Origin of the sequence: Amycolatopsis sp. NPDC102389 (assembly GCF_044765885.1) — a bacterium.
In the GTDB taxonomy this organism is placed as follows: domain Bacteria; phylum Actinomycetota; class Actinomycetes; order Mycobacteriales; family Pseudonocardiaceae; genus Amycolatopsis.
The window spans coordinates 13,717-61,961 of the sequence record NZ_JBIWKX010000046.1; the positions used below are offsets into that span (position 1 = coordinate 13,717).

Consider the following 48,245-nt stretch of genomic DNA (forward strand, 5'->3'; position numbering starts at 1 on the left):
GCGTGGGCTCCCCCTCCGCTGTGGGGCTACCACCGTGGGCCTTCGCGCCCCCCCCCCCCCACGCTCCGGCCACACGACAACTTGCGGAAAGCCGCCATCGAGGGAAGTGCAGACTTACAGGACACCCCCTCAGGAAGCGGGGTACTGCTTCTCTCGCAGCAGGTTCGCCAGGTGGACGGCGTTGCGCGCGAGGGTCGCGTTGGTCGACGCGACGGCTTCCGGCGTTTCGTCGAGGTCGTTGTAGTCCCCGCCCTTCATCGCCTCGCCGTTCCAATAGGTCCCGCCCTGCGCCGGCACGGTGAAGCCGACGTCGTTGAGGGCCTGGAACAGGTCGGCGGTGATCTTGTGCGCGCCGTCCTCGTTGCCGACGACGGCGGTGACGCCGACCTTGCCGAACATCGCGGGCCTGCCGTCGTCGTCCGTTTCGGACAGTTCGGCGTCGAGCCGTTCCAGCACCCGCTGGGCCACACTGGACATGTGGCCGACCCAGGTCGGCGTCGAGATCAGCAGGATGTCGGCCGCGGCGACCTTGCGGCGGATCTCGGGCCAGGCGTCGCCGTCGCCCATGTCGCCTTCCACGCCGGGTTTGACGTCGTGGTCGACCACGCGCACGAGTTCGCCGGTGGCGCCGTGCCCGGCCAGCTCGTCGAGCAGCTGCTGGGCGATCAACGCGCTGCTCGACGGCGCGGGGGACGGTTTGAGCGAGCACACCAGTGCGAGGGCCTTCAACGGCTGGGTCATCCTGTCCTCCTGTTCGGATCGGTGCCGAGTCCCGTGTGGACGAAGCCCGCCTCGCCGACGGTCGCCGGGTCCAGGAGATTCCTGGCGTCGACGACGACGGCGCGTTCGGCGGCGGCGGCGAGCCGGTCCCAGTCGAGCTCGCGGAACTCGGGCCACTCGGTGAGCACGACCAGCGCCGCCGCGTCCTTCGCGACCAGGTACGGGTCGTCGACGACCTGGACGATGTCCGGCTCGACGGCGTCGACGCCGGGGTCGTACGCGGTCAGCACCGCGCCGCTCCTGGCGAGTTCCCGTGCGACGGCCAGTGCGGGCGAATCGCGCAGATCCCCGGTCCCCGCCTTGAACGCGAGCCCGAGCAACCCGATACGGATGCCCGAGAGCGAACCGTCCGAAACACCGGTGATCGCGCGGCGGATCTTCCGCACCACGGCCGCCCGCTGGCGGGCGTTGGCCTTCATGGCGTCACGGAGGATGCCGAAGTCGACCCCCGCGTGTTCGGCGGTCCGCAGCAACGCGGCGGTGTCCTTGGGCAGGCACGAGCCGCCCCAGCCGGGGCCGGGGACGAGGAAGGCGGGGCCGATCCGGGAGTCGAGTCCCATGAGCCGCCCGACGTCGCGGATGTCGGCGCCGTAGTGCTCGCACAGTTCGGCGAGGACGTTCACATAGGACACCTTCAGTGCCAGGAAGGCGTTGCTGGCGTACTTCGCGAGCTCCGCGCTCGCCGGATCGGTGAACCACACCGGCGCGTTCGTCTCGCCGTACAACGCGGCCACCCGCTCGGCCGCCGCCCGGTTCTCCGGCACCGAGCCGAGGACGATCCGGTCGGGATTCAGGAAGTCTTCGACGGCGTGCCCCTCCCGGAGGAACTCGGGATTGCTCACCACGGGCAGATCCGGCCGTCCGAGCAGCTCCGTCAGCCGGGCCCCGGTGCCGACCGGGACGGTCGACTTGGTGACGACGACGCAGCCGGACGCCAGCAGGCCGGGGAGGGTGGCGACGACCTCCTCCAGCACCCGGACGTCGGCGTCGCCGTCCTTCCCTTTCGGGGTGGGCAGGCAGAGGAACACGACGTCCACATCGGACAGAGCGCGCGTGTCGGTGGTGAACCGGAGCCGTCCGCAGCCCAGCCCGTCGCGGACGAGTTCCGTGAGGCCCGGTTCGGCGATGGTGACCTCACCCCGGCTCAGTTCATCCACTTTGGACCGATCGCTGTCGGCGCAGATCACTTGGTGCCCGAGATGGGTGAAGCACGCGGCGCTCGTGAGCCCGACGTAACCGGCACCGATCACCCCCACCCGCTCAGCCACCGGAAACCCCCGTCCGGAGCAGGTCTTCGGCCGCGGTGAGAACGCGTTCCTCGCGCAACAGCAGCAGCCCCGGATCCGGGTCGCCGCCGTGCGGATCGCCGACGTCGCCCACCCAGAGGACCGTGTGCTGCCGGGCCTCGGGCGGTGGTCCCCAGAGCCGCGGCGGGGTCGGCCCGAACAGCAGGACGGACGGCGTGCCGTACGCGGTGGCGAGGTGCCCGACCCCGGTGTCACCACAGATCACCAGCCGCGCCTCCGCCACCGTGGCGGCCAGTTCGGCGAGACCGGCGTCGCCGGCGAGAACCGCATCGCCGGGCAGGTCCGCCGCCTCGGCGATCTCGCGGGCGAGCGGTACCTCCGCCGCGTTTCCGGTGACGACCACCCGATGCCGTTCGGCGAGCGCCCGCGCCACCCGCGCGTACCGGTCCGGCGGCCAGCGGCGGGCGGCGAACGCGGCACCGGGGTGGATCACCACCGCGTCCGCCGCCGGGCTGGGTCCGGGAGGCGGCGGCAGCGCGAGGTCGGTGCGGTCGGCCGGGATGCGGGCGGCCTCGAGCAGACGGCACCAGCGGTCGACCTCATGCGCTTCGGCGGGCCAGTCCGGGCCGTCGACGCCGGGGAAGTCCGGATGCCGGTGCGTGATCAGTTCGAGCGGGTCCTGGGCGAGCAGGTCGTGGATACTCTCCGGTCCCCGGCCGTGCAGGTTCACCGCCAGCCGCGGCGGCTCGCCGGGCCAGGACAGCTCGCCGAGCCCGGCCGTCGGGAGCAACTCGTCCACCGCGTCGATCAGTTCGACGATGTCGCGCAGGTTTTCGGGCGCGGCGAGCACCAGGCGCTCGCCGTCGAAGGCGCGCCGGAGCGCCCGCAGCGCGGGAACCGCGGTGAGCAGATCCCCCAGGCCGAGGGCGCGCAGCACGAGGATGCCACCGGTCACGGCCAGGACCCTTCTTCCGAAGCGCACACCACGAGTTCGCGGACCTCGCAGCCGGGCGGCTGGGAGAGGGCGAACACCACCGAAGCCGCGACATGCTCGGGCTGGTTGAGTTTGGCGTCCGGCGGCGGCTTGTACTGCTCGGCCCGGTCGTCGAAGAACGCCGTGTGCATGCCGCCGGGCACGAGCAGCGTCACCCCGACGCGGCCCGCGAGCTCCATGGCGAGTGCCCTGGTGAAGCCGACGACACCGAATTTCGAGGCACAGTAGGCACTCGCGTCCCCGGCCACCCGCAGCCCGAGGGTCGACGCGCAGGTCACCACCGTGCCGTGGCCGGACCGCAGGTGAGGCAGCGCCGCGCGGACGACCGCGGCCGTGCCGAGCAGGTTGACCCGGACCACGCGTTCCCAGTCCTCTGTGGACACTTCGTCGAGCGCGCCGCACGCGTCGGTCCCCGCCGCGGTGAAGACGCCGTCGATCCCGCCCGCCCGTGCGGCGAGCTCGTTCACGGCGTTCGCGGCCGCGGCGGAATCGGCCAGGTCGGCCTGGACGAAGGCGACGTCGGCCGCCGGTTCGACGCGGTCGATGACCAAAGGGGTGCCGCCCGCGTCACGGACGGCTTCGACGGTCGCGGCACCGAGTCCGGAGGCGCCGCCGGTGATCAGGACGTTGCCGAGAGAGCGCATCATGCTCCTTCCGCCGCGGCCACCAGCCGGGAGGTGGAATAGCCGCGGATGGTCGGGATCAGGACGATCTCGCCGCCGTGCCTGCGCACCACGGCGCTTTCGGGGAGTTCCGTGTCCGCGTAGTCGCCGCCCTTGACCCAGACGTCGGGGCGCAGGCGGTCCAGCACGGCGGCGGGATCGGGTTCGTCGAACACCACGACGGCGTCGACCGAAGAAAGTTCGGTGAGCAGCCTGGCGCGGTCGCGGGCGGTCACGATCGGCCGTCCCGGTCCTTTCAGGCCGCGCACCGAGGAGTCGGAATTGAGACAGACGACGAGCGCGTCACCCAGGGCCCGTGCCTGCCGGAGCAGGCTGGCGTGACCGGGGTGCAGCAGATCGAAACAGCCGCCGGTGGCGACCAGCCTGCCGCCTCGCGCGCGGACCCGTGCCGCCACGTCGAACGCGGAAGCACCGCGGTGGTCGCTCTCCGGCACCGGCGCGTTGTCCACAGTGGACAACGTGGCGGCGCCGCCGGTCGCCACGAACCGGGCCGCCGTCTCGACCCCCGTGGCCACCGCGTCGGCGGTGGACGCGCCGTCGAGCAGCGCGGCGGCGACCGCGGACGCGAAGCGATCACCCGCGCCGCAGGTGTCCTTGGCGACGATGCCCGACGGAGGCCGGAACGTCGTGCACGCCCCGCCCTCGGTCAGGACCGCGCCCCGCGAACCGGTGGTGACGCTGACCGCGTCGGCCTTCCAGAGCGCGTGCACCTGTTTCGCCAGCTCTTCGGCATCGGCGCGGGATTCGGTGAGCTGTTCGGCTTCGGCGAGATTCGGCGTGGCCACCCGGACCCCCGCCACGGGCTCGGTGCCGCGGGGGTGCGGGTCCCAGACGATCGGGACGGTGGGCGCCAGTTCGGCGAGCAGCGCACGGATCTCCGGATGCCCGGTCACCCCGCGGCCGTAGTCGGCGACGAGGATGGCGCCGGCCGAGCACAGCGCTTCCCGGACTTCGGCGGTGAGCGGGGAGAATTCCGCGCGGCCGTCACCGTTGTCGAGCCGGACCAGCGATTGCCCGGCCGCGCGCACCCGCGTTTTGGTGACCGTGGTGCCGCACAAGGGCATCGGCACCACACGGAGCTCGCGTTCCAGCAGCCCGGCCAGCGTCCGGCCCGCCCGATCGCCGCCCAGCGGGGCGACTAGGACGACCTCGGCGGTGGACCGGGCCGCGAGCAACGCGGCCAGCCCGGCGCCGCCCGGCCGCCGCCATTCGCGGGCGAGGTCGACCACGGGCACCGGCGCGTCCGGGCAGAGCCGGTCCGAGGTGCCGTCGACGTCGACGTCCAGCAGGGCGTCGCCCAGGACGACCAGCGGCCTCACGTCGGCACCCCGAGCGCGTCGTCGAACGCGGTGCACAAGGCGTGCACGAGCGCGAGGTGGACCTCCTGCACGGTGGCCATCGACGGCGCCTCCACCGGGATCGCGTCGGCGCACAGCGCGGCGAGCGGATTGGGGGAGGGGCCGGTGATCGCCCAGGTGGTGACGCCGAGTTCGTGGGCGGCCTTCGCGGCCGCGACGACGTTCTGGCTTCCCCCGCTGGTCGAAAGGCAGACCAGGATGTCGCCGGGACGGCCGTGCGCGCGCACCTGCCGGGCGAACACCTCGTGCTCGCCGTAGTCGTTGACGATGGCCGTCACGGCGGAGGTGTCCGCGTGCAGGGCGATCGCCGAGAAGGGCAGCCGGTCGTTGCGGAACCGGCCCACCAGTTCGCCGGTGAGGTGCTGCGCTTCGGCGGCGCTCCCGCCGTTGCCGCAAGCGAGCAGCCGCCCGCCGGACGCCAGCACGGTGGCCAGGTGGTCACCCCACTCACGGACCTTCGGCGCCCAGGAAACGGACTTCCCGGCTGCTTCGCTCAACGCTGCGAAGTGGTCTTCGATCACGGCACTCCTCCAAAGGGTCAAGGGCGGCGGACCACGAAAGGCCCGATGGCGAGCAGGTCGATGGGGGCCGAGCCGAAGCACTCCAGCGCGTCCCTCGGGGAGTCGACCATCGGCCTCCCCGCGGTGTTGAGGCTGGTGTTGACCACGGCGGGCAACCCGGTACGCCGTTCGAACGCGCCGAGCATGCGGGCGACGAGCGGTTCCTCGCCCGCGTCGACGGTCTGCACGCGGGCGGTGCCGTCGACGTGGGTGACCGCCGGAACGCGATCCCGCCATTCCGGCGCGACGTCGTGCACGAAAAGCATGTAGGGACTGGGAAGCGGGCCACGGGAGAAGATCTCGCCCGCGCGTTCGGCGAGCACCATCGGGGCGACCGGGCGGAACTGCTCGCGCCCCTTGACGTCGTTCAGCCGTTCCAGATTGGCCTCGTGCCCGGGATGCGCGAGCAGCGACCGGTGGCCGAGCGCGCGAGGGCCGAACTCGGACCGGCCCTGGAACCAGGCCACGATCCGGTCTTCCGCCAGCGCTTCGGCGACGGCTTCCGCGACGTCGTCCGGCCGCTCGTAACGGATGTTCGCGGTCTGGAGCGCGTTCTCGATCTGCTCGTCGGTCCAGCCGCGGCCGAGGTCGGCGCCGGTCATCGGGCCGCCGCGCTCGCCGAAGTCGGCGGCGAGTTGCAGAGCCGCGCCGAGCGCGGTGCCGGCGTCACCGGCGGCGGGCTGCACCCAGATCCGGTCGAACGGTCCCTCGGCGTGGAGGCGGGTGTTGGCGACGCAGTTGAGCGCGATCCCGCCCGCCATCGCCAGGTCGGCGTGCCCGGTGTGCTCGTGGAGCGCGGCCGCCAGTTCGAGCAGCACGTCCTCCAGGCAACGCTGCACGCTCGCCGTCAGGTCGGCGTGGACCTGCCCCGGTTCCTGCCCGGGCTCGACGGCGGGCGCGAACGACGTCCAGTCGATCTCGTCGGTGCGGAACCCCATTCCGTTGGTGTGCACGCTTTCGGCGATCCGATCGAGGAAGCGGGGCTTCCCGTACGACGCCAGCGCCATGACCTTGTACTCGTCGCTGGACCGGGCGAAACCGAGATGCTCGGTCAGGTCCTCGTACATCAGTCCGAGTGAATGGGGGAGCCGTTGCTCGGCGAGCTCCTCGAACTTCCCGTCGCGGTACTCGCCCGCGAGGTAGGACGTGCTCTCGCCGCGGCCGTCGGCGACCAGGACCGCGCAGTCCCCAAAGGGCGCGGCCAGCGCGGCCGAGGCGGCGTGCGCGACATGGTGCCGGACGAAGCGGACGGTCGCGGGATCGAGCCCCGGCAAGGCCGCCTTGAGGAACGCGGGGGCACGGCGGGCGAAGTCGGTGCGGAGACACTCGTTCTTCCCGTCGTGGCCCGCCAGCCCCGGCTCGACGAGCGCCGGGTCGTACGAATAGCCGACCGCGTCGAGATCCTGAGCGGCGATCCCGGCCTCGGCCAGGCACCACGCGGCGGCCTCGGCCGGTTGCTCCCAAGCGGAGAACGGCACCGGCCGTTTGCCGTGTTTGCGACGGCTGAACCGTTCTTCCTCCGCCGCCGCCACGATTTCGCCGTCGACGACCAGGGCCGCGGCCGGGTCGTGGAAGACGGCGTTGACACCGAGAATGCGCACCGGGCCACCTCTCCGATCGGGGATGCGGGACGTCACCCGCCTTACTCCCGTAGCGCTACCCGGTGCAGTCGTGGATAAACGACGCGGCGCGAAAGCCCAGGACGTCGCTACTCAGCGAAGCGTCTCTCGGGGGATTCGGCGGCATTCGCGTGTTCCGCCTGGAGACACGCGAGTTACGGCTTCAAGCACGCGAGTTACGTCCAGAAGCACGTGAGTGACGGGTTTCAGAAACCGGCGGCGGACTGTTGCCGCGAGAACCAGGCGATCGTGCGCGGAAGTCCTTCCGTCATCGGGACTTCCGGAGCCCAGCCGAGTTCCCGGCGGGCGCGGGAGATGTCCGGGCAGCGGCGGGCCGGGTCGTCGACGGCGGCGTCGACATGCTCGATCCGGGACGAGCTTCCGGTCACGGCCAGGATCTCCTCCGCGATCCGCAGCACGGTGAGTTCGTGAGGGTTGCCGAGGTTCACCGGCCCGGGCACGTCGGAGCGGGCCAGCGCGATCAGGCCGCGGACGGTGTCGTCGACGTAGCAGAGCGAGCGGGTCTGGTCGCCGGTGCCGGTCACGGTGAGCGGTTCGCCCGCCAGCGCCTGGCCGATGAACGTCGGGATCATGCGACCGTCGTCGGGGCGCATGCGCGGACCGTAGGTGTTGAAGATCCGCGCGATACCGGTGTTCACGCCGCGCTCCCGGCGCATCGCGGAAGTGAGCGCCTCGGCGTACCGCTTGGCCTCGTCATAGACGCTGCGCGGGCCGATCGGGTTCACATGCCCCCAGTATTCCTCGCGCTGCGGGTGCTCCTGTGGGTCGCCGTAGACCTCGCTCGTCGATGCGAGGACGAACCGCGCGCCGTCCCGTTCGGCGATGTCCAACGCCCGTTCGGTGCCGTACGAGCCCGCGCGCAGCGTTTCGAGCGGGAGGCGGAGGTAGTCGCGGGGCGAGGCGGCGGACGCCAGGTGGAAGACGACGTCGAACGGGCCCGCCGCGGTCATCGGCAAGGTGACGTCACGGGAAAGGAGCCGGAAGCCCGGCCGGTCGAGGAGATGCGCCACGTTCGCCGTGACAGCGGTGGCGAAGTTGTCCGCCGCGACGACCTCCGTGCCCGCCTCCAGCAGGCGTTCGCACAGATGCGAGCCGACGAAACCCGCACCACCGGTCACCAGCGCCCTGTCCATGGCGACGGGCTACCCGCTGCGAGCGCCGGAAAAACCGTGTGAACCGGGAGATGCCGGGTACGCCTCGGTCATGCGTGCATTGGTGATCGGCTGGGCGAGCTTCCGCCACGGCGAGGCGACCGCGGGGGACGTCCTCAGTATGCGAAGGGTCGACGAGGTGCTGTCCACCATGGGGTTGCCGCATGACCTGGCCTGGAGCCCGGTCTACCGGCCGGACGACTTGAACTACGAAGAGGTGGATCCGGCGCGGTACAGCCACGTGGTGTTCGTCTGCGGACCCGCGCACGGATGGCAGGTGCAGGAGGTGCACCGCAGGTTCGCGCATTGCCACCGGATCGCGGTCGGGGTCTCGGTGATCGATCCGGAGGACGACACGGTCACCGGCTTCGACCAGGTGTTCGCGCGGGATCACGACGGGCTCGGCACGCCGGACCTCTCTCTCGGCGCGCGGACGAGCGAGGTGCTGGTGACCGGAGTGATCCTGGCGCCGCCGCAACCCGAGTACGGCGACTCCGGCCACCACGCGGACGTGCACGCCTCGGTGCGGGAGTGGATCGCCGGGATCGACTGCGCCAGGGTGCCGCTCGACACGCGGCTGGCGTCGTCGGACTGGGAGCGGTGCGAGACGCCGGATCAGTTCATGTCGATCCTGTCGCATCTGGATGTCGTGATCACGACGCGGCTGCACGGGCTGGCGCTGAGCCTGCAGGCGGGGGTGCCCGCGCTGGCGATCGATCCGGTCGCGGGCGGTGGCAAGGTCACCGCCCAGGCCGACGCGCTCGGCTGGCCCGCCCTCGTCCGTGCCGAGGAGGCGGATGATCGGGAGCTGCTCGACTCCTGGTGGCGCTGGTGTTCCTCGGTGCAGGGCCGGGCGGTGGCCGCGCTCCGCTCGCTACCGTCCGACAACGGGCTCCTGCGGGACATGGTGAAGGCGCTCAAATCCCGGCCGGTGCGATGAACGCGGCCAAGACGACGGTGGTGATCGCCACCCGCGATCGGGCGTCGGAGCTGGAACGCACGTTGCGTGAGCTGACGGCGCTGAGGCCGCCTCCTCCGATCGTGGTCGTGGACAACGGCTCTTCCGACGGCACGGCAGGTCGGGCGGCCGCGTTCCCCGGTGTCCACGTGATCCGGTTGCCGCACAACATCGGCGTGACGGCCCGGAATCTCGGCGTCGCGGTGGCCCGGACACCGTACGTCGCCTTCAGTGACGACGATTCGTGGTGGGCCGACGACGCGCTCGCCGAGGCCGAACGCCTCCTCGACACCCACGACGACGTCGGCCTGGTGGCCGCGAAAACCTTGGTGGGCGAGGAAGAACGCGAGGACCCGGTCGTCCCGCTGATGGCCGGCAGCCCGCTCGGCAGGCCCGACGGCCTTCCCGGGCCCGCGGTGCTCGGCTTCCTCGCGTGCTCCGCGATCGTCCGCCGGACCGCTTATCTGCAGGCCGCGGGTTTCCATCCCCTGCTGCGTTTCGGCGCCGAGGAGAAACTGCTGTCCTACGACCTGGCCGCGCGGGGCTGGTGGCTCTGTTACGCGGAGGCGGTGCTGGCGCACCATCACCCTTCGCCGGTGCGGCCGTCGCCGTCCTGGCGTGAGCGCGCCGAACTCCGCAACCGGATGCTGATCACGGTGATGAGGCGGCCGCTGCGACGGTGCCTCGTCGAAGGATTCCGAGCGGTGGCAAGGGTTCCGCGGGAACCGCATGTACTCGGCGCGCTCGCCGGGGTGCTCCGGAGATTGCCGCGGGCGCTCGCCGACAGACAACGGCTGCCCGCCTCGGTGGAGAGCCGGATCCGCGTTCTCGAACACGCACAGGGAGGATGAAGTGGGAGACCGGATCACGGTCGTGGTGATCACGCACAACCGGCGCGCACAGCTGCTGGAGACGCTCGCCTCGATGACGGCGCTGCCCGACGCGGCGCCGATCGTGGTGGTGGACAACGCTTCCACCGACGGCACCGCGGACGCCGTCGAGGAGCGGTTCCCAGCGATCCGGGTGATCCGGTCGCCCCGGAACCTGGGCGCCGTCGCGCGCAATCTCGCCGTCCGGGAGGTGAGTACCCCTTATGTCGCTTTCTGCGACGACGACACCCGATGGCAGCCGGGCTCTCTGCGACGGGCGGCCGATCAGCTCGACGCGTACCCCGGGCTGGGCGTGGTGACCGGACGGTGCCTGGTGGAGCCGGCGCTCACCGAGGACCCGATCACCCCGGAACTGCGGTATTCCCCCGTCCCCGGCCCGGACTGGCTTCCCGGGCCGGCCCTGCTCGGCGTGATGGCCGGCCTGTCGGCCGTCCGGATCCGCGCGTTCCACGACGTCGGCGGCTTCTCCGAGCGGATGTGGCTCGGGGGAGAGGAGGAGCTGTTCGCCCTCGATCTCGCGGCCAAGGGCTGGTGGATGTGCTGGGACGAGGAGATGGTGATCCACCACGCGCCTTCGGCCGTCCGGGATCCGCGGCGGCGCCGTCAGCTCGGCATCCGGAACACCCTGTGGACGTTGTGGCTGCGACGTCCGCTCGGCAGCGTCCTGCGCCGGATGATCGCGGTCCTGCGTTCGGCGCCGTGGGACCGGGCGACGTTCGCGGCGGTGGCCGAAGCGGTGCGGGGGCTCCCGTGGGTGCTGCGGGAACGCGCGGTGGTCCCGGCGGGAGTCGAACGGGGATTGGTGCTGCTGGAGGATTCGCAGCGGAATTCGGTCGCGCGGCGCTACGTCGGGTGACGCCGATGTGGGCGTCATTCGCGTGTCTGAGGCCGTATCTCACGTGATTGGAGGCGTAACTCACGAGTTACGCCTCCAATCACGCGGTCAGGAGGGCCAGGCGGCCGCGGCCTCTTCGGTGTCCCCGACCAGAACGCGGCCGTACGCGCGCAAGGTGTCCGCCGCCACCCGGTCCCACGAGTACCGCGCCCGCACCCTGTCGGCCCCGGCGACCCCGAACGATTCGCACGCCGAAACGTCGCTGAGAAGCCGCCGCAGCGCTCCCGCCAGTTCCTTCGGATTGCGCGGCGGGACGAGCAGTCCCGTGACGCCGTCGACGACGGTGTCGGTCAGCCCGCCGACCGCGGTCGCCACGACCGGGACGCCGCAGGCCATCGCCTCCAGCGGCACGATGCCGAACGGTTCGTACCAAGGCGTGCAGACCACCGCGTCGGCGGAGCGCAGCAGCGCGGGCATCCGTTCGCGCGACACCAGTCCCGGCAGGCGCACGCGGTCGGTGACGCCCAGCCGGTCGGCGATCGCGAGCAGCCGCCGCACCTCCGGTGCCTCGGTGAGCGGACCCGAATCCGGGCCGCCCGCGATGACCAGTTCCGTGTCCGGCAGCGAGGCCAGCGCGGCGATGGCGAGGTCGAAACCCTTACGTGGCACCAGCCTGCCGACGGTCACGATCCGATGCGAGGCCGTGCGGGGAGCACGCTCGCCGTCCGGAGTGAACTTGTCCAGGTCGACTCCACAAGGGACGACGGAGGCGCGTGAACGCGGCAGGCCCATCCGCACGAGTTCGAAGACCTCGTCCGAGCACGTCGCGATCACCCGGTCGGCCTGTTTGGCGATCATCCGTTCGAGCCGGATCCGCTCGGGCGGGCTCGTGTCGTTCTTGCCCTGATAGCGCCGTTTCACCACGCCCAGCGCGTGAAAGGTCTGGGTCACCGGGATGCTGAGATCCTTCGCCGCGAGGACCGAGGCCAGGCCGGACATCCAGAAATGCGCGTGGACGACGTCCGGCCGGTCCTTCGCCCAGCGGGAACGCAGCACGCGGCCGAACTCTCCCATATGCGGCAGCAGTTCGTCCTTCGGCAGCTTCCGCGCCGGCCCCGCCGCGACGTGGACGACGCGGTAGCCGTCGGGTGTCTCGACCGTCGCCGGGGCGCGCCGGTTCTCGCGGCGCGTGTAGACCGTGACGTCGTGTCCCTGCCTGCTCAACGCGGCGGAAAGCTCGGCCACGTGGACGTTCTGTCCGCCGGCGTCGGCTCCGCCGAGGGCGGCGAGCGGGCTGGCGTGCTCGGAAACCATCGCGATCCTCATCGGACTCCTTCCCGCCGCGGTCGGCGAAATCAAGCGATCACCTCTGCCAGCAGGGTGTTCCAGCGCTCGAGGAACGCCTCGAGCCCGTAGTGGCTCAAGGCGAACTCGCGCGCGGTTTTTCCCGCCAGCACGGCGAAATCTGGTTCATGGATCAGCTCGCGGTAGGCCTTCGCGAGCGCACCGGCGTCCGTCGAGACGGCGCCGGCATCGGAGGGGACCGCGAGTACCGCTTCAGTGGTCGCGAGCGCGACGACCGGCATGCCGAGATGCATCGCCTCGAGTAGCGACAGGCCCAACGACGTCCACCGGGCGGTGTGCAGGTAGACGCGCCGCCGGGCGACTTCGGCGTGCAGTTCCCGGCTGCGCAGGTCGCCGCCGGGACGCAGCGCGGGATGACGCCCGTCGAGGTCCTCGCTGCCGATCCCGTACAGATCGACCGGCGCGATGTCCGCGAAGACGGGTAGGAGATCGCTCCCGGTGATCCGCCCCCGCCGCGCCGGTTCGTTGATCAGGGCCACGCCGTGCGGCAGCTCCCCGGTGTAGCGCTCACCCGGATCGGGGATCCCGTGCGGGATGACCACCGTGGGGGCGAGACCGGAGTCCCACATCAGGTCGTTGAAGTGGGTCACGTGCACCAGCCGGATGTCGTCACGGTCGGCCAGCGGATGCCGGGTGGTGGCCGCGTGCTCCCGGGGCGTGTTGTGTTCGACATAGACGGCGGGTATTTCCTTGCCGGGGCGGCGACACAGCCATCGCGCGGCCAGGTGGACCTCTTCCGGCCGCTGGAGGATCACGACGTCGATGTCGAGATCCTTCAGTTCGTCGACCGGGACCTCTTGGGCGGAGGGCCACTCACGGCCGCTGAGCCCCCGTCCCCACGGCCCGCCTTCGGCGAGCAGCGGGAGGTAGCAGCGATGGCCACCGCGCACGAACGATTCGGTCCAGGAACCGTGGACGTGCCACAGCAGGATCCGGAGCGGGGCCACTTTCGTCATACCCGCCAAGTTGCCCGTAGTGGACGGACTAAACGTTTTCCGTGGTCTTACTTTGCCTCCGGGCGGAAACGCGAGTGGTGACGATGCCTACCACGAGCGCCACAAGGGCGGTCAAGCCGTGGAGGACGTTGTCGGCCCAATTGAGGTTGACCGCGTCACCGGCGGAATCGGTACCGGCCGAAAGGACACCGAATGCGGTCAAACCCGTGAATGCCACGAAAATCAGCCAGCTGTACGCCGGTATCGCGGAAGGTTTGACCACCGCGACCAAACCGAGGACACCGATCACGGTGCGGATGACGTCGAGCATTCCGGTCGCGCTGAAGACCCAAAGCGTGTTCTCGCCGACCTGGTTCGCCTCGGGAAGGAAGAAGAAGCCGAGCACACCCAGTACGAGGTGGACCAGTGCGATGACCAGTACCACCGCTCGCAGCAGGGAGCCCGCCGTACGTCGGTTCATCGGGAACGCCTCCGTTTCGCCGCCAAAGCCGTCGGATACCCCCGGAAGACGGCGTGAAACGCCCCCGGCCAATGGGAGCCGGAGGCCGTTCGGCCGCGTGGTCACCCCGATTGCGGGTCGGTGTCGTCGTGGGGATCGCCGGACGACGTGCCCTGTTCCCCTCTGACCTCTTCACGGTCCTTCTCGTCGTGCTTGTCTTCGCTGCCGGACTTGCTCTTGGCGGGACCGGTGTCCATGACTTCTCCTTCGGTCGCTTTCCTTGGGGCTACCCGTTTCGCGCCGGCTTAATCAGGGGCAAGGGTCGTGACTGTCCATAAGGACGACCCGCACCGACCACGCCACGTTTGACTCACCCCTCGCCGGCCCGATAACGACCTCCGGGCTGAAGGCTCCCTTCACCGCATCAGACGCGACGAAAGGAGCTTTCACCACGGCCGTAAAGCCGCAGGCCATTGTGGACGTTTGGCGCCATCCCGCCGGGGTAGACCTGGGCAACGACGGCGAACCGGAGGGGACATGACCGCGATCTCCCAGGCAGCAACGATTCCACTCGCCCCGGCGCGGCCATGGCTGCTGCGACCACCGGGGGTCTACCGCCCGCAACACGACACCTGGTTGCTGGCTAACACGTTGAGCACGTCCGGAATGCCCCGCGGAGCGAGAGTTCTCGACCTCTGCACGGGGACCGGCGCCCTCGCGCTGACGGCCGCGGCGCACGGCGCGGGGTCCGTGACCGCCGTGGACATCTCCCGGCGGGCACTGGCGGCGGTGTGGGTCAACTCGCGGCTGCGTCGTCTCCCGGTCCGGCCGCTTCGTGGCGGCTTGGCCGAAGCGGCGCGCGGTGGCCCGTTCGACGTCGTGCTGGCGAATCCGCCTTACGTTCCTTCCCCGGTGCCCGCCGCCGGGGCCGCGCGGGCGTGGGACGCCGGACCGGACGGCCGGATCGTGCTCGACCGGATCTGCGCCCGGGCGTCGTCCGTGGTGGCGCCCGGCGGGTACCTGATGATGGTCCACTCCGCGGTCGCCGGACCGGACAAGTCGCTGGAACAGTTGCGGGAAGCGGGAATGACGCCGTCGGTGGTCGCCACGCGATCGATCCCGTTCGGACCCGTGATGCGGGCGCGAGCCGCCTTCCTCGAAGCGGCGGGCCTCATCGTGGCCGGCCAGCGGCACGAAGAACTGGTGGTGATCCGTGCCGACCGGCCGTAGGACCGAGGTCCGGATCGAACCCGGCGGCCCCTTCCTGGTGGAGGGGCCGGTCGAGGTCGTCATGGACGACGGCGAGACCGTGACCTCGGACCGTTTCCTGGTCGCTCTCTGCGCCTGCCGCCGCAGCAAGCGCTACCCGTTCTGCGACACCAGCCACCGGCGCCGTTCACGGCAGGGGGTGCAGCGGCCTGAGGAGTGAGCTCTTCCCGGCCGTCCAAGCATCCAGCAGGTGCTCGGTCAGCCGGTTCTCCAGCAGCTCGGTGGCCTGGATGCCGAGCGCGATATCCGCCGCCAGTCCGGGTTCCCGGTCGAGCAGATCGCCGACGACGTCGTGCCGCAGCACCTGTTCGTGCACCGCGTCGGCCTCGATGTGCTCGGTGTAGAAGTAGCGGCATTCCGGCGCCGCGCCGAGCCGTTCCAGCGCCTGGTCCATGCGCCGGGCGGCGGGCGCGGTGGTGATCTCGGCGGCGGCGAAATGCCCGGCGAGCGCGCCACGCAGGCTCCGGTGCAGACCGAACAGCGACATCATGTTCACCGTCGCGAGCATGGGAGCCGGGACGTGGTCGAGGTACGCGAGATAGCCGCCGGACAGGCCCGCCGCGGTCAGCAGATCGGCGAACAGGCGGGAATGCGCCCGATCGGCCCGTCCGCCGCCGAACTCGTCGAATTCCACGGCGACCAGCGCCGCCTTGGCCTTGCCCCGCAGCCGCGGGATCACCCAGGCATGCGGATCGGCCTCTTTGAGGTGGTAGATCGACCGATGCGCGAAGTACTCCTCGACATGCCACCATTCGCCCTGGTCACGCAGGAAGTGCGAAACGCCCGCACCGTCGACCGGCTCGATCAGCAGGTCGTCCAGCAGGCCGTGGACGTCGTCCCCGCCGGGTACGGCGGCGCGGATGCCGTCGAGGAACGCGTGCTCCAGGACGGATCGGAAGCCGAGCAGGCGGGAGTCCCATTCCCATTCGGAGTCCACGCCGTCGAAGCCCTGGTAGTGCAGCTCGTAGCAGACCTGCAGCGCGAGTTGCAGATCTTCGCCGAACGGATCGGCGTCGGTCGCCGCTTCGAGGTCGAAATCGTCACGGCGTCCGCCTGCCAGGGTGTCCACCACGGCGGCCGAGAGCGGGCCGCGGATCTCGGGCAGCCTCGCGGCCACCTCACGGTCGATCGTCGTCATGCTCCGGGAGTACCCGATCTAGCCGTGCGGAACCGTCTCTTCGGTCAGCATCCGCAACACCGCGACCTCCCCGTCGGCGGCGGCCCGGCGCTGCCGTTCGGCGCCGGTGCCTTCCTGTTCGAGGCGGCGGAGGAGGGTGTGTACGAGCCCCAGATCGCCGGTGTCCTCCAGGGCCTGCTCGATACGCGTGAGCAGTGCGGCGACCCGGTCGCCCACCGGGACCGGCTTCCCGGCCACCGGATCGACCGCGGGCCCCGAAAGGCCGTGACGCGCGGCCGACCACACCGCGGCGGCGGCGATCTGCGGATCCAGCGGCACGGCCTCCACCCCGTGGTCCAGCTCGGTGAGGGCGGTGCGCACCAGCGCGCGGGTCAGCAGCCCCTGCAGGACCGCTTCGTCCACAGTGGACGCGGTGTCGGCGGCGCGGACCTCGACCGTCGGCCACCGCGCGGACGGCCTCGCGAGCCAGAAGGTCTGGTTCTCGTCCACCAGGACGCCGCAGTCCACGAGCTTCCCGACCTGCTCCTCGTAAGCGGCGGTGTCGGCGAAATACGGGGCGATGCCGGAGCCGGGGAAACGGCTCTGCTCCACCATCCGCCAGCTTTCGTAGCCGGTGTCGCGGCCGCCCGCGAACGGCGAGTTGCCCGACAACGCCAGCAGGGTGGGCAGCCATTCACCCAGGTGATTCACCACGGCCACCGAGGTCTCCCGGTCGGGCACGCCGATGTGCACATGGCAACCGCAGGCCTCGTACGCCTTGACCACGCCGGCGTACAGCGCGTCGACCTTGCCGAACCGGTCGCCGGCGTCGTGGTCGCGGCTCGGCGAGGGACGCAGGGGAGTGCCGGAGGCGATGATGGCGCAGTCCTCACCCGCCGCCGCTTCGGCGAGTGAGCGGCGCCCCGCGGTCAGGTGTTCGTACAGCTCGTCGGCGGTTTCGCAGACGCCGGTGGCAGCCTCGACCTGCGTCGGCCGCAGCTCCCGGTGGACCGCCGCGCCGTCCGGCAGCGGGCGGCAGACGCGGTGCCGGTCGAGTACCGCGTCGGCCCGGGGACAGCTCACCCCGGTTCTGGGGTCGACCAGCAGGAACTCCTCTTCGACACCGACGCCGGTCATCACCGCTCCCGCTTCTTCGGCAGCGCGCGCACGGCCGGACCCTGGATCACCGACCCGTCCAGGCCGAACCGCGAACCGTGGCACGGGCAGTCCCAGGTCTTCTCCGCGTTGTTGAACGCGACGAGGCAGCCCAGATGGGTGCAGTGGGCGCCGACGGCGTGCAGCTCACCACCGGGGTCGCGGTAGGCGGCGACGAGTTCTCCGCCGTCGCGGGTCACCTTGGCCTCGCCGGGCAGCAGCTCGTCCAGGGAGGCGGGTTTGCGCAACGCGCTGAGGTGGTCGCCCACCAGGAACTTCGCCACGGTGGCGTTGTTCTCCACGGTCGAGATCGCGGACCGGAGGTCGAAGCGGTTGGGGTCGTACAGGCCCGCCGACGGGTTGTCGCGTCCGGTGAGCAGGTCCGCGAGCAGCAGCCCGGCCGCGGTACCGCCGGTCATTCCCCACTGGCCGAAGCCGGTGGCGACCCAGAGGTGACGGCTCGCCGGATGATAGCGCCCGACGTACGGTATCGAGTCCAAAGTGGACAGATCATGTGCGGACCATCGATGGGTGACCCGGTGCACGCCCGCGTGTTCGCTCGCCCAGGTGGCCAGCCGTTCGTACCGGCTCTCGACGTCGACGGAGTCGCCGACCCGGTAGTGCTCGCCGCCCGCGACCGCGTAGGGGACACCGTCGTTGAGGTAGCTCCGCACGGAGTGGTGGGTGTCGGCGTCGAGGTACATCCCCTCGGGCGGGTGATTCCCCGCGACCGGTCCGGCCACCACCAGGTCGCGGACCGGGTCGAGCCGGGCGAAGAACAGGCCGCGGTCGAACACGGGGTAGTGGGTCGCCACCACGACCTCGCCCGCCCGCACCTCGCCGGAGCTGGTGCGCACCTTCACACCACCGAGTTCGTCGACGCCTTCCGCGCGCACGCCTTCGACGATCGTCCCGCCCGCGCGTTCGATCTCGCCTGCCAGTGCGAGCAGCCAGCGGCGCGGGTGGAAATGCGCCTGCGACGCGAATTTCACCGCGCCGAGGGCGGGCACGTCGAGGTCGACGTCGGTGACGTAGGAAGCGGGAAGGCCGGCCTCGGCGGCCGCTTCCGCCTCACGTTCAAGGCTCTCGACGGTTCCCGGATTGGTCGTGTACACGAAACTGTCGGCGCGGGTGAAACCGCAGTCGATGCCGAGTTCGGCCGTGGCCGCCGCGATCCAGTCCAAGGCGGCCGCCTGCGTGTACGCGTACATCGCGGCGGCTTCGGAGCCCTTGGTCTTGGCCAGCGTGGCGTACTTGAGCCCGTGCTGGGTGCTGACCTTCGCCGTGGTGTGGCCGGAAACCCCCGCCGCGAGGCGGCCGGCCTCCAGCACCAGGACCGAGCGCCCGGCCCTCGCCAGCCGGTAGGCCGTGGTGAGCCCGGCGATTCCGCCGCCGAGCACGGCGACGTCGACTTCCGACGGCAGCGGCTTGCCGGTGCGATCGGGAGCGGGAGCGGTGTCGAGCCACAATGAACGCGTTCCGGGCAACTCCGTCATGAGCGCCGGATTCCCAGGCGGCGACGTGGGCAAACCAGGGTTTTCGGGGACTTCGGAGCGGGTAGCACTGCCCTATGACCACATCCTCCAGGCCCCCAGGGGAAACCAGCACAGAGGACAAGAACATCTTCGTCATCGGCCTCGACGACAGCAACGACGAGGTGCTGAGACGAGTACCCGGTGCCGACCGGTATCGCTTCCACGCCTTGCTCTCACCGGAGGAGCTCCAGCACGGCGAGATCCCGATCGTCGAGCTCGTGGAGAAGGCGGTGGCGCAGCTGGACGCCTTCGACGGCTCGATCGACGCGATCGTCAGCTACTGGGACTTCCCGTCTTCGACGATGGTGGCGATGCTGTGCGAAAAGTACGGCCTGCCCGGTGTTTCCCTCGAGGCGGTGCTGAAGTGCGAGCACAAGTACTGGAGCCGCCTCGAACAGTCGAAGGTGATCGACGAGGTGCCGGCGTTCGGCATCGTCGACCTGGACGAGGACGATCCCCGGCCGCCGGAGGGGGTCGGCTACCCCATGTGGCTCAAGCCGGTGAAGTCGTTCTCCTCGGAGCTGGCCTTCCATGTCGCCGACGAGGACGAGTTCGACAAGGCCGTCGCCGAGATCCGGGCCGGTGTCGACCGGGTCGGCAAACCCTTCGAGCGCGTGCTCGCCAAGGTCGACCTCCCCGCCGAGGTGGCGGACGCGGGTGGAGCCGCGTGCCTCGCCGAAGGAGAGCTCAACGGCGTGCAGGCAGCGACCGAAGGCTATGTCTACAAAGGACAGGTCACGGTCTACGGTGTGCTCGATTCGATCAACTATCCCGACACGCCCTCGTTCCTGAGGCATCAGTATCCGTCGCAGCTGCCCGAGGACGCCGTCGAGCGGATGAAGGAGATCTCCGTCCGCGTGATGGAGCAGATCGGCTTCGACAACGCCACGTTCAGCATCGAGTTCTTCTGTCACCCCGAATCCGGGCAGGCCTGCCTGCTGGAGATCAACCCGCGGCATTCGCAGTCCCACGCGGAGCTGTTCGAGTACGTGGACGGGGTGGCGAACCACCAGATCATGGTCCGGCTGGGCCTCGGCCAGGATCCCGCGACGCGACGGAACCGGGGCGACTACCGGATCGCGGGCAAGTGGTACTACCGCCGCTTCCGTGACGCGCTGGTCACCCGGGTGCCCACCCGCGGCGAGATCGCGGACCTGGAGGCCGAGATCCCCGGGGTGAAGATCGAACCGGTGGCGGAGAAGGGAATCCGGCTCTCTGACCTGCCCGAGCAGGACAGCTACAGCTATGAACTCGCACATATCTTCGTCGCGGCGCAGACCGAACGGGAGATGGAGAGCAAGTACCGCCGGTGCGTCGAGGCGCTGCGGTTCGACTTCGAGGAGGGATAGCCCATGCGGACGGTGGCTTCGCTGCCGTACGAGATCACCGAGGAGGACCACGTCTGGATCCCGGTTTCCGACGGCGTGCGGTTGTCGGCCCGGATCTGGCGGCCGGTCGCTTCGGACAGCGAGCCGGTCCCCGCGATCCTCGAGTACATCCCGTACCGGCACCGCGACCTGACGTCGGTGCGGGACTCCGTGCACCACCCGTATCTCGCCGGCCACGGCTACGCCTGTGTCCGCGTCGACATCCGCGGTTCGGGCGAGTCGGAGGGTGTTCTCGCCGACGAATACCTGGAACGGGAGCAACTCGACGCCGAGGACGTCCTGGAGTGGATCGCCGCGCAGCCGTGGTGCTCGGGCCGGACGGGCATGATGGGGATCTCGTGGGGCGGGTTCGCCGCGTTGCAGGTGGCGGCGCGCAAACCGCCGAGCCTGACCGCGATCGCGATCTCGTCTTTCACCGACGACCGCTACTCCGACGACATGCACTACATGGGTGGGTGCCTGCTGTCGGACAACGTCGCCGAAGCCTCCACGATGTTCGCCTACGCCACCCTGCCGCCCGACCCCGCGCTGGCGGGGGACCGGTGGCGCGACCTGTGGCACGAACGGCTGGAGAACTGTGGCCTCTGGGCCGGTGAATGGCTGAGCCACCAGCGCCGGGACGACTACTGGCGGCACGCGTCGGTCTGCGAGAACTACAGCGACGTCCAGGTTCCCGTCCTCGCTTCCAGCGGCTGGGCGGACGGATACTCGAACGCGGTCTCGCGGCTGCTGGCCAATCTCGACGTGCCGCGGCGCGGGCTGATCGGGCCGTGGTCGCACAAGTACCCGCATCTCGGACGGCCCGGACCCGCGATCGGGTATCTGCAGGAACTGGTCCGCTGGTGGGACCACTGGCTGAAGGACGTCGAAAACGGCGTCATGGACGGGCCGATGCTGCAGACCTGGATGCAGGACAGCGTGCCACCGTCGACCTCGTACGAGGACCGCCCCGGCCGCTGGGTGGGGGAGCCGTCCTGGCCTTCGCCGCATGTGCGCCCGTCCGAACACCTGCTCACCCGGCACCGGATCGCCCGTCCGGGCGAGGACGTCCCGGCGGAGAACCTGTCGGTGGAGTCGCCGCTTTCGGTGGGTCAGTTCGCCGGGAAATGGGCCTCCTACAGCGCTCCGCCCGATCTGCCGTACGACCAGCGGGAGGAGGACGGCGGTTCGCTCGTCTTCGAGAGCGACGAGCTTTCCGAACCCTGCGAGATCCTCGGTTCGCCGGTGGTGGACCTGGAGGTTTCGGCGGACAAGCCGGTCGCGCAGGTCGCCGTCCGGCTGTCCGACGTGGCGCCGGACGGCAGGGCGACGCGCGTGACCTACGGATTGCTGAACCTGACCCACCGGGACGGGCACGAAAACCCGGAGGCACTGGAACCGGGCGAGCGGTACCGCGTGCGCGTCGAGCTCAACGCCGTCGCGCAGGCCTTCCCCACGGGACACCGCATCCGGTTGTCGATCTCCTCGTCGTACTGGCCGCTGGCATGGCCGCCGCCGGAACCGGCGCGGGTGACCGTCCACACCGGACAGAGCTCGCTCACGCTGCCGGTGCGGCCGATCGCGGAGGCGGACGAGGTCCCGGCGCGGCCGTTCGGCGAACCCGAAGGGACGGAACCGTTGCCCGCGACCCAGATCGAGCCCGGTGAGCAGCGCTGGACCGTCTCCCGTGACCTGATCGGCTACCGGTCCGCGCTCGACATCGTGAAGAACGAGGGCAAGGTCCGGTTCGAAGACATCGATCTCGACGTCACGAGGAACGTCTTCGAGTGCTACTCGTGGGTGGCCGACGACTTCTGTTCCCCGGTGGCGGAGACGTCCTGGTCGATGACCTTCGCCCGCGGCGACTGGGAAGCCCGCTCGGAGACCCGCACCCGGGTTTCCTGCACTCCCCACGAATTCGTGATCGACGCACGGCTCGACGCATACGAGGGGGAGCGAAGGACGTTCTCCCGCAACTGGCATCGGACGGTTCCCCGTGATCTGGTCTAAGACGAGTCTCGCCGCGAAGTCGCTGCTCGCGTGGCTGCGCCTCACCAACCGGAAGCGCACCTACGCCGAGCTCGACCGCTTTCGCCGGAGCATCGAAAGCAGCCAGGCGAAGGGCGACCGGGGTCCGATCCGAGCGATCAGGCGCCGATTCGACGTTCGAAGGTCCGAAGTGGACGGACGTCCCTGCTATACCATCCGTCCGCCCGGCGGCGGGGACGGCAAGCACGTGCTGTACTTCCACGGCGGTGCGTACGTGCACCAGATCCAGCACGACCACTGGCGCTTCTTCGGGCGGCTGATCGACCGCACCGGCTGCTCGGTCACCGTGCCGATCTACCCGCTGGCCCCGGAGCATCAGTGCCCGGAGACCACGGCGTTCGTCCGCCGCGCCTACGACGAGTTCTCCGCGGGGATCGACCCGGAAGACCAGATCGTGATGGGGGATTCCGCCGGCGCGGGGATCGCGTTGGCGCTCACGAAGGCGCTGCGGGACGAAGGCGGGCCGGTGCCGAAGGAGACCGTCCTGCTGTCGCCGTGGCTGGATCTGACGATGACCCATCCGGCGCAACCGGCGCTCGACGAGCGTGACCCGTACCTCGCGCTCACCGGCCTGAGCGAGGCGGCCAGGCTCTACAGTGGACGGTTAGCGCGCACCGATCCCAGGCTCAGTCCCGTGTTCGGAGATCTGTCGGGGCTCGGGGCGCTGACCGTCTACATCGGAACCAAGGACGTCCTGCTCTCCGACGCCCGGCGCCTGCGTACCTTGTGCATCGAACAAGGGGTGCCGCTGAGCTATCACGAATACGAGGGCATGATCCACGCGTGGATGCTGGCCGCGATCCCGGAAGCGAGGCTGGCGCTGGAGGAGATCGCGCATCTCGTGGATCGATCGCTCGTGAAATCGGTGTAGCCGCGTGGCGAGCGGGTAACCATAAGGCAACGGCCGGCGCAGCGAGGTTGTACGTCCGCCGGCTGTGAGGTGGACCGGCGTGGGCAGCCCCGGCGGAGCAGGGACGCCGGCGCGCCGGTCACCGTGTCCATCCTTCGCCTGGAGTGCTCGATGCAGCAGTTGGAGTCACTGGGAGACCTCGCCGCGCTCGTCCGGCGGCGGGCAGGCCTGTTCGTGCGGTGGGCGCCGACGCCCGAACATCGCCCCGGCACGAGCCGGGACGAACTCACCGGAGCGGAACTGCCGGGCCTGTCGGTGAACCCTCTCGATCCCGAACCCTGGTGGCGGGATCAGCCGCTCGAACTCTGGCTGGCCAGGCGGCTCTACGACTACTGCCACCTCAGCCACGAACGTCGTCGTGAGACCAAACCCTGGGTGCTGGCGGGCCGGATCGTGGGTTCGGGCCCGGACAACGAGCCGCTGCTGACCGATCCCGAACCCGTCGGGAGGATCTCCACCGCGGTCCTCGGCGAGGCTCGCGAGCTGCTGCGCGACCGGGCACGCCACCAGGCGGACTGGGGCCCGTTGCGCCGCCCACCAGAACTCGGCAGAACCTGACGGCCCCCCGAACCCGTAACTCGCGTGCTTGACCCCGTAACTCGCGTGATTGGAGGCGTAACTCGCGCGAGGCCGGTTCCGGACCGTGTTACGGCTCCAATCACGCGAGTTGCGGCTCTAATCACGTGAGTTGCGGGTTCAATCACGCGAGTTCGGGGTTACCGCGAGGAGGTCCACGACGTCTTCCGGGCGTCGCCGCTTCTCGAACCGGGCCCGTTGGCGGTCGGCCCCGCCGCCCTCGGCGGTGAGCCGGGCACAGCCGTCGCGGACGAAATCGAGGTCGCCGGTCTCGGCGAGGGCGCCGGCGGCGAACGCGACGACGTCGCCGAGCACGTCGCTCGCCGGAGCGAGATCGCCGGTCCGGAAATGCGGGCAGCGACCCGAAAGGCCTTCCCGCGACGCGCGCCAGATCTGCGCCCGCAGGACCTCGTTGGACAGCTTCGAGGGGCGTTCCTCCGAGGCGAGGATCGTGCCGACCAGGCCGCGGATCAGTACCCCGAAGAGAACCGCCTCGCCGACGGTGGCCGCGACGTCGCCGAGCCGGAACTCGACCGTCGGCTGCTTCTCGGAAAGCCTTACGTCCCAATAGACCATCGCGCGATCGAGGATGGCGCCCGCGCGGAGCCAGGCATCGACGACGCTTTCGTAGTGGTCCAGCGAACCGAACAGCGGCGGCGAGCCGGCCGAGGGCCAGCGGTTCCACTGCTGGTAACGCCAGCTGGCGTATCCGGTGTCGTATCCGTCGCAGATCGCGGAATTGGCGGTCACGGTCAGCAACACGGGCAGGAAGGGCCGGACGTGGTCGATCACCCGGATCCCGGTCTCCCGGTCGGGGATGGCGATGTGGACGTGACAGCCGCAGGTGTGCGACGTCCGCGCGGTCGCCCCGAAATGTTCGGACATCCGCTCGTAGCGCGGTTTCGGGGTGATGGCGGGCAAAGTCGTTTCCGCGAGCGGCACGCTGCCGCTGGGCAGCAGGCGGCAACCCCGCCGTGCGGCGGCTTCGGCCAGATCCGCCCGCAGGGCCGTCAGCTGCCGCTCGGCTTCGTCGTGGGTCGTGCAGACGCCGGTGGCCGATTCGGCCTGGGAGCGCGTGAGCTCTTGCTGGAGTTCGCCTTGGTCTTCCTCCGCGGCGTCCACGACGGCGTCACCCGACGGGGAAAGGTGGCCGTCCCGGCCCACCACGAAGAACTCTTCCTCGACCCCGAAGGTGAGTACGTTGTCGTTCACAACCGGTGATACCCCCGGCGGTCTCGGGACAAACTTTGGTTTCGCGGGTCGCGGACGGGGTATTTCTCGGCAATGAGGACGAAGTCGGAGGAGCCGCCGTATCTGCTGGCCGCACAGGCCGGCTCAGTCGTGCGCCACCTGTACAGCAGGCTGCGGGCCGGTGAAGCGGCCTCGCCCGCCGACCTCTGCCGGACCATCGGGGCGTTGCAGCAGCTCGCCGACGACCTCACCGAGGTCCTGCCCGGCTTGCAGGCGCAGCTCGAAGAAGACCTGCTGGACGGCAAGGTGAGGGTGAGCGACCCGGTGGGTGGGGTCTGGGACCAGGCGGGTCAGGCCTGGGACAAGGTCGCCGACGTCGGTTACGCGCTTGCCCAGGCCCGCACGGGCGGCCTCCTGCTGGCCGCGGAACTGCGCGTTTCGCTGCGCACGCTCGGAGAACTCACCTCTTCCTGAGACGCCGTGCTCAGCCGACCGGCTGAGCACGGACCACCGCCACCGGGCAATGCGCGTGGTGCAGCGCGTCGTCGCTGACCGAGCCCAGCAGGAGACGCCGGAGATCGCCGTGATCACTCCGGCCCAGCACCAGCAGCGCGGCCTCGCTGGATTGCACGGTCAAGGCCTGCGCGGCGGGCCCCACCCCGTGCACCGTTTCCACGGCGACCTCCGGATAGCGCTCCCGCCACGGCTCGAGCTGCCGGGCGACGAGTTCGTCGGCGACCTCCTGGGGGATGCCGGGTGCCGGGTCCAGCACCGGCCCGCCGAGCAACGGCTCGCTCGCGGGACCCCAGAGCGGCATCCGCGCGACGTGGACCGCGTGCACGGTGAGCCCGTGACGAGCGGCGAAGTCGAACGCGAAGCCCGCCGCCTGAGCGCTCTGTTCCGAGCCGTCGGTACCGAGGATCACCGGCCCGCCCGGGGGCGGCTCCTCCCCGCGCACCACCACGACGGGACGTCCGGCGGTCTTGGTCACGCCCGACTCCGTCGAGCCGAGGATGGTCCTGGTGAACAACCCGGTATGGGATTCGCCCAGCACGATCATCGTCGCGTCCGTCTCGTCGGCGACCGAGGTCAGGACCTGTTCCGGAACGCCGCCGCGGACGACCGTGCGGACGTCGAGGTCCGGGTCGGAGCGTTTCAGCGCTTCGGCCATGGAGGCGAGCTGCCGCCGGGCGGGTTCGACCTCCGCGGCTTCGTCGGCGGCTTGAGGCACCGCTTCGTTCAGCGGTGTCGCGACCGGGTCCGCTCCGGGTGGGGGAAGCCGGTCGCGGGTGCAGTACGCGAGGACCAGGCCGAGGCCGCGGGTCTTCGCCTCGGCGACCGCCCAGCGGACGGCGCGGCGGGCTTCGGGCGACCCGTCGAAACCGGTCACCACCGGCCCGCGGCCGGTCTGTTCAGCGGACATGGGACATCACCTCCGACGCGCTGGTGATACCCGCTTTCCGCGGTCTTCAAGCGGATGGGCGGTTTCGCCCGACCGGATGCCTGGGTACTTCCACATATGACTTCCCTGTCGACGCCCCGCGCGCTTGACGAGAAGCGCGCCTTCTCCGTGTCCTCCGAGAAGCGGGCACTCGGAGAACCACGGGGACGTCTGCGGCTGCACGTGAGCAGGCCGACCAAGGGGACCACCGTCGTCAAGATGAACGGAGAGGTCGACCTCGGGACCGCGCCACGCCTGTGGGAGATGCTCGACCAGCGGCTCCACGGCAGCGGCACCACGGTGATCGTGAACCTGTCCGAGCTCGATTTCTTCGGGGTCACGGGAATCCGGGCCCTCGAACGCGCGCAGCTGCTCGCCGACGAGACGGGAACCGACTTGTTCATCTTCGCGGGGGAGTGCCGGTCCGCCCGCAGGCTGCTCGGCCTCTGCGAAGGCGGATGCCTCAAGGTGCTGTGACGCGTCACAAGGCCTTGGGCCGGGTGGCGGCGCGAGCCGCGAGGGCCGCGCTCAGCAGGGCGATGTGTTCGAGCCGGGTGGGATCCAGGCCGGTGAGATCGGCGATCCGGCGCAGCCGGTAGTCGACCGTGTTGGGGTGGACGTGCAACGCCGCGGCGGTCTGACGGCGTCCTCCGCGGTCGAGGAAGGTCTCCAGCGTCTGCAGGAGTTCCTCGTTGCCGTCCAGCGGTGTCAGCCGGGTGGCCAGCCGGTCGAGTGCCGGGCCCGGGCGCGAAAGCTGGTATTCGAGCAGGACGTCGTCGAGCCGGTACAGCCCGGGCGGCCGCCCGGATCCGGCGGCGACCGCGAGCACGTCCTGCGCGAGCCTCGCCGCGGCGGGCACACCGGACGGCTCGGCCGCGGCGGTCCCGGCGATGACCTCCGCGCCCGCCGTACGGGCCACGTCGGCGAGCACCCGTTCCAGCCGCACCCAGTCGCGTGTGGACAGTTCGCCGGCCGGGGTTTCGTGCGGTAGCAAGGCGAGCCCGCCGTCAGGCGTGAGCGAAGTCAGGACGGTGCCCCGGATCTGGCGTTCCAGCTCGACCCGCAACCGCCGCAGCTTCCGGCGTCCGGCGACCAGCGGGTCGACCCCGTCGACCTCCTCGTCCGGATGGGCCCCGACCGACGCCGCGAGGACGATGTAGCACGGCGGAAGACGCAGGCCCGCCTGTCCCGCCGCGACTTCCGCGGGTTCGCCGTCGAGCAGCGCGGAGAGCACCGTGTGCCGCGCCGAACGCTCGTCGTCGAACATCGTCCGGCGTTCGTCGAGATAGCCGGCGCCGACCGCGGGCGTGACCACCTCCAGGTAACGCAGGGTCAGCGCGTTGACGGCCAGGACGTCGGCGACCTCGTCCGGGCGGGCGTCCGGCGTCAGCGACGCCCAGACCACCTGGACCCCGATGTGGTACGCGGTGAGCACGATGTCGATCGGGATGCCCTCCTCCGCGCGCCGGGCCGCCGATTCGCGGAGGAAGTCGAGCTCCTCCCTCGTCGGCGTGGCCCCGGTGCGCAGAGTGTCGATGAACGACCGCAGATTCTGCTCGATGACGTGCGTGATGTCGCCGCTGAGCTCCTCGGCGGGAAGAAGGCCGTACTCCGGGACCCGGAGGACGATCTCGGCGAGCACCGTCTTCGCGAGCGACGGCAGGACTTCGGTCAGCCGTTCCGCCAGTGGGCGCCCGCCGATACGGAAGCCTGGATCCTTGTCACCCGTCACAACCGCCCATCATGACAGCTGGTCAGCGCGTGAGCACGTCCCGTGCCGAATCGAGGGTCGGGTGCACGTTGAAGACGGCGTCGAGGCCGAGCAGCGACATCGGGCGCAGCAGGGCCCGCTCCTGGGTGACCAGGATGAACGGGACGCCGGCTTCTTCGGCCTTCGCACGGATCTGCACCAAAACGGTGAAGCCGGACGAATCACAGAAGGTGACCGCGGACAGGTCGGCGATCAGCGCGGACGGCTCGAACCGAAGCTCGTCGTCCAGCGCCCGACGCAGGTCGTCGGAGACGCCGAGATCGATTTCGCCGGATACGGTGACCACCGTGTCGGTGGCCGAAGCCGTGATCGCTATGTCGAGAGGCGAAACGAATCTCCGGGTCGGCCGGAGCGAATCGGGAGCGGGAGCGCGGTAGTCGGTCAAGTTGACTCCTTGCCGGTACGGGGGACCGGCAGCTGCCCGAGGACATGCCGGACCCGGGGAAGGGACCCGGCGGCTGGTGTCTGAACCGCGACAAGCCCAACCGTAGCAGCCTCGCGACCGGATACGCCGGATGAGCGGTGGCCCGCTCGCTCACGCCATCCGCACCCGGGCCTCGCCGACCATGACCTGATCGAGGCCGGGGTGGAGCTCGTCGGCTCGATCCCACAGGTCAGTGGCCATGTCGGGGGAGCCTTCGGCGGCCGCGACATTGCCGAGGCCGGTGTAGGCGCGCGCGGTTTCGTACTGGCTCCCGCAGGCCTCCGCGCGCTCCGCGGCGGCACGATAGGCCGAGGCGGCCAGATCATGGCGCTTCGCGTGGTACCAGGCCCAGCCCAGGCAATTGAGCGCCATGGCGGCGTCGAGATCCAGCCCCAGTTCGTCGAAGACGGCCAACGTCCCGGTGGCGATCGTGGCGGCTTCGGTGGACCGCCCCAGCGCGGTCAGCACCAGTGCGATCCCTCGGTCGGTGATCGCGGCGTTGCGGCGATTGCCGTCACGGACGTAGGACGCGCGCGCCTGCCGGAGATCCCGCAAGGCGTCGTCGTGGTTGCCCCGGTAGTGCTCGGCCCAGCCGTTGTGCGCGAGCGTCGTGGTCTCCCCGTGCCCGTCGCCGATCCGCCGGAACAGCGCGAGCGCTTCGCCGTAGCACGCCGAAGCTTCGTCCAGGTCGCCGCGATCGACGTGCGCGACCCCGAGGTTGGCGGTGGTGGTGGCCAGCGCCCAGGTGTCCCCGATCGCTTCGGCCGACGAACGCGCCCACCGATGGGTTTCCAGCCAGGGGTCCCAGAGCTTGGCGACGAAGAAGAAGTCGCGCAGGAAGAAGGCGAGCTGCCAGCATCTCTCGTGCTCGCCGCGGTCACGCGCGGTCCGGCACAGGGTCACCAGGCCGGGCCATTCGGCGCGGAACCAGGACATCGCCATCTCGCTGTCGTCCAGCCTCGCCGGTTCCGGGACGCCCGGGCCGAAGGCGATCTCCGGGAAGTAGCGGTGCGGGGTGAGTTCCCGGTCGGCCCGTGCGGCGGTCCGGACCGCGAAATCGGTCAGCCTGCTGAATGCTTTCATGCCGTCCTCCGCGTCGGTGAGCACGAATTCGGTGGCGAACGCGCGCAACAGGTCGTGGAATCCGTATCGGTCGGGTTCCGGTTGGGTGAGCAGATGGGCTTCGTGCAAACGGTCCAGCAGCCGATCGGCCTCCCGGAACGAAAGCGCGCTCAGCGCGCTCGCGGTGAGGACGTCGACGTCGGTTCCCGGGTGGACGGTGAGCAACCCGAAAAGTCTCGACTCGGCGGTGCTCAGCTGCTGAACCGACAGCCGGAACGCGGCGGCGAGCGAACGTTCGCCGTCGTCCAGTTCGCCGAGGCGGGCCGTTTCGTCCTCCAGGCGCCGGTCGAGTTCCGCGACGTCCCACGCGGTATGCGCGCGAAGCCGCGCGGCGGCGATCCGGATCGCGAGGGGGAGCCGTGCGCAGCGCCGGACCACGCGGGTGACAGCGGGCCCGTCGGGAACGCCGGTGACCGTGGTGAAAAGGTCCACCGCCGCGTCGAGCGGGAGCATGTCCAAGGAGACGTGCGCGGCGTCGTCGAGCGCGCTCAGCCGGGACCTGGAGGTGACCAGGACACGGCATTTCGGCTCGGCGGGGAGCAACGGCCGCACCTGCGCCGCGCTCGTCGCATTGTCGAGTACGAGAAGCAGACTTCGGCCGCGAAGCCGGGACCGGTACAGCGCCGCGCGGTCGGCCGGTCCGGCCGGGATACGGTCGGCCGGGACGCCGAGCACGCGCAACAACCTGTCGTGCACGGCGGCGGGGTCACCGGATTCGTCCCGCAGATCGATGAACAGGCAGCCGTCGGCGAAACCGGATTCCAGCCGGTGTGCGCAGCGCACGGCGAGTTCCGTCTTGCCGACACCGCCCATGCCGGACACGACGCAGACACCGCCGTCGGTTTCGAGCGCCGTGCGGATCGCCCGCAGTTCGGCCGTCCGGCCGGTGAAGGACGAGGTCGCCGGTGGCAGACCGGACGGCCGGACGTCCGGCCGTGTCCTGCGCCGGACGGGTTCGGCGGGCAGCAGCGGTTTCAGCTGTCCTTCCGCGCCGAGTTCCGTTTCGCACAACTCGGCGAGTGCCGGGTTCGGCGCGGAAATACCGGTCTCGACTTTGCTGAGGTAACCCTTGCTGTAGTGAGTGCGAGCGGCTAGTTCGGTAAGCGAAAGGCCTGCCGCTTTGCGACGGCGTCGCAACTCCGCTCCGAAGGTGGCTCTCTCGTTCATCGGCACCCATCCTCGTCGGAGGATCAGTATGGCCGTGTGGACGATGTTCCGGCTGCGGGTCCCCCCCGCCGGCCCCACCCGGGGACCCGGCCGGCCGACGTGTGCACATTCCATGCCTTGTCCTCAGCCGAACACGAAGCCGAGCAGGGCCAGGATCAGGCCGATGGTGTGGGTCTGCATGTCAGTCCACCTCCTTTCCGTGGGTGGCGACCCCGGGAGAGACCGGGTTCGCGGGCGCGGTTCCCTGTGCGCCGCCGAGCGCCACCCCGATGACGAGCGCGACCACCCATAGCCAGAAAGCCAGCCGTAAGAGCAGCGAAAACGAGCACTCGACCTTCATTCCGACTCCTTCGACGTGCGCATCAGGGCAGCACTCGACAACGCGGGAAACCGCTGGTTGGGGGTGTTATCGCCGCGAATTGGGGCGGCTCACCAAGAATGCGTCGACGCTCCGGGAGCGACAAGGAGTTTCCTGTTTCCCGTATGAGCGGGAAAGGAAAACCCAAAATAACGATCGGCGTCGCACGGCCGCGATCGGCTGGACACGGGCCCCCTGGCTGGCGACTATTGACGACCGTGCTTGAACCACTAGGGGAGGACTGGTGACCGTCAGCGCTGCGGACCTGGCCGGCGAATTGAAGCTGCTTCGGCGAGGCAGGGGAATCGCGGCACCTCAGCTCGCCGAACGGGCGGGCCCCGCGTTGCGCGCGGTCTGCGGTATCTCCGAGAGCGAGGGGAACGCGGCGATCCGGCGAACGCTGGGCGAAGGACTGTCCGGATGGGCGCGGTCGCTGCCCGAAGATCTGTGCACCGCCGTGCTGGCCGCGCTCGGGCTGCACCCGGACGCGGGGCATCCCTTCTATCAGGATCGGGTGCGCTGGCTCGCCAAGCATCTGCAACGTGACGACCGGACCGCCCGCCGCCGGATCGACGACGGCATCGCCCGGCTCGCCGAGGTCGCCGTCGCGTCCACAAGCGAATCCGACGAGGTCGAAGCGACTCAGCCCAGCAGAAGGTGGCACACGGAGGAACTGCGTGTGGCGGTGGCGCTCGACCAGCCGGTGCCGGAGGTCCTCGAATCCCGCCGGATCGTCGCCGACGCCGACGACATCGCCGAACTGGACCTCGCCCTCACCCTGACCGACTCCGTCTACCGGGGCGAGGCCATCGGCAGCGAGGATCTCCGCGTCGACGTGTTCCACGGTGGACGGCTGACCGGGCGGGTGATGGAGTCCACCGATCGCGTGGGGCTGGCGTTGCGGTTGCCCCAACCGCTGAAACGGTTGAGCAAACACGAAATCGCGTTGCGGTTCCGGGCGGAGTTCAGGCATCCGCATTTCGTCTGCGTCCCGCGGCATCCGGTCGATCTGTTCGATCTGCACGTCCGGTTCGCCTTGCCGATCCCGGCGGAAGTCGTGCTGCTGGAGCGGGTCTTCCAGGACGACGCGAGCGACGAGGCGGCGCGCGGATTCTCCTTGACGCCGGACGCCTCGGGCGAGATCCACGTCCAGTTCCGGCACCTGACACCGGGTTTCGCCTACGGGGTGCGCTGGAGGCCATCGGAGCCCTGACGTCGTGTCGTCCGTCCGATCACGCGTGTCGTCCGCCGGATCACGCGTGGCGTCCGGTCGGTCACGACCACGCGGCGATCGCCTTGCCCCTCAACACCCGTTTCGCCGCGATCGCCTTCTCGGACAGTTCGGTCGCATCGCCGAGCGTCGCGACGATGTCGTTCGCGGCGCCGTCGACCAGTTCGATGGCACGCCGGTACCGGCCGGGCCCGCTGAAGGCCAGCGCGAGGCCGAGGTCGAGCCGGGTCTCGAGGGTCTCCGGATGGGTCGAGCCCAGCAGCCGGATCTGGGGCTGGAGGATTTCCTCGAGGAGTTCGGCCTGGCGGCCGAAATCGCGCAGCTGTCCGTACGCCAGGGCGATTCCGTGCCCGATCCGGTACCGCAAGCGGTGTTCGCCGCCGATGACGCGGAGCACGGTCCGCTCGGTCGCGCTCAGCGCGCGCAGGGCCTGCTCCGGCCGCCCCATCAGCAGGAGCGCGCGGCCTGCCATGGCCGCGGCGGTCAAGGTCAGCGGGCTTTCCGGGCCGCGACGTCGTCCGTAGCCGCTTTCGAGTTCGCGCAGTACAGCGGCGGCGCAGTCCGGATGAACGTCTCGGAGGTCGAGGGTGACCGTCGACTCCGCCCACAGCAATTCGGCTTCGGTGCACTGGAAGTGCCGCGCCCTGCCGGTGGCGTGGAACGCCGCGATCACCTCCGCCGCGACATCGCGTGCCCGCCGTGGACGGTCGTCGAGCAGCAGCGCGCGGGCGTATTCGAGCAGAGCCGACGGCAGGAGATCTCCGTGCGGCGAGCCGTGAAGCTCCGGCAGGATCGCGTCGAGCGAGGTGATGGCCTCCTTGGCACGGCCCCGGAGGCGCAGGGCCTGCGCACTCGCCACGACCGCGGGAAACCGGGCTTCACCTTGGCAGGGGAGCTCGTGCCAGAACGTCCGGTCACCGGCGTCGTAGTCGCCCTGACAGTCGAATGCCTGTGCGCCGATCAACCTGGCTGCGCACCGCTCGTCGTCGTCCGCCGCGGACCGCACCGCGTCGCGGGCGTGCCCCACGGCCTCCGGGTACAGCCCGCAGGCGATCTCCACCCGTGCGGCCGTCGCGAAGTCCGTGCTCGTGGCGCCTTCGGTGGACAAGATCATGGCGTGGATCTCACCGGCGGCGAAGAAGTCCCTGTGCCTTTCATGTGCGGCCGCGACCGCGCGCAGGAGCCGGAGCCGGTGCGCCGCGGACGTGCGCTCGGCGAGGATGCGGGCATGCTGGAGGAGGAAGTCCCGGTATGCGGCGCGGTCGTCGGAAAGCAGCCGTAGCAAGGACTTCGCCGCGGAGTCGGGCAGGTCACCGGGATCGAGCCGGGCGCCGGCCACTTCCGCGACGAGTGGTTGCAGTCGTAGCCCTCCGTCCACAAGGGAGGCGAGACCTCGTTCCTCCAGCTCGCCGACGGCTTCCGCGAAACCGTCTCCGTCTCCGAGAACGTCACGGGCGATGCCGAGCGGAAAGGGGGCAGGCGCCAGCAGCCCGCCCAGCCGGACGATCCCGGTGGCGACCGGACCACAGCCGTCGAGCAGGCCACGGATCGCCGGCGGTGCCGTGTCCGGACAGGAGGCGGCAGGCACGGTGCCCTGGCTTAGCGCGGCCAAAGCGTTGGCACGCAGCGTGATCGGGTGCCCGCCGCAGTGCTCGACGAGACGGAGCACCGCCTCTTGTTCGGCGTCATCGGCGGGCGCGCGGTATTCGCTGAACAGCCTGAGTCCTTCCGCCGGCGACAACCCGGCGAGGTCCAGCACCACGACGTCCCACGGAGAATTCCCCGCCCGGCCGACGAGCACCGTGGACACCGCGGAAGTGGGGAGAAGCAGGCGCTCGAGGACGTCCGACGGGAGCCCCGCCGGTACGTCGTCGATGAGGACGAGAACGCGCAGTCCGCCCGCGCCGATCCGCTCGGCGACGTGGTCGCGCAGCCGGTCGAAGTCCATGCCCGCCAGGTCGGCGCCCAGCCGATCCCCGGCCGCGCGGGCCAGAGCGAGGTGGAACTGGGACAGGACGTCTTCGGGCGCGTGCTGCCCGAACGGGCCGAGCCGCAGGACACCGCCGTCGAAGATGCCCTGGGAGAGGCGGGCGTACTGTTCGACCAGCGCGGTCTTGCCCACACCCGGCAGGCCCCGCACCATCAGGACCGGATGGGCGTGCAGGCCATGATGGATCGCGCGGAGTTCGCGATACCTCCCGACCAGCCGGGCCGGGCGGGCGACGGCCACCTTGCGCAAGACCAGTTCGACCAGGTTCCGCGGATCGGCCGCGTATTCGCCGTCCCCCTCCGGATCGATGACCAGGACCCGGCCGGCACGCGAGCGATGGACCAGCACGAGAGGGGAATTCGCGAGCGCGTCGGCGACTTCGCGCGTGATCGGGGCGGTGTCCCGGAGAACACGGAGCCCAGCGTCGCGTAGAGCCGTTTCCACCTCGTCCATCGGCGCCGTGCCGTCCGGATCGTCGGGGGTGAAACACAGGAGGACATCGAAACGATCCGTGCTGTGAGCGGACTTGGTCATCTGTGCTCTCCCCGTGATCGTGGCGGTTCGACAGCGCAGGGATCGATCCCGGTGACGGTTTCGCTACCCGGCGATCGCGCCGTGGCGAAAGCTGTCCTTGATCTGCCCGCTTTTCGGTGAATTCCGCCGGAAAGCGGAAAGGACAGGTGTTCCGGCAACGGACAAAACGAGGACAAGAAACCGCGGCTCGCAACGCCATCCCCGCTTTCCCCGATTACCGGGCATTCGGACCGCGAACGCCCGGGAGAGAGCATGGGAATCGCCAGTGGAACCACGAGCGAGGGAAACGGCGCGACCGGCGCCCTGATCCTCGTCGTGATCGCCGTTCTGTACCTGGGCTATGTCGCCTTCAAGAGACACGGATTCCGGCCGCGCCGCGTGGAAACCACGCTGAGCGGGCAGCAGCTGCGGCAGGTCTTCAAGAAGAAGATCGCCCGGAAGGGCTGGTCCGTCGCGGACGACGGCAACCCGATGATCGCCCGATCCCCGGAGTTCGACGGTGCCCGGCAGGGGATCTCCCTCAAGATCTCCGAGGCGGACGGACGCACCGTCGGTGAACTGGCCGCGATCCTCCACAAGAAGACCTTCGGCGACACGGCGAAGGCGTACAGCCTCCGATGGCGGATGAACGCCTTTGTCGCGCAAGTCCGGCGGCTCGATTCGACCGCGAAAGTGATGGGCTGATCCGATGCCGACCATCGACACGCGCCCGACCGGCGGCGAAGTCCAGGGATACCGCGCTTTGGGCACTCTTCCGCGCCCGGCGGGCCGTCTGACCAAAGAGATGCTCGATCCGCTCGTCATGGCGGCGAAGACCGGCGACGAGGACGCCGTCGAGAGGCTGCTCGCCGTCGTGAAGCCGATGCTGGTGCGCTATTGCCGCGCGCGGATGGGCGGCCGCGATCTCTCCTATCTTTCGGCCGACGACGTCGCGCAAGAGGTGTGCCTCGCGGTCTTCAAAATGCTGCCGGTGTACGAAGATCGCGGCGGATCGTTCCTCTACCTCGTCCGGGCGATCGCGGCCAACAAGGTCGCGGACGCCTTCCGCGTGGTGTCCCGCGACCGATCCGACCCCGTGCCCGAGCTGCCGGAGGCCGGATCGGTCCGCAACGAGCCGGAAAGCCACGTGCTCGGCGTCGACCTCGGCGCGCGGCTGGGCAGGCTCGTCGCCCGGCTCCCGAAGCTGCAGCGAGAGGTGCTCACCCTGCGGATCGTCGTCGGGCTGACCGCCACCGAGACCGCGGCCGCGCTCGGGCTGACGCCGGGGAACGTGCGGGTCAAACAGCATCGGGGGCTGGTGAAGCTCCGCGAACTGGTGCGGGAGGAGGACGACTTCTCTTGAGGGGCTCGGGATGCGGCAGTGTCGCGAAAGCCACTTTCGCGACGTCTGACGTCCCGAAAGTGGCTTTCGCGACATGGGAGCCGGGCAAGCCGTCCTCACCGGCTACTCCAGCACGGGGTCGCCCCACGCCAGTTCCGGGAGCCATTTGCTCTCCGTCGTACCCGGACGGTGGAATTCCAGCCGGAGCTTCAGCACGCCGGCGACCCCGATGTCGATCTTCGCCGGTTTTCCCAGCGCCACCTTGACTTCGGGTGACGGCCTTCCGTCGAGGAGGACGCGGAAGTGCCCGACCTGGAACGGTTCGGCCGCGTCGTCGAGGACTCCGGCCACCGCGGTCAGCCTTCGGTAAGCCATCCCGAGGTCCACTTCCACGAAGGCGAGCCGCTCTGCGGCCCGTAAAACGATGCTGTCCGCGTAGTGCACGTCGTTGATCCGCGCGCCTTCGGTCCGGATACCGTCGCTGCACGCCCGCCATTCCAGACCGGTCGCCAGCGAGGTCCTGCCGGGGCCGGGCGCGCCCGCCGTGCCGCCGAGCCACCGGCCGCGTTCGGGGCGCTGGTGCCGGGCCCGGCCGGTGATCGCGGCCAGGAGATCCTCAACGCCGTCCTCGGTGAACACGTCGACCGGATATCTCGTGGTGGAGTGCGGGTTGAGGAAGTTCGGGATGTCGTCGACGGACTGCTGGGGGAACACGACCGGAAGGATCCGTTTGACCTCGCCGCCGAGATCCCTGGTCAGGCGGTCGCGGATCCGTGCCGCCTCGAACTGAGAGCCCCGGCCTTCGTCGAACGCCGCGTTTCCCTCGGCACGGCGTTTGTACTCCGGTGAGGCGATGACGACCACGAAATTCGCCGTGTCGAGGTGCTTCAACGCCCACAAAGACCAGTCGCGACGTTCGCCGTCGTCCCATTGATCAAGGTGCACTTCGAGACCGATCCTGCCGTGCAGGAAATCCGCGAAGCGGCGGACCCGCTCCTTGTGCTCCGGTGAATCATGTGCGTAAGTGACGAACACATGCGGCGCCTCGTTGTCGGCCATCGAAACTCCTGTCGGGTGAAGGGTGCCCTGCCGTCCGGGTGGTCGCATTCTCGACGATCGAACGTGCACGGGACACCCATTGTCGCCCGCTTGTCATCTTTCTGTCTTTCGCGGGCTCCTGCGCGACGCCGTGTCCAGTTTTTGTCGTGTTTTTGTACCTATTTCGAAAGCGTCGTCGACCCCTACGATCGGGGCTGTCAAACGGATCGGGGTGCGAAGGGGCGATGGCGCTGGTGTACGAGTACCACCTGTTCATCAGCTATCGCCGAGGTGGAGGCGACGCCCCCGACTGGGTGCGGAATCACTTCCATCCTCGGCTGCAGAGACTTCTGGACGACAATGTCGACTATGACGTCAAGATATTTCTCGAGGACGGCATTCCCGTCGGGGGAAGGTGGCCGCAAGAGATCCGCGACGCGTTGCAGCGCGCTCGGATCCTGATCCCCGTGTGCTCCCCGAAGTACTTTCGCGACGAGTGGTGCCTCGCCGAATGGCACACGATGGCGAAACGAGAGGAAATCGTCGCGCGGGACGGCGCGGCGAAGGCGGGCCGGTTGATCTATCCGGTGATCTTCAGTGATTCGGAAAACTTTCCCGACTGGGCCCACGAACGCCGAATGCACAGTTTCCGGAACTGGAACAAGCCGCATCCGCAGTATCAGAACACTCCCGAGTACCTCGACTTCGACCGTGAGATGGAGCGGATGGTGGAGGAACTGGTGGAGATCATCGCGCAGGCACCGCCGTGGTGTCCCGGATGGCCGGTCGAAACCCCGGCGCCCGAACCGCCGAGGCCGTCGAAGCTGCCGAGGTTCTGACCCATGCCGGGAACCGTGGTCACCTTCTACTCCTACAAGGGCGGCGTCGGTCGGAGCTTCACCTTGGCCAATATCGCCGTTCTCCTGGCACGCTGGGGATACCGGGTGTTGTGTTTGGACTGGGACCTCGAAGCGCCCGGTCTGGACACCTACTTCCGGCCCATGATGAGCGAGCCCCCGTCGGGCGGCGTCGTGGACCTGATCGACGACTTCCGCGACGGCAGGCTCCGCCCCGGCGCGCATACGACCCGGCTGACCGGGAAGGTGAAGCTCGACGTCATCACCGCGGGCCGCGCGGACGACGCCTACGTCCGGCGAGTGCAGGACCTCGACTGGGAAGCCCTCTACGAACAGGGTTTCGGCGACTACCTCGAACAGTGCCGGGAGCAGTGGACCGCCGGCTACGACTACGTCCTCATCGACAGCCGCACGGGGATCTCCGACATCGGGGGCATCTGCACCGCGCATCTTCCGGACCGGCTCGTCGTCCTGTTCACGGCGAACGTGCAGAGTATGAAGGGCGCCGTCGACATCGCCGAGCGCGCCAACGCCGCTCGCGACCGCATGCCCTACGACCGTCCACAGCTCACCGTCCTCCCGGTGCTGTCGAGATTCGACGCCCGCGAGGAGTACGCGCGCTCGGAGGAGTGGCGGCGCATCTGTCTCGAAGAGACCAAGGACCTGTTCCGCAGCTGGCTCGACCGCGACGTCTCGCCCGACGTGATGTCGCGTCATCTGACGCTGCCGTACGTCTCCTTCTGGACCTTCGGCGAGCAGCTCCCGGTGATGACGGAACTCAGCCCGGGCGTCGATCAGATCAGTTTCGCGCTGGAAACGGTCGCGGCGGTCGTCGCGCACGACTTCGACCGGACGGACCTGCTCGCCGAGAACCGGGACGCCTACGTCGCCGCGATCCGCGCGGAGAAGCGCACCTTCGCCCACGACGTCCGGGTCAGCACGACGAGACCCACGAAGCAGCTCGCCGACGACCTCATGAAGTACCTGGTGGAACTCGGTATCCGGCCGGTGCTGTCGTTGTCCGGGGAACGGTCGATGCTCGAAAAGACCGAGGACGACGCGAAACACCTGTGCCTGATCGTCGACCGGGAGGTGAGCCGGTGGCAGTCGGCCGAGGTCGAACTGTTCCTGCACCGGACCCTCGGCCAGGATCGGCGCGTCGTCCCGGTGCTCACCAAGGACACCGACCCGCACGCGTTGCCGGGTTACGTCGGCAACCTGCGGCATCTCCGGTTCGGCCCGTCGCGCGGGCCGGTGGAGATCGCCCGGAACCTGGTGGACCAGCTCGCCGGGACGACGGCACTCGTCGAACCGGGTGACCTCGACGTCGCCGGGGTGCTCCGGCAGGCCGAGCGGGCCCGGCTGCGGCCGCTCATCTGGGGACTGGTGGACGAGATCGTCGCCGAACTGCAGGTCGCGATCGGCGCGGGGGCCCGGGAACGGGTGCAGGACCTCGCCGAGGAGCTCATGTCGGTCACGCGGGTCCGAGCGACCGACGCGGCACCGGGCCATCGCGTGCTCGCCCCGCCGGAGACCCGGTCGGCGATCGAATGGGCCGTGCGCACCTCGGAAGCCAGGTTGACGCGCCATGGATTCAGCGGATTTCTCGATCAGCGCTAATCAGGTACGGAAGGATCACGGATGACGGATCGATTGGGACAGAAGCAGACCGCGGCGATGCTGGCGCTGATGGTGGTCGCCCGCGAGGTGTCGAACCCGGAGCTGCGGGAGATCGTCGGCTTCGCCCTCGACGGTAAGGAACGCCGTCAGCTCAACGGCCTCGATCTGGTCGCCAGCGAACAGCGCGGCCGTCCCTTCTACCACGAGCTGACCGAGCGCGGCTGGGCCTGGTGCGAGGAGGAATTGAGCCAGGAAGAGGCGCCGCTGCCCCGGAGCAGCCTGGGCAGTGCCCTGTACGTCGTGCTCGGCGGCCTTGGCAGACATCTCAAGCGCGAGAAGCTCCGGCTCGCCGACCTCTTCATGCCCGACGTCGACCTGACGATCGAAGAGATCGAGTCCCGGATCCGGATCGCCTATCGCAAGCTCTCCCGTTCGCCGCGTGACTGGGTCGCGCTGGTGGAGCTGCGGCCGATGCTCGGCGAAGCGTCCACTGTGGACGTCGACGCGGTCTTGAAGGAACTCAGCCGCTCGGGACAGGCGCATCTGGTGCCGGAATCGAATCGCAAGGCGCTCACCGCCGCCGATCACGCGGCGGCGATCCGCATCGGCGGTGAGGACAACCATCTGATCTCGATCGAGGCGCCGTGATGGACGAGCTGACCGCGCTCGCGGCCCTGCGGTTCGACTGGGCCGACACCCCCGATCACGTGTGGCGTGATTCGCCGTATCACGTCGACGGCCTGCACACCGGCGTGCTGAAGCAGGTCAGCGCGGGGATCAAGGTGGCCGTCGCCAGCGACGGCCCGAGCCCGATCGGGCTGGTCCTCCAAGGGAAGAAGGGCGTCGGCAAGACCCACCTGCTCGGTCTCGTCCGGAGACAGGCCCACGATGCCCGCGGCTACTTCTTCCTCAACGACCTCACGGCGGGCGACGCGTTCTGGGAGAACACCGCCGAGGCGATGCGCCGGGGACTTTCGCGGCTCGACGGCTCCGGCGTCCCTCAGCTCACCAGCTTCCTCCGGCGCGTGTGCCTTCGCGCGAGCATCGACGCGAACGTCACCAAGAAGATCCTGGACGGGCGTGGCCTGTCGAGGGCCGACGTCGACACGTTCGTCGACGGCCTGCGCGCTCTGGATCGCGACGTCGCCAGGGAATGCGCCGACACGGCACGGGCGCTGGTGCTCTACGCGAGCGAAGACCCGAGCAAGAACTACGTCGGGGACGACTACCTCGGCGTGTTCGCGGAGTCGAAATCCGGCGACCGCCGCAAATGGGGGATCCGATCGGATCCGAAATCCGCGAAGACCCAGGTCAGGAACATCACGCGGCTGCTCGCGCTCACCGGCCCGATCGTGATCGCCGTCGATCAGCTCGACACCCTGGTGGCCCGCTCCGCGGTGGCTCTCCAGCAAGTGCGGAACAGTGACGAACAGGACCTGCTCGTCGCCCAGATCGCGGACGGGCTGATGGGCCTGCGGGAAGTGACCAGAAGGACCATGACGGTCCTCGCGTGCCTCCCCGGCACGTGGGAGCTGCTCAAGGCGAAGGCCACCGACACCGTCCCGGATCGCTTCCGTGAAGCCCTGATCCTCGGCCGGGTCACCGATGCCGAAGTCGGCAGGGCGTTGGTCGAGAAACGGCTCGGAGTCGCGTACGAGGCGATGAAGTTCGCCCCTCCTTACCCCACTTGGCCGGTGTCGCCTTCGGCCTTCGACGGGGAATGGGACGAGATGTCGCCGCGAGACGTCCTGAAACGGATCGGCGCGCATATCGACGCTTGCGTCCGGGCCGGCCGGATCATCGAGCTGACGACGTTCGACGAAGGCGGCGTGCGGTCGGCCGGGCCGCCGCGTCCGGCGATGGCCGCCGATCGGTTCGCGGAACTGGACAAGCGGTTCGAGGAACATCGCTCGGAGGCCGAACCGTCGGCACTGCTGGATCCGAAGGTCGAGGACAAGGTGATGCCCCGGCTGCTGTCCGCCGCGATCCGGGGCTGGATCACCGAGGTCGGTGACGACAACCTGGAATGGGTCTACGGGGCGAAGAGCGACCGCAACGAGCTGCACGCCTGGCTCACCCGCACGGTGGACGAGGCGTCCGACCTCGAAGAGCACTGGGCGTTCCGGGCGATCGCGGCGTCACATCCGATCGCCGCGCTGCACCGGTTCCGCAAGGCCCGGTCGGCGGCCGGCGTGCGGAAGGGCGCGGAGAACCGGCATCTGGTGCTGCTGCGCAACCCGGCGTGGTCGGGCGGGGTGAAGACCCAGGCGGAACTCAAGGAATTCTTGAAGGAGGGCGGCAAATCCCGGGGAATGTCCGATGCGGACATCCGCACGTTCTGGGCACTGGACAAGATGTTCGCCGAGGGAAGCCGCGAACTCCACGAGTGGCTCGTCGACCGGCGGCCCGCCGGCCGGTCGGAACTCCTGGCGGAAGTCCTGCCGGAGCCCCAGCCCCGTGCGGTGTCCAGTGAAATGCACGCGTCGTCGGCGTCGCCGGTCGATGGCGAGATCACCCTGGGCACCGCGGGCAGCGGGAAGCCGGTCCGGATCGAACTGACGGCGTTGCGCAAGCACGCCGCGGTGTTCGCGGGTTCGGGTTCCGGGAAAACGGTGCTGCTGCGGCGGATCGTGGAGGAGTGCGCGCTGCAGGGCGTGTCCGCGATCGTGCTGGATCCGAACAACGACCTCGCCCGCCTCGGCGACGCTTGGCCGGAGCCGCCCGAGGCATGGGGAGCGGACGACGCCGAGCTCGCCAAGCGCTACCTGGCCGAGACCGACGTCGTCGTGTGGACGCCGGGGCGGGCGGGTGGCAGGCCGCTCGCGTTCCAGCCGTTGCCCGATTTCGCCGGTGTGCTCGACGACGAGGACGAGTTCAACGCGGCCGTCGAGGTCGCGGTGGCGACCCTCGCACCGCAGGTGAAACTGACCGGCAGCACGGGAAAGGCCACCGTCGGGCTCGCGGTGCTGCGGCAGGCAGTCGTGCACCACGCCCGGACCGGATCACGCAGCCTGCCCGCGCTCATCGAGGTGCTCGAAGACCTGCCCGACGGGGTGAGCACGTTGAACGACGGGAGAAAGCTGGCGGCCGAGCTGGCCGAGCTGCTGAAGGCCTCCATGGTCAACGACCCGCTCCTGGCGGGCGGCGGCGAGCCCGTCGACCCGGCGCTCCTGCTCGCTCCCGGGGAAGGCAAGCGGGCAAGGGTTTCGGTGATCAGCTTCATCGGGCTGCCCTCGGAGAAACAACGGCAGAACTTCGTCAACCAGCTCCAGATGGAACTCTTCGCCTGGGCCAAGCGGAATCCGGCCGGCGACCGGCCGCTCGGCGCGCTCTTCGTCATGGACGAGGCACAGATGCTCGCCGCGTCGGGGACGCTCACGGCGAGCACGCGCAGCACCATCGTGCTCGCTTCGCAGGCCCGGAAGTACGGCCTGGGCCTGCTGTTCGCGACGCAGGCGCCGAAGGGCCTGCACAACCAGGTCGTCGGCAACGCGATGACGCAGTTCTTCGGCAGGCTCAACAGCCCGGCCCAGATCGCCGCCGCGAACGAACTCGCCAGGGCCAAGGGCAGCCCCGTCGACGACATCTCGCGGCTGGAACGCGCCCAGTTCTACGTGTCGGGCGAGGCGTTCGGCTTCCAGCGGGTGACCACCCCGCTGTGCCTCACCCACCATCCGGCCAGCCCGCTCAGCGTCGAGGAGGTGCTCGACCGCGCCCGCGGCGAAGCCGACTGAACCACCGCCCGTACGTCTCGTCAACTGTGCTCGCTGGAAAGGATTTCGCACCATGGCAGGAATCTTCATCACCGTCCGGGCCGGCGACGGTCAGGACCGGCTCCGTGGTCTCGACCGGAGTCTTGGTCACGTGTTCGGAAAGGACCGGATCGTCCGGTCCGGCGGCGCCGCGTCCGTCCTGGTGGTGCCGATCGGCACCGAGGAGCTCGACGAATCGGTCCAGGCTGAGGTCGCCGAGGCACTCCGGCTCGGGAAGCGGATCGTCCCGGTCCTCGTCGACGACGCCGTCATGCCCGGCGAAAGCGAACTGCCGTCCGAAATCGCCGGCCTTTCCCGCCTGCGGTACCGGCGGCTCGGCAGACACACGGCGGAACAGGACATCGCGGGCCTGATCACCGAACTGACCCGCGTCGCCCCGGAGCTGGGCATCGGTGTCGTCCAAGGCCTCGAAGACCTGGCGGAATGGCTCGAGTTCTGGCGGGACGAGACGCGTCCCGTCCTGCCCGAGGCCCTCCCGGTACTCGGCCGGGCCCGCGAAGTGGACCGGTTGTGCGACTGGCTGGACGCCTCGCCATCGGTCCTTCCCGTGTACGCGGGCAGCCGTACCGAGGCCGCGGCGTTCGTCGCGACCGCGTTGGCGGCCCAGCGTCCGGGGCTCCGGGCGGTCCGGGTGTCCAGCCGGGAGGCTTGGCGTCACTGCCGCGACCTGGCCGGTCCTTTCGTCGCCGTGGTGGACGGCGTCGAGGTGGGGGAGGTGGACACCGTCGGCGGCCACGTCGTCGTGGTGCGGCGCACGCCGGACCGCACCGGTGCCGATCTCCTGGTGCTGCCTGGAATCCCTCGCGTCGAGGCGGCCGAAGCGTTCGCCGCGGCCGGTGTCCCGCCCGCCGACGCGACCGCCTACGCGGACCTCGCCCGGCGGAGCCTCGGCGGACTGCGCCGCAGGCTGGCCGTCACGGGTGATCTCCCGAAGTGGGTGAACCCGCTGGAGCGCGATCTCGCCGCGCCGCTCCTGCTGATCGGCCGCTGGTCGGCGGGATCGCGGCACGATCTGGACGAGATCGCCGCGATCGCCGGCCGGGAGATCGACGAGCTCACCCGTTTCTCCGCCAGGTCCGAGACCGGCGACGATCCTCTGCTCGCCCGCTCGGGCGACGTCGTGCGGCTGGCGGATCCGCACGACGCGTGGGCGCTTCTGCACGGCAGGCTGAGCGCGCAGGATCTGCGGCGCTGGCACGAGGAAGCCGTCAAGGTGCTCACCGAGCGGGAGCCAGGGCGGAAGTGGTCGGCGGACCTGAGGCACGGGCTGGCCCGGAGCGCGGCGCTTCTGGCCGCCGAGGGGGAGACGACGCTTTCCGGCGGCGTCGCGTGCGCCGACCATGCCGCGCGGCTCGTCCGCGAGGTGCTCGCGCGGGCCAACGACGACGGGGACGGGATGCTCTGGCGGTCGCTCGCCGATGTGCTGCCCTTGCTCGCCGAAGCCGCTCCTCACGAGTTCCTCGCCGCCGTCGATCACGCGCTGACCAGCGACCCGTCGCCGCTGAGCGGCACTTCCGACGGCCTGATCGCGGCGTTGGAAACGGTCGGCTGGTCCGACGACGCGTTGCCGATGGTGGTCTCCCTGCTGGCCGAGCTGACGCGGCCGGGGCGGGAGGCGGGCGACCAGCCGCTCGAATCCCTGATCACCCTCGTGCAGCCGTGGTACCCGTATCTCGACCTGCCCGGCGGGCAGCGGACGGAGCTGGTCAAGGCGATCGGCCGTCGCTCGCCCGAAGCCGGCTGGCGGCTGGCACTCGCGCTGCTGCGCGGTCCGCGAGGACACCTCCTCGCGAGTCCGAGGCGGCCCCGGGTCCGTCTGGAATGGACGGTCCCGGCGGCGCCGGTGGCCGTCGCCGACGGACCGGAATTCGAGGACGAGCTGGTCGCCGCGGCGTTGTCGGCGCTGGCGGAACGGCCGCATCGATGGTGCGAGTTCTTCGAGCGGCTGCCCGAGCTGACCGCCGCCCAGTGGGACCGCGTCGTGGAAGCCTTCACGAGGCTGGACACCGAACGGCTCTCGGCGGACGAACGTCTTCGGCTGTGGAGCCTCCTCACCGGGTTGACCGCCGAGCACCGTCATCACGCCGGAGCCGGCTGGACGCTGCCGGAGGATCTGCTGCAGTGGCTGGAATCCTGTGCCGAACTGATCGAGCCCGCGGTCAATCCGGGGCGGCACGGCCTGTTGTTCGGCCGGAATCCGTACCTGGACGGCGGCGAATCCCTCGAACCCGAAGCGCGTGAAGCCGAGATCGAGCGCCTTCGCCGTGACGCCGTCAGCGGTGTCCTGCGCGAACACGGCGCCGCCGGGCTGAGCGCCCTCGCCGCCGAGAGTGCCCTGCCCCGGCTGGTCGGTGTGGTCGCGGCCCAGGTGGCCGCGGACGACCTCCAGGAAGACGCGCTCGCCGAACTGGGGCGCGAGGACTGGGCGGCGGGCTGGGCCGGTGAGATGGCGCGGTCACAGGACGAAGAATGGCGTCAGGAGATCGCGATCCAGCTCAAGGAGCAGGACAGGCTGGTCGATTTCCTTCTCGCCGTTCCCGTGGAGCACGCGCTGGCGCTTTTCGAGTCCGCCGACGAAGCGGTTCTCGAGGGCTACTGGACGCACGTCGGTCCGTCGCCGCTTCCCGAAGGACAGGAATCGTTCTTCGTCACGCAACTCGCGCGGCGTCGGCCATGGGCCGCGGTCAAGGCGCTCGCGGCGGGTGTGCGCGCCGCGGCCTCCCTGCCCGCGTCCCTGATCGAGGAAGTGCTGCTCCAGGCGTCCGCCGACGGGGTCGAGGCCCCCGACCGCAAGGCCGTCGCGAACGTGGGCCCGCTGCTCGACCACCTGGTCGAGACCGGCGGTTCGGACGTCGCGGTCGCCCGGTTGGAGCTGCGGTTCCACGCGGCGCTCAAACACCACCGGAAACCGCGGAGCCTGCAGCGGATCCTCGCCGAGAACCCCGGCGGGTTCGTCGATCTCTGCACCCGGATCCAGCCCGCGGACGACGGCGCCGGAAACGTGGAACCGGTCACCGCGTGGCTGACGATCTTCGAGACGCGCACCATGCCGGGCACCACCGGCTCCGGTCTCGACGGTGCCGCGCTCAAGGCCTGGGTCTCACGCGCCCGCACGGAGTTCGCCGGACGTGGGCGGGCCGAGTTCGGCGACCGGGCGATCGGCACCCTGCTGGCGAGCGGTTCCCCGCTTCCCGACGGCGGATGGCCGCCGGAGCCGGTCCGGGACGTCCTGGACGTCGCCGACGGCGGGTACCTCCGCGAAGGCTTCGCCGCCGGACTGACCGTCCAGGACGGAGACTCGGAGGACCTCGTGCAGCGTCATCGTGGCTGGGCCCGGCGGATCAACGTCGGCTGGCCGCGCGTCGCCGCGCTCCTGCGTGAGCACGCCGACGACCTGGCACGACGCGGCTAGCGGTCGAAGCTCCCGGGTGGAGGGGCCGAGCTCCTCCACCCGGGAGCGCCTCGTAGGCTGGACAGGTGACCGGGACGACGACGGCCGAGGTGCTGGCCGAACTGGCCGAGCTCGAGGATCCGCGCGCACGCCAGGTGAACGAGAAGCACGGCGACGACCACGGGGTGAACCTCGGCAAGCTGCGCGCGATCGCGAAGCGGCTGAAAACCCAGCAGGAACTCGCACTGGAGCTCTGGGAAACGGGCGACACCGCGGCGAAACTGCTCGCACTCCTCATCTGCCGCCCGAAGGCGTTCGGACGCGACGACCTGGACCGCATGGTGCGCGAGGCCCGCACCCCGAAGGTGCACGACTGGCTCGTGAACTACGTGGTCAAGAAGAATCCGCACGCCGAAGAGCTGCGCGTGGCGTGGTCCGCCGACCCGGACCCCGTGGTCGCGAGCGCCGGCTGGGCGCTGACCACCGAACGCGTGGCGAAGAAGCCCGAGGGCCTCGACCTCGCCGGCCTGCTCGACGTCATCGAGGCGGAGCTGAAGACCGCGCCGGATCGGCTGCAGTGGGCGATGAACCACTGCCTGGCGCAGATCGGCATCGACCACGCGGAGCACCGTGCCCGGGCGATCGGCATCGGGGAGCGGCTGGAAGTGCTCAAGGACTACCCGACGCCGCCGAACTGCACGTCACCGTACGCGCCCGTGTGGATCGCCGAGATGGTGCGACGGCAGGATGCCGCGCGTTCGTGAGCGGCGATTCGGGTTATCGACGGAGTGAGCTGGCTTCCCGAGGAGAACTCGGCGCGGTCTCGACTGTCCACAAGGGACACTTGTTGAGTCGAAATGCCTGTTTTGTGGCCTTCTCGCGCGGGTCGTGAGTGATAAAGAGGGTTATTGAGGGGTAAGTCAAATATGGCGTGCCGCGCACCCTTTGTAGCCCGGGTCCGCGCCGACCGACGAGGGCTGATCGGGCTGCGAGTGTCCACATGGGACACTTTTCGAGCTACAAGTGACCGATTTGGGAACTTTGCGCATCTTCGCACCGGGGCCGTGAGTGGCAAGTGGGGTTCTAGCCCCATGTCTGAGTTCAGGACATGTCGGACAGTTGATGTTTCAGGACCTCACGGACACTGACCGGCCTGTCGGCGTGGTGACCAGGGCTTGTGTG

43 protein-coding genes are annotated in these 48,245 nt (G+C 69.8%); 20 read left to right on the forward strand and 23 right to left on the reverse strand.

Features of this window, described 5'->3' with window-relative positions:
• Positions 1–129 precede the first annotated feature (129 nt).
• From ACIRGA_RS30515 to ACIRGA_RS30550, 8 genes are all read right to left on the reverse strand, one after another.
• Positions 130–741, reverse strand: coding sequence for a flavodoxin family protein (locus tag ACIRGA_RS30515; RefSeq protein WP_400947398.1), 612 nt, complete (start codon positions 739–741; stop codon positions 130–132).
• Positions 738–2,048, reverse strand: a complete 1,311-nt coding sequence (locus ACIRGA_RS30520; RefSeq protein ID WP_400947401.1) for a UDP-glucose dehydrogenase family protein — start codon at positions 2,046–2,048, stop codon at positions 738–740. The genes ACIRGA_RS30515 and ACIRGA_RS30520 overlap by 4 nt, the downstream gene beginning before the upstream one ends.
• Positions 2,041–2,982, reverse strand: coding sequence for a glycosyltransferase family 9 protein (locus ACIRGA_RS30525; protein WP_400947403.1), 942 nt, complete (start codon positions 2,980–2,982; stop codon positions 2,041–2,043). The genes ACIRGA_RS30520 and ACIRGA_RS30525 overlap by 8 nt, the downstream gene beginning before the upstream one ends.
• Positions 2,979–3,665, reverse strand: coding sequence for an SDR family oxidoreductase (locus ACIRGA_RS30530; RefSeq protein WP_400947500.1), 687 nt, complete (start codon positions 3,663–3,665; stop codon positions 2,979–2,981). Before ACIRGA_RS30530 ends, ACIRGA_RS30525 begins: the two co-directional genes overlap by 4 nt.
• Positions 3,665–5,023 carry a PfkB family carbohydrate kinase gene (locus ACIRGA_RS30535; protein WP_400947406.1) on the reverse strand — a complete coding sequence of 453 codons (1,359 nt, stop codon included), beginning with the start codon at positions 5,021–5,023 and terminating at the stop codon, positions 3,665–3,667. The genes ACIRGA_RS30530 and ACIRGA_RS30535 overlap by 1 nt, the downstream gene beginning before the upstream one ends.
• Positions 5,020–5,583, reverse strand: coding sequence for an SIS domain-containing protein (locus ACIRGA_RS30540; protein WP_400947409.1), 564 nt, complete (start codon positions 5,581–5,583; stop codon positions 5,020–5,022). Before ACIRGA_RS30540 ends, ACIRGA_RS30535 begins: the two co-directional genes overlap by 4 nt.
• 17 nt (positions 5,584–5,600) lie before the next feature.
• Positions 5,601–7,223 (reverse strand): carbamoyltransferase, encoded by a 1,623-nt coding sequence (locus ACIRGA_RS30545; RefSeq protein ID WP_400947412.1) that lies wholly within the window; start codon positions 7,221–7,223, stop codon positions 5,601–5,603.
• A 224-nt stretch (positions 7,224–7,447) separates the two neighbouring features.
• A complete protein-coding gene (locus ACIRGA_RS30550; protein ID WP_400947414.1) occupies positions 7,448–8,395 on the reverse strand; it encodes a UDP-glucuronic acid decarboxylase family protein in 948 nt (315 codons plus the stop codon).
• 70 nt (positions 8,396–8,465) lie between these two features.
• Between ACIRGA_RS30550 and ACIRGA_RS30555 the strand changes: the two genes are divergently transcribed.
• From ACIRGA_RS30555 to ACIRGA_RS30565, 3 genes are read left to right on the forward strand one after another with little or no spacing between them, the layout of a single operon-like run.
• Positions 8,466–9,353, forward strand: a complete 888-nt coding sequence (locus ACIRGA_RS30555; RefSeq protein WP_400947417.1) for a polysaccharide pyruvyl transferase family protein — start codon at positions 8,466–8,468, stop codon at positions 9,351–9,353.
• Positions 9,350–10,222 (forward strand): glycosyltransferase family 2 protein, encoded by an 873-nt coding sequence (locus ACIRGA_RS30560; protein WP_400947419.1) that lies wholly within the window; start codon positions 9,350–9,352, stop codon positions 10,220–10,222. The genes ACIRGA_RS30555 and ACIRGA_RS30560 overlap by 4 nt, the downstream gene beginning before the upstream one ends.
• Before the next feature lies 1 nt (position 10,223).
• Positions 10,224–11,117: a glycosyltransferase family 2 protein gene (locus ACIRGA_RS30565; RefSeq protein WP_400947422.1), complete on the forward strand. Its 894-nt coding sequence runs from the start codon at positions 10,224–10,226 to the stop codon at positions 11,115–11,117.
• Between the two features lie 87 nt (positions 11,118–11,204).
• Here ACIRGA_RS30565 and ACIRGA_RS30570 read toward each other — a convergent pair whose 3' ends face one another.
• The 4 genes from ACIRGA_RS30570 to ACIRGA_RS30585 all read right to left on the reverse strand — a co-directional run bounded on the left by ACIRGA_RS30570 (position 11,205) and on the right by ACIRGA_RS30585 (position 14,113).
• Positions 11,205–12,422: a glycosyltransferase gene (locus ACIRGA_RS30570; RefSeq protein WP_400947424.1), complete on the reverse strand. Its 1,218-nt coding sequence runs from the start codon at positions 12,420–12,422 to the stop codon at positions 11,205–11,207.
• 29 nt (positions 12,423–12,451) lie between these two features.
• Positions 12,452–13,417 (reverse strand): glycosyltransferase, encoded by a 966-nt coding sequence (locus ACIRGA_RS30575; RefSeq protein WP_400947426.1) that lies wholly within the window; start codon positions 13,415–13,417, stop codon positions 12,452–12,454.
• A gap of 28 nt (positions 13,418–13,445) precedes the next feature.
• Complete coding sequence (locus ACIRGA_RS30580; RefSeq protein ID WP_400947428.1) at positions 13,446–13,877, reverse strand: DUF4383 domain-containing protein; 432 nt, start codon at positions 13,875–13,877, stop codon at positions 13,446–13,448.
• Between the two features lie 101 nt (positions 13,878–13,978).
• Positions 13,979–14,113 (reverse strand): hypothetical protein, encoded by a 135-nt coding sequence (locus tag ACIRGA_RS30585; protein WP_400947431.1) that lies wholly within the window; start codon positions 14,111–14,113, stop codon positions 13,979–13,981.
• A 280-nt stretch (positions 14,114–14,393) separates the two neighbouring features.
• Here ACIRGA_RS30585 and ACIRGA_RS30590 point away from each other — a divergent pair, with 280 nt between their 5' ends.
• Positions 14,394–15,086, forward strand: a complete 693-nt coding sequence (locus ACIRGA_RS30590; protein ID WP_400947434.1) for a HemK2/MTQ2 family protein methyltransferase — start codon at positions 14,394–14,396, stop codon at positions 15,084–15,086.
• Positions 15,070–15,285, forward strand: coding sequence for a CDGSH iron-sulfur domain-containing protein (locus ACIRGA_RS30595; protein ID WP_400947437.1), 216 nt, complete (start codon positions 15,070–15,072; stop codon positions 15,283–15,285). The genes ACIRGA_RS30590 and ACIRGA_RS30595 overlap by 17 nt, the downstream gene beginning before the upstream one ends.
• Here ACIRGA_RS30595 and ACIRGA_RS30600 read toward each other — a convergent pair.
• From ACIRGA_RS30600 to ACIRGA_RS30610, 3 genes are read right to left on the reverse strand one after another with little or no spacing between them, the layout of a single operon-like run.
• Complete coding sequence (locus tag ACIRGA_RS30600; protein ID WP_400947439.1) at positions 15,253–16,263, reverse strand: iron-containing redox enzyme family protein; 1,011 nt, start codon at positions 16,261–16,263, stop codon at positions 15,253–15,255. The genes ACIRGA_RS30595 and ACIRGA_RS30600 overlap by 33 nt on opposite strands.
• Before the next feature lie 18 nt (positions 16,264–16,281).
• On the reverse strand, positions 16,282–17,379 hold the full coding sequence (locus tag ACIRGA_RS30605; protein WP_400947441.1) for a glutamate--cysteine ligase: 1,098 nt from the start codon (positions 17,377–17,379) through the stop codon (positions 16,282–16,284).
• Positions 17,379–18,893 carry an FAD-dependent oxidoreductase gene (locus ACIRGA_RS30610; RefSeq protein ID WP_400947443.1) on the reverse strand — a complete coding sequence of 505 codons (1,515 nt, stop codon included), beginning with the start codon at positions 18,891–18,893 and terminating at the stop codon, positions 17,379–17,381. The genes ACIRGA_RS30605 and ACIRGA_RS30610 overlap by 1 nt, the downstream gene beginning before the upstream one ends.
• A gap of 74 nt (positions 18,894–18,967) precedes the next feature.
• On the opposite strand from ACIRGA_RS30610, the gene ACIRGA_RS30615 reads away from it, so the two are divergent.
• The 4 genes from ACIRGA_RS30615 to ACIRGA_RS30630 all read left to right on the forward strand — a co-directional run bounded on the left by ACIRGA_RS30615 (position 18,968) and on the right by ACIRGA_RS30630 (position 23,816).
• On the forward strand, positions 18,968–20,281 hold the full coding sequence (locus ACIRGA_RS30615) for an acetyl-CoA carboxylase biotin carboxylase subunit family protein (RefSeq protein ID WP_400947444.1): 1,314 nt from the start codon (positions 18,968–18,970) through the stop codon (positions 20,279–20,281).
• A 3-nt stretch (positions 20,282–20,284) separates the two neighbouring features.
• A complete protein-coding gene (locus ACIRGA_RS30620) occupies positions 20,285–22,309 on the forward strand; it encodes a CocE/NonD family hydrolase (protein WP_400947447.1) in 2,025 nt (674 codons plus the stop codon).
• Positions 22,296–23,219 (forward strand): alpha/beta hydrolase, encoded by a 924-nt coding sequence (locus tag ACIRGA_RS30625; RefSeq protein ID WP_400947449.1) that lies wholly within the window; start codon positions 22,296–22,298, stop codon positions 23,217–23,219. Before ACIRGA_RS30620 ends, ACIRGA_RS30625 begins: the two co-directional genes overlap by 14 nt.
• 150 nt (positions 23,220–23,369) lie before the next feature.
• Positions 23,370–23,816 carry a DUF6098 family protein gene (locus tag ACIRGA_RS30630; RefSeq protein WP_400947452.1) on the forward strand — a complete coding sequence of 149 codons (447 nt, stop codon included), beginning with the start codon at positions 23,370–23,372 and terminating at the stop codon, positions 23,814–23,816.
• 138 nt (positions 23,817–23,954) lie between these two features.
• Here ACIRGA_RS30630 and ACIRGA_RS30635 read toward each other — a convergent pair whose 3' ends face one another.
• A complete protein-coding gene (locus ACIRGA_RS30635; RefSeq protein ID WP_400947454.1) occupies positions 23,955–25,046 on the reverse strand; it encodes a glutamate--cysteine ligase in 1,092 nt (363 codons plus the stop codon).
• A gap of 72 nt (positions 25,047–25,118) precedes the next feature.
• Here ACIRGA_RS30635 and ACIRGA_RS30640 point away from each other — a divergent pair, with 72 nt between their 5' ends.
• Positions 25,119–25,499, forward strand: coding sequence for a hypothetical protein (locus tag ACIRGA_RS30640; RefSeq protein ID WP_400947456.1), 381 nt, complete (start codon positions 25,119–25,121; stop codon positions 25,497–25,499).
• A gap of 10 nt (positions 25,500–25,509) precedes the next feature.
• Here the strand turns inward: ACIRGA_RS30640 and ACIRGA_RS30645 are convergent, their stop codons facing one another.
• The gene (locus ACIRGA_RS30645) at positions 25,510–26,448 is read right to left on the reverse strand and encodes a universal stress protein (RefSeq protein ID WP_400947458.1); all 939 of its coding nucleotides are present in this window, start codon (positions 26,446–26,448) and stop codon (positions 25,510–25,512) included.
• 96 nt (positions 26,449–26,544) lie between these two features.
• Between ACIRGA_RS30645 and ACIRGA_RS30650 the strand changes: the two genes are divergently transcribed.
• Positions 26,545–26,943, forward strand: a complete 399-nt coding sequence (locus tag ACIRGA_RS30650; protein WP_400947461.1) for an STAS domain-containing protein — start codon at positions 26,545–26,547, stop codon at positions 26,941–26,943.
• Positions 26,944–26,947: 4 nt separating this feature from the next.
• On the opposite strand, the gene ACIRGA_RS30655 is transcribed toward ACIRGA_RS30650, so the two are convergent.
• The 4 genes from ACIRGA_RS30655 to ACIRGA_RS30670 form a co-directional block, all read right to left on the reverse strand.
• A complete protein-coding gene (locus ACIRGA_RS30655; RefSeq protein WP_400947463.1) occupies positions 26,948–28,198 on the reverse strand; it encodes a PucR family transcriptional regulator in 1,251 nt (416 codons plus the stop codon).
• Between the two features lie 22 nt (positions 28,199–28,220).
• Positions 28,221–28,622 (reverse strand): STAS domain-containing protein, encoded by a 402-nt coding sequence (locus ACIRGA_RS30660; protein WP_400947466.1) that lies wholly within the window; start codon positions 28,620–28,622, stop codon positions 28,221–28,223.
• Positions 28,623–28,772: 150 nt separating this feature from the next.
• A complete protein-coding gene (locus tag ACIRGA_RS30665; protein WP_400947469.1) occupies positions 28,773–30,950 on the reverse strand; it encodes an ATP-binding protein in 2,178 nt (725 codons plus the stop codon).
• 181 nt (positions 30,951–31,131) lie between these two features.
• The gene (locus ACIRGA_RS30670; RefSeq protein ID WP_400947471.1) at positions 31,132–31,290 is read right to left on the reverse strand and encodes a hypothetical protein; all 159 of its coding nucleotides are present in this window, start codon (positions 31,288–31,290) and stop codon (positions 31,132–31,134) included.
• A 262-nt stretch (positions 31,291–31,552) separates the two neighbouring features.
• Between ACIRGA_RS30670 and ACIRGA_RS30675 the strand changes: the two genes are divergently transcribed.
• Positions 31,553–32,521, forward strand: coding sequence for a hypothetical protein (locus tag ACIRGA_RS30675; protein ID WP_400947474.1), 969 nt, complete (start codon positions 31,553–31,555; stop codon positions 32,519–32,521).
• 61 nt (positions 32,522–32,582) lie between these two features.
• Here the strand turns inward: ACIRGA_RS30675 and ACIRGA_RS30680 are convergent, their stop codons facing one another.
• The gene (locus ACIRGA_RS30680) at positions 32,583–35,063 is read right to left on the reverse strand and encodes a hypothetical protein (RefSeq protein ID WP_400947476.1); all 2,481 of its coding nucleotides are present in this window, start codon (positions 35,061–35,063) and stop codon (positions 32,583–32,585) included.
• 252 nt (positions 35,064–35,315) lie between these two features.
• Here ACIRGA_RS30680 and ACIRGA_RS30685 point away from each other — a divergent pair, with 252 nt between their 5' ends.
• Together ACIRGA_RS30685 and shbA are read left to right on the forward strand one after the other, a co-directional pair.
• Positions 35,316–35,747: a hypothetical protein gene (locus ACIRGA_RS30685; protein WP_400947478.1), complete on the forward strand. Its 432-nt coding sequence runs from the start codon at positions 35,316–35,318 to the stop codon at positions 35,745–35,747.
• Between the two features lie 4 nt (positions 35,748–35,751).
• The gene (gene shbA / locus ACIRGA_RS30690) at positions 35,752–36,405 is read left to right on the forward strand and encodes an RNA polymerase sigma factor ShbA (protein WP_400947480.1); all 654 of its coding nucleotides are present in this window, start codon (positions 35,752–35,754) and stop codon (positions 36,403–36,405) included.
• 102 nt (positions 36,406–36,507) lie between these two features.
• Here shbA and ACIRGA_RS30695 read toward each other — a convergent pair whose 3' ends face one another.
• Positions 36,508–37,443 carry an SEFIR domain-containing protein gene (locus ACIRGA_RS30695; protein WP_400947482.1) on the reverse strand — a complete coding sequence of 312 codons (936 nt, stop codon included), beginning with the start codon at positions 37,441–37,443 and terminating at the stop codon, positions 36,508–36,510.
• A gap of 224 nt (positions 37,444–37,667) precedes the next feature.
• Between ACIRGA_RS30695 and ACIRGA_RS30700 the strand changes: the two genes are divergently transcribed.
• From ACIRGA_RS30700 to ACIRGA_RS30725, 6 genes are all read left to right on the forward strand, one after another.
• Positions 37,668–38,261 (forward strand): TIR domain-containing protein, encoded by a 594-nt coding sequence (locus ACIRGA_RS30700; protein ID WP_400947484.1) that lies wholly within the window; start codon positions 37,668–37,670, stop codon positions 38,259–38,261.
• Between the two features lie 3 nt (positions 38,262–38,264).
• Positions 38,265–39,899 (forward strand): KGGVGR-motif variant AAA ATPase, encoded by a 1,635-nt coding sequence (locus ACIRGA_RS30705; protein WP_400947486.1) that lies wholly within the window; start codon positions 38,265–38,267, stop codon positions 39,897–39,899.
• Between the two features lie 21 nt (positions 39,900–39,920).
• Positions 39,921–40,547: a hypothetical protein gene (locus tag ACIRGA_RS30710; protein WP_400947488.1), complete on the forward strand. Its 627-nt coding sequence runs from the start codon at positions 39,921–39,923 to the stop codon at positions 40,545–40,547.
• Positions 40,547–43,633, forward strand: a complete 3,087-nt coding sequence (locus tag ACIRGA_RS30715; RefSeq protein WP_400947491.1) for an ATP-binding protein — start codon at positions 40,547–40,549, stop codon at positions 43,631–43,633. Before ACIRGA_RS30710 ends, ACIRGA_RS30715 begins: the two co-directional genes overlap by 1 nt.
• Before the next feature lie 52 nt (positions 43,634–43,685).
• Complete coding sequence (locus tag ACIRGA_RS30720) at positions 43,686–47,084, forward strand: hypothetical protein (RefSeq protein ID WP_400947494.1); 3,399 nt, start codon at positions 43,686–43,688, stop codon at positions 47,082–47,084.
• A 65-nt stretch (positions 47,085–47,149) separates the two neighbouring features.
• On the forward strand, positions 47,150–47,827 hold the full coding sequence (locus tag ACIRGA_RS30725; RefSeq protein ID WP_400947497.1) for a DNA alkylation repair protein: 678 nt from the start codon (positions 47,150–47,152) through the stop codon (positions 47,825–47,827).
• Positions 47,828–48,245: the final 418 nt, after the last annotated feature.

Coding starts and splice junctions, on each gene's coding strand:
- ACIRGA_RS30695 (WP_400947482.1), bottom strand. CDS start 37,443: ATGGCCGACAACGAGGCGCCGCATGTGTTCGTCACTTACGCACATGAT.
- ACIRGA_RS30700 (WP_400947484.1), top strand. CDS start 37,668: ATGGCGCTGGTGTACGAGTACCACCTGTTCATCAGCTATCGCCGAGGT.
- ACIRGA_RS30650 (WP_400947461.1), top strand. CDS start 26,545: ATGACTTCCCTGTCGACGCCCCGCGCGCTTGACGAGAAGCGCGCCTTC.
- ACIRGA_RS30585 (WP_400947431.1), bottom strand. CDS start 14,113: ATGGACACCGGTCCCGCCAAGAGCAAGTCCGGCAGCGAAGACAAGCAC.
- ACIRGA_RS30590 (WP_400947434.1), top strand. CDS start 14,394: ATGACCGCGATCTCCCAGGCAGCAACGATTCCACTCGCCCCGGCGCGG.
- ACIRGA_RS30610 (WP_400947443.1), bottom strand. CDS start 18,893: ATGACGGAGTTGCCCGGAACGCGTTCATTGTGGCTCGACACCGCTCCC.
- ACIRGA_RS30710 (WP_400947488.1), top strand. CDS start 39,921: ATGACGGATCGATTGGGACAGAAGCAGACCGCGGCGATGCTGGCGCTG.
- ACIRGA_RS30705 (WP_400947486.1), top strand. CDS start 38,265: ATGCCGGGAACCGTGGTCACCTTCTACTCCTACAAGGGCGGCGTCGGT.
- ACIRGA_RS30570 (WP_400947424.1), bottom strand. CDS start 12,422: ATGAGGATCGCGATGGTTTCCGAGCACGCCAGCCCGCTCGCCGCCCTC.
- ACIRGA_RS30600 (WP_400947439.1), bottom strand. CDS start 16,263: ATGACGACGATCGACCGTGAGGTGGCCGCGAGGCTGCCCGAGATCCGC.
- ACIRGA_RS30580 (WP_400947428.1), bottom strand. CDS start 13,877: ATGAACCGACGTACGGCGGGCTCCCTGCTGCGAGCGGTGGTACTGGTC.
- ACIRGA_RS30670 (WP_400947471.1), bottom strand. CDS start 31,290: ATGAAGGTCGAGTGCTCGTTTTCGCTGCTCTTACGGCTGGCTTTCTGG.
- ACIRGA_RS30615 (WP_400947444.1), top strand. CDS start 18,968: ATGACCACATCCTCCAGGCCCCCAGGGGAAACCAGCACAGAGGACAAG.
- ACIRGA_RS30605 (WP_400947441.1), bottom strand. CDS start 17,379: ATGACCGGCGTCGGTGTCGAAGAGGAGTTCCTGCTGGTCGACCCCAGA.
- ACIRGA_RS30685 (WP_400947478.1), top strand. CDS start 35,316: ATGGGAATCGCCAGTGGAACCACGAGCGAGGGAAACGGCGCGACCGGC.
- ACIRGA_RS30620 (WP_400947447.1), top strand. CDS start 20,285: ATGCGGACGGTGGCTTCGCTGCCGTACGAGATCACCGAGGAGGACCAC.
- ACIRGA_RS30665 (WP_400947469.1), bottom strand. CDS start 30,950: ATGAACGAGAGAGCCACCTTCGGAGCGGAGTTGCGACGCCGTCGCAAA.
- ACIRGA_RS30630 (WP_400947452.1), top strand. CDS start 23,370: ATGCAGCAGTTGGAGTCACTGGGAGACCTCGCCGCGCTCGTCCGGCGG.
- ACIRGA_RS30680 (WP_400947476.1), bottom strand. CDS start 35,063: ATGACCAAGTCCGCTCACAGCACGGATCGTTTCGATGTCCTCCTGTGT.
- ACIRGA_RS30715 (WP_400947491.1), top strand. CDS start 40,547: ATGGACGAGCTGACCGCGCTCGCGGCCCTGCGGTTCGACTGGGCCGAC.
- ACIRGA_RS30515 (WP_400947398.1), bottom strand. CDS start 741: ATGACCCAGCCGTTGAAGGCCCTCGCACTGGTGTGCTCGCTCAAACCG.
- ACIRGA_RS30720 (WP_400947494.1), top strand. CDS start 43,686: ATGGCAGGAATCTTCATCACCGTCCGGGCCGGCGACGGTCAGGACCGG.
- ACIRGA_RS30560 (WP_400947419.1), top strand. CDS start 9,350: ATGAACGCGGCCAAGACGACGGTGGTGATCGCCACCCGCGATCGGGCG.
- ACIRGA_RS30550 (WP_400947414.1), bottom strand. CDS start 8,395: ATGGACAGGGCGCTGGTGACCGGTGGTGCGGGTTTCGTCGGCTCGCAT.
- ACIRGA_RS30555 (WP_400947417.1), top strand. CDS start 8,466: ATGCGTGCATTGGTGATCGGCTGGGCGAGCTTCCGCCACGGCGAGGCG.
- ACIRGA_RS30640 (WP_400947456.1), top strand. CDS start 25,119: ATGAGGACGAAGTCGGAGGAGCCGCCGTATCTGCTGGCCGCACAGGCC.
- shbA (WP_400947480.1), top strand. CDS start 35,752: ATGCCGACCATCGACACGCGCCCGACCGGCGGCGAAGTCCAGGGATAC.
- ACIRGA_RS30530 (WP_400947500.1), bottom strand. CDS start 3,665: ATGCGCTCTCTCGGCAACGTCCTGATCACCGGCGGCGCCTCCGGACTC.
- ACIRGA_RS30575 (WP_400947426.1), bottom strand. CDS start 13,417: ATGACGAAAGTGGCCCCGCTCCGGATCCTGCTGTGGCACGTCCACGGT.
- ACIRGA_RS30645 (WP_400947458.1), bottom strand. CDS start 26,448: ATGTCCGCTGAACAGACCGGCCGCGGGCCGGTGGTGACCGGTTTCGAC.